Source organism: Hydrotalea lipotrueae, from assembly GCF_019249625.1.
Taxonomy (GTDB): domain Bacteria; phylum Bacteroidota; class Bacteroidia; order Chitinophagales; family Chitinophagaceae; genus Hydrotalea; species Hydrotalea flava.
Genome location: NZ_JAESDL010000007.1, coordinates 57,672 through 115,342 on the forward strand (window position 1 = coordinate 57,672; position 57,671 = coordinate 115,342).

General features: G+C 38.6%; 43 protein-coding genes and 1 tRNA gene (2 of these 44 cut by a window edge). 26 read left to right on the forward strand and 18 right to left on the reverse strand.

Annotation, left to right across the window (positions count from 1 at the left end):
• A protein-coding gene (locus JK139_RS06295; protein ID WP_218330833.1) for a COX15/CtaA family protein crosses the window boundary here: on the reverse strand, window positions 1-244 show its beginning. It extends 821 nt beyond the left edge of the window; only the first 244 of its 1,065 coding nucleotides appear in the window; it begins with the start codon at window positions 242-244; its stop codon lies off the left edge, out of view.
• 106 nt (window positions 245-350) lie between these two features.
• On the opposite strand from JK139_RS06295, the gene JK139_RS06300 reads away from it, so the two are divergent.
• Window positions 351-932, forward strand: a complete 582-nt coding sequence (locus JK139_RS06300; RefSeq protein WP_218330834.1) for a ribonuclease HII — start codon at window positions 351-353, stop codon at window positions 930-932.
• 2 nt (window positions 933-934) lie between these two features.
• Here the strand turns inward: JK139_RS06300 and JK139_RS06305 are convergent, their stop codons facing one another.
• Window positions 935-1,543 carry an L-threonylcarbamoyladenylate synthase gene (locus tag JK139_RS06305; protein ID WP_218330835.1) on the reverse strand — a complete coding sequence of 203 codons (609 nt, stop codon included), beginning with the start codon at window positions 1,541-1,543 and terminating at the stop codon, window positions 935-937.
• A gap of 193 nt (window positions 1,544-1,736) precedes the next feature.
• Here JK139_RS06305 and JK139_RS06310 point away from each other — a divergent pair, with 193 nt between their 5' ends.
• Together JK139_RS06310 and JK139_RS06315 are read left to right on the forward strand one after the other, a co-directional pair.
• Complete coding sequence (locus tag JK139_RS06310; protein WP_218330836.1) at window positions 1,737-2,636, forward strand: cupin-like domain-containing protein; 900 nt, start codon at window positions 1,737-1,739, stop codon at window positions 2,634-2,636.
• 103 nt (window positions 2,637-2,739) lie between these two features.
• On the forward strand, window positions 2,740-3,435 hold the full coding sequence (locus JK139_RS06315) for a hypothetical protein (protein ID WP_218330837.1): 696 nt from the start codon (window positions 2,740-2,742) through the stop codon (window positions 3,433-3,435).
• An 81-nt stretch (window positions 3,436-3,516) separates the two neighbouring features.
• Here JK139_RS06315 and JK139_RS06320 read toward each other — a convergent pair whose 3' ends face one another.
• Together JK139_RS06320 and JK139_RS06325 are read right to left on the reverse strand one after the other, a co-directional pair.
• Window positions 3,517-4,551 (reverse strand): 2-oxoacid:ferredoxin oxidoreductase subunit beta, encoded by a 1,035-nt coding sequence (locus JK139_RS06320; protein WP_218330838.1) that lies wholly within the window; start codon window positions 4,549-4,551, stop codon window positions 3,517-3,519.
• A gap of 61 nt (window positions 4,552-4,612) precedes the next feature.
• The gene (locus tag JK139_RS06325; RefSeq protein ID WP_068240689.1) at window positions 4,613-4,957 is read right to left on the reverse strand and encodes a carboxymuconolactone decarboxylase family protein; all 345 of its coding nucleotides are present in this window, start codon (window positions 4,955-4,957) and stop codon (window positions 4,613-4,615) included.
• 126 nt (window positions 4,958-5,083) lie between these two features.
• On the opposite strand from JK139_RS06325, the gene gndA reads away from it, so the two are divergent.
• The 3 genes from gndA to pgl all read left to right on the forward strand — a co-directional run bounded on the left by gndA (window position 5,084) and on the right by pgl (window position 8,917).
• Window positions 5,084-6,496: an NADP-dependent phosphogluconate dehydrogenase gene (gene gndA, locus JK139_RS06330; RefSeq protein ID WP_218330839.1), complete on the forward strand. Its 1,413-nt coding sequence runs from the start codon at window positions 5,084-5,086 to the stop codon at window positions 6,494-6,496.
• Between the two features lie 50 nt (window positions 6,497-6,546).
• A complete protein-coding gene (gene zwf / locus JK139_RS06335) occupies window positions 6,547-8,070 on the forward strand; it encodes a glucose-6-phosphate dehydrogenase (protein ID WP_218330840.1) in 1,524 nt (507 codons plus the stop codon).
• 115 nt (window positions 8,071-8,185) lie between these two features.
• Window positions 8,186-8,917, forward strand: a complete 732-nt coding sequence (gene pgl, locus JK139_RS06340; RefSeq protein WP_228733144.1) for a 6-phosphogluconolactonase — start codon at window positions 8,186-8,188, stop codon at window positions 8,915-8,917.
• Window positions 8,918-8,986: 69 nt separating this feature from the next.
• On the opposite strand, the gene JK139_RS06345 is transcribed toward pgl, so the two are convergent.
• The 5 genes from JK139_RS06345 to JK139_RS06365 all read right to left on the reverse strand — a co-directional run bounded on the left by JK139_RS06345 (window position 8,987) and on the right by JK139_RS06365 (window position 13,424).
• Window positions 8,987-9,199 carry a YgaP family membrane protein gene (locus JK139_RS06345; protein WP_074419681.1) on the reverse strand — a complete coding sequence of 71 codons (213 nt, stop codon included), beginning with the start codon at window positions 9,197-9,199 and terminating at the stop codon, window positions 8,987-8,989.
• A gap of 226 nt (window positions 9,200-9,425) precedes the next feature.
• Entirely contained in the window at window positions 9,426-11,600 is a 2,175-nt protein-coding gene (locus JK139_RS06350) for a TonB-dependent receptor (protein ID WP_218330841.1), read from the reverse strand.
• Between the two features lie 167 nt (window positions 11,601-11,767).
• Window positions 11,768-12,178 carry a hypothetical protein gene (locus JK139_RS06355; protein WP_218330842.1) on the reverse strand — a complete coding sequence of 137 codons (411 nt, stop codon included), beginning with the start codon at window positions 12,176-12,178 and terminating at the stop codon, window positions 11,768-11,770.
• Between the two features lie 50 nt (window positions 12,179-12,228).
• Window positions 12,229-12,879: a tetratricopeptide repeat protein gene (locus tag JK139_RS06360; RefSeq protein WP_218330843.1), complete on the reverse strand. Its 651-nt coding sequence runs from the start codon at window positions 12,877-12,879 to the stop codon at window positions 12,229-12,231.
• 77 nt (window positions 12,880-12,956) lie between these two features.
• Complete coding sequence (locus tag JK139_RS06365) at window positions 12,957-13,424, reverse strand: VOC family protein (RefSeq protein ID WP_228733145.1); 468 nt, start codon at window positions 13,422-13,424, stop codon at window positions 12,957-12,959.
• Window positions 13,425-13,717: 293 nt separating this feature from the next.
• Between JK139_RS06365 and JK139_RS06370 the strand changes: the two genes are divergently transcribed.
• Window positions 13,718-15,124, forward strand: coding sequence for a C45 family autoproteolytic acyltransferase/hydolase (locus JK139_RS06370; protein ID WP_218330844.1), 1,407 nt, complete (start codon window positions 13,718-13,720; stop codon window positions 15,122-15,124).
• A 112-nt stretch (window positions 15,125-15,236) separates the two neighbouring features.
• Window positions 15,237-15,311: transfer RNA gene (locus tag JK139_RS06375), tRNA-Arg, on the forward strand.
• 191 nt (window positions 15,312-15,502) lie between these two features.
• Here the strand turns inward: JK139_RS06375 and JK139_RS06380 are convergent.
• Window positions 15,503-15,739 (reverse strand): hypothetical protein, encoded by a 237-nt coding sequence (locus tag JK139_RS06380; protein ID WP_353849842.1) that lies wholly within the window; start codon window positions 15,737-15,739, stop codon window positions 15,503-15,505.
• A gap of 370 nt (window positions 15,740-16,109) precedes the next feature.
• Between JK139_RS06380 and JK139_RS06385 the strand changes: the two genes are divergently transcribed.
• Entirely contained in the window at window positions 16,110-16,358 is a 249-nt protein-coding gene (locus tag JK139_RS06385; protein ID WP_068240653.1) for a hypothetical protein, read from the forward strand.
• 57 nt (window positions 16,359-16,415) lie between these two features.
• Here the strand turns inward: JK139_RS06385 and JK139_RS06390 are convergent, their stop codons facing one another.
• Window positions 16,416-17,396 (reverse strand): aldo/keto reductase, encoded by a 981-nt coding sequence (locus tag JK139_RS06390; RefSeq protein WP_218330845.1) that lies wholly within the window; start codon window positions 17,394-17,396, stop codon window positions 16,416-16,418.
• 189 nt (window positions 17,397-17,585) lie between these two features.
• On the opposite strand from JK139_RS06390, the gene JK139_RS06395 reads away from it, so the two are divergent.
• Window positions 17,586-18,200, forward strand: a complete 615-nt coding sequence (locus tag JK139_RS06395) for a class I SAM-dependent methyltransferase (RefSeq protein ID WP_218330846.1) — start codon at window positions 17,586-17,588, stop codon at window positions 18,198-18,200.
• 44 nt (window positions 18,201-18,244) lie between these two features.
• Here JK139_RS06395 and JK139_RS15470 read toward each other — a convergent pair whose 3' ends face one another.
• The gene (locus JK139_RS15470) at window positions 18,245-18,361 is read right to left on the reverse strand and encodes a substrate-binding domain-containing protein (protein ID WP_228733146.1); all 117 of its coding nucleotides are present in this window, start codon (window positions 18,359-18,361) and stop codon (window positions 18,245-18,247) included.
• A 128-nt stretch (window positions 18,362-18,489) separates the two neighbouring features.
• Between JK139_RS15470 and JK139_RS06405 the strand changes: the two genes are divergently transcribed.
• On the forward strand, window positions 18,490-19,395 hold the full coding sequence (locus tag JK139_RS06405) for a beta-galactosidase small subunit (protein ID WP_218330847.1): 906 nt from the start codon (window positions 18,490-18,492) through the stop codon (window positions 19,393-19,395).
• Between the two features lie 14 nt (window positions 19,396-19,409).
• On the opposite strand, the gene JK139_RS06410 is transcribed toward JK139_RS06405, so the two are convergent.
• Complete coding sequence (locus tag JK139_RS06410) at window positions 19,410-20,393, reverse strand: LacI family DNA-binding transcriptional regulator (protein ID WP_218330848.1); 984 nt, start codon at window positions 20,391-20,393, stop codon at window positions 19,410-19,412.
• A gap of 255 nt (window positions 20,394-20,648) precedes the next feature.
• On the opposite strand from JK139_RS06410, the gene JK139_RS06415 reads away from it, so the two are divergent.
• The 4 genes from JK139_RS06415 to JK139_RS06430 all read left to right on the forward strand — a co-directional run bounded on the left by JK139_RS06415 (window position 20,649) and on the right by JK139_RS06430 (window position 32,281).
• Window positions 20,649-23,612, forward strand: a complete 2,964-nt coding sequence (locus JK139_RS06415; protein ID WP_218330849.1) for a SusC/RagA family TonB-linked outer membrane protein — start codon at window positions 20,649-20,651, stop codon at window positions 23,610-23,612.
• A gap of 23 nt (window positions 23,613-23,635) precedes the next feature.
• A complete protein-coding gene (locus JK139_RS06420; RefSeq protein ID WP_218330850.1) occupies window positions 23,636-25,291 on the forward strand; it encodes a RagB/SusD family nutrient uptake outer membrane protein in 1,656 nt (551 codons plus the stop codon).
• Window positions 25,292-25,560: 269 nt separating this feature from the next.
• A complete protein-coding gene (locus JK139_RS06425) occupies window positions 25,561-28,890 on the forward strand; it encodes an FG-GAP-like repeat-containing protein (RefSeq protein WP_228733147.1) in 3,330 nt (1,109 codons plus the stop codon).
• Between the two features lie 55 nt (window positions 28,891-28,945).
• Complete coding sequence (locus JK139_RS06430) at window positions 28,946-32,281, forward strand: VCBS repeat-containing protein (protein ID WP_218330851.1); 3,336 nt, start codon at window positions 28,946-28,948, stop codon at window positions 32,279-32,281.
• A gap of 117 nt (window positions 32,282-32,398) precedes the next feature.
• On the opposite strand, the gene JK139_RS06435 is transcribed toward JK139_RS06430, so the two are convergent.
• The gene (locus JK139_RS06435) at window positions 32,399-33,355 is read right to left on the reverse strand and encodes a GyrI-like domain-containing protein (protein ID WP_218330852.1); all 957 of its coding nucleotides are present in this window, start codon (window positions 33,353-33,355) and stop codon (window positions 32,399-32,401) included.
• 202 nt (window positions 33,356-33,557) lie between these two features.
• Here JK139_RS06435 and JK139_RS06440 point away from each other — a divergent pair, with 202 nt between their 5' ends.
• Complete coding sequence (locus JK139_RS06440; RefSeq protein ID WP_218330853.1) at window positions 33,558-36,875, forward strand: VCBS repeat-containing protein; 3,318 nt, start codon at window positions 33,558-33,560, stop codon at window positions 36,873-36,875.
• A gap of 136 nt (window positions 36,876-37,011) precedes the next feature.
• Complete coding sequence (locus JK139_RS06445; RefSeq protein WP_218330854.1) at window positions 37,012-39,060, forward strand: PAS domain S-box protein; 2,049 nt, start codon at window positions 37,012-37,014, stop codon at window positions 39,058-39,060.
• Between the two features lies 1 nt (window position 39,061).
• On the opposite strand, the gene JK139_RS06450 is transcribed toward JK139_RS06445, so the two are convergent.
• Window positions 39,062-39,481, reverse strand: coding sequence for a helix-turn-helix domain-containing protein (locus tag JK139_RS06450; RefSeq protein ID WP_074420127.1), 420 nt, complete (start codon window positions 39,479-39,481; stop codon window positions 39,062-39,064).
• A gap of 119 nt (window positions 39,482-39,600) precedes the next feature.
• On the opposite strand from JK139_RS06450, the gene JK139_RS06455 reads away from it, so the two are divergent.
• The 8 genes from JK139_RS06455 (at window position 39,601) to JK139_RS06490 (ending at window position 51,554) form a co-directional block, all read left to right on the forward strand.
• Window positions 39,601-41,658, forward strand: a complete 2,058-nt coding sequence (locus JK139_RS06455; protein WP_218330855.1) for a PAS domain-containing sensor histidine kinase — start codon at window positions 39,601-39,603, stop codon at window positions 41,656-41,658.
• A gap of 201 nt (window positions 41,659-41,859) precedes the next feature.
• Window positions 41,860-43,896 carry a glycoside hydrolase family 65 protein gene (locus tag JK139_RS06460; protein WP_228733148.1) on the forward strand — a complete coding sequence of 679 codons (2,037 nt, stop codon included), beginning with the start codon at window positions 41,860-41,862 and terminating at the stop codon, window positions 43,894-43,896.
• A gap of 31 nt (window positions 43,897-43,927) precedes the next feature.
• Window positions 43,928-44,503, forward strand: a complete 576-nt coding sequence (locus JK139_RS06465; RefSeq protein WP_218330856.1) for a hypothetical protein — start codon at window positions 43,928-43,930, stop codon at window positions 44,501-44,503.
• A 284-nt stretch (window positions 44,504-44,787) separates the two neighbouring features.
• On the forward strand, window positions 44,788-46,116 hold the full coding sequence (locus tag JK139_RS06470) for a vanadium-dependent haloperoxidase (protein ID WP_218330857.1): 1,329 nt from the start codon (window positions 44,788-44,790) through the stop codon (window positions 46,114-46,116).
• A 123-nt stretch (window positions 46,117-46,239) separates the two neighbouring features.
• Window positions 46,240-47,193 carry a hypothetical protein gene (locus JK139_RS06475; protein WP_218330858.1) on the forward strand — a complete coding sequence of 318 codons (954 nt, stop codon included), beginning with the start codon at window positions 46,240-46,242 and terminating at the stop codon, window positions 47,191-47,193.
• Between the two features lie 4 nt (window positions 47,194-47,197).
• Window positions 47,198-48,739, forward strand: coding sequence for a phosphatase PAP2 family protein (locus JK139_RS06480; RefSeq protein ID WP_218330859.1), 1,542 nt, complete (start codon window positions 47,198-47,200; stop codon window positions 48,737-48,739).
• Between the two features lie 217 nt (window positions 48,740-48,956).
• Window positions 48,957-51,086 carry a TonB-dependent receptor family protein gene (locus JK139_RS06485; RefSeq protein WP_218330860.1) on the forward strand — a complete coding sequence of 710 codons (2,130 nt, stop codon included), beginning with the start codon at window positions 48,957-48,959 and terminating at the stop codon, window positions 51,084-51,086.
• 9 nt (window positions 51,087-51,095) lie between these two features.
• Window positions 51,096-51,554: a hypothetical protein gene (locus JK139_RS06490; RefSeq protein WP_218330861.1), complete on the forward strand. Its 459-nt coding sequence runs from the start codon at window positions 51,096-51,098 to the stop codon at window positions 51,552-51,554.
• 37 nt (window positions 51,555-51,591) lie between these two features.
• Here JK139_RS06490 and JK139_RS06495 read toward each other — a convergent pair whose 3' ends face one another.
• The 3 genes from JK139_RS06495 to JK139_RS06505 all read right to left on the reverse strand — a co-directional run bounded on the left by JK139_RS06495 (window position 51,592) and on the right by JK139_RS06505 (window position 55,980).
• Window positions 51,592-53,547 carry an alpha-amylase family glycosyl hydrolase gene (locus JK139_RS06495; RefSeq protein ID WP_218330862.1) on the reverse strand — a complete coding sequence of 652 codons (1,956 nt, stop codon included), beginning with the start codon at window positions 53,545-53,547 and terminating at the stop codon, window positions 51,592-51,594.
• A gap of 29 nt (window positions 53,548-53,576) precedes the next feature.
• On the reverse strand, window positions 53,577-54,533 hold the full coding sequence (locus JK139_RS06500) for a carbohydrate kinase family protein (protein WP_218330863.1): 957 nt from the start codon (window positions 54,531-54,533) through the stop codon (window positions 53,577-53,579).
• 88 nt (window positions 54,534-54,621) lie between these two features.
• The gene (locus JK139_RS06505; protein ID WP_218330864.1) at window positions 54,622-55,980 is read right to left on the reverse strand and encodes an MFS transporter; all 1,359 of its coding nucleotides are present in this window, start codon (window positions 55,978-55,980) and stop codon (window positions 54,622-54,624) included.
• A 301-nt stretch (window positions 55,981-56,281) separates the two neighbouring features.
• Here JK139_RS06505 and JK139_RS06510 point away from each other — a divergent pair, with 301 nt between their 5' ends.
• Window positions 56,282-57,671, forward strand: the beginning of a protein-coding gene (locus tag JK139_RS06510; RefSeq protein WP_218330865.1) for an alpha-amylase family glycosyl hydrolase. 1,526 nt of this gene lie beyond the right edge of the window; only the first 1,390 of its 2,916 coding nucleotides appear in the window; the start codon lies at window positions 56,282-56,284; its stop codon lies off the right edge, out of view.

The following is a 57,671-nucleotide window of genomic DNA, read 5'->3' on the forward strand; positions in this document are numbered from 1 at the left end:
CGCTGAGTGTAAAATCGAAATTCATGTATTTGAACTGAGCAATTTGCTGGTACTGATGAAAAGCATGCTGCCACCCGCCTTCATTCAATGGGGGCAAGAAGCCCATGATGGGATCCCATTCTGTAATGGATAACCCGGAGCCCGTTAATCGGGTTACACCTCCTAAAATAACTTGAATAATTAACATTGCTACACCCAGAAATAACCAGTTTGATACCAGCATACGCGATTTTTCTTCCTGCATACACAGCTTTATTTATAATGGCGAATGCCGCAAAGGTATTACCCGGACAGAATTATTTATTTTTTGTGAAAAGATTCGCATTTTTGTTCAGGATCCATCGTACAATATGTTAATTAATGCATTTTATCCCAATGGTTTATACGAAGCCGGATGCGATGAAGCTGGCAGGGGTTGTTATGCAGGGCCGGTGTGTGCGGCTGCAGTGATTTTGCCCGCAAGCTTTTATCATCCGTTATTAAACGACAGTAAGCAGGTTACAGCCGCCAACAGAAATCAATTGCGCTGTATCATTGAACAACAAGCCATTGCCTGGGCTGTTGCCATGGTTAGCCATGAAGAAATTGACCGTATCAATATTTTGCAAGCTACCTATATGGCCATGCATAAGGCAATTGATGGGCTTGCAGTAAAACCTGATCTTTTATTAATAGATGGTAACCGCTTTAAACCCTATTTGGGCATTGCACATCATTGTATTATAAAAGGCGATGGTAAATATGCGGCCATTGCAGCAGCCAGTATTTTGGCAAAAACGCATCGCGATGCTTATATGCAACAGTTGCATCAGCAGTTTCCACATTATAACTGGCAAAAAAATAAAGGTTACGGAACGACCGAACACCGCATGGCTATTCAGCAATATGGCTTGTGCAGGTATCATCGGCAAAGTTTTGCCATAGCGCCATAAACTTAATCCATCCATTCACCGGCCCCCATTCTAATAATTTCATAAGTACTATGGGTGCAATCAATAACAGTTGAGGGTACCATTCCACCAATACCTCCATCCACCACAATATCTACTAATTTTTCAAAATTGGTGTGAATGAGTTCCGGGTCAGTGTATTCTTCTACCTGCTCGCCGGGTAAAGAGGCGCTGAGCAGCGGATGCGATAATTGATGTACTATTGATAATGCAATGTGGTGATTGGGTATTCTTAATCCGATGGTATTTTTTTTGCTTTGTAAAATTTTAGGTACTTGTTTACTGGCCGGTAAAATAAAAGTATAAGGCCCGGGTAAATATTTTTTTAAAATTCGGTATAAAGGCGTATCAATGCTCTTGGTGTATTTGCTTAAATCGCTTAAATCGTAACATACAAAGCTTAGTTGCGCCTTTTGCGGGTCAATATGCTTTATTCGTGCAATGCGTTCAATGGCCTTGTGCTGAAATATATCACAACCCAACCCATAAATCGTATCGGTAGGGTATACAATTACGCCGCCATCTAATAAACATTCTTTAATGATATTCAGATGCCGCGGATCAGGATTAACCGGGTGTACTTTTATTAGCATACTGAAAGGTACAAAAGCAATTATAAAGTGAAAGCAATGCTATGTAATATTTGCAAGCGTAGTATTGTGCTGCCTGCATTTTCATTCTTTTTAATGATGCTTTTTGATGTATGTATTTAACCATCTGTAACAAATACACTTGATATAGAATGAAATATGAATTTGCACTTATTTTTGCAGTTAAATTTTGTGTATGCAGTTACAAAAAGTAGATGTAGTAGCTGATATTTCAGGTAATGATTTTCAGCAACAGTATTTCCGGCCTTTGAAACCGTTGGTGATTAAAAACTTAAGCCGGCAATGGCCTGCTTTACAAAAATGGAACTGGGATTATTTTAATGAACTGATAGGGGGGCATAAAGTGGCTTTGTACAACAATGTAAAAAGCGATGCTTATACCCCTATTAATACAGCCGATGATTACAAAACTTTTGGTGAATACATTGAAATGATTCGCAAAGGCCCGGCAGGATGGCGTATTTTTTTATTCAATATTTTTGAACATGCACCCCAATTAATAAACGATTTTTCATGGCCTGATTATTTAATGAAGGGTTTTGTAAAAAAATATCCCATGTTGTTTACCGGAGGTGAAGGCTCTATTACACATATGCATTTTGACATTGACTTAAGCCATATTTTACACACCCAGTTTATGGGAAGAAAGCGGGTATTATTATTCCCATATGAAGAACAACACAAATTATACCGCAAACCTTTTGAAGTATTAAGTTTAGCCGATTTCAGCCACTATTATAAGGGTAACGGTCTACCTGATTATGCAGCCTTTCCTGCTTTAAAACAGGCAAAAGGGTATGAGGTAATTTTAGAACATGGCGATACCTTGTTTATGCCTGCAGGCTACTGGCACCACATGGAATATTTAGAAAGTGGTTTTGCCATGAGCTTACGTGCATTGCAACCTTCGTTAGTAGGTAAGGCCAAAGGTGTATGGAATTTATTTGGCATGCGCACCATTGATACGGTGATGAAAAAAACGGCTCCAAAAACCTGGTATAACTGGAAATTAGAACGTATTTACCAAAACGCTGCACCCTATATGCAGCAACGGCTCGAATTCAGCCAGTCATAGTGCAGCTAAGTATATTAAAAAAAGTTTAACCTTTTAGTTGTTCTTATTAATAATTGTTTGTATATTGATGCATTAATTTTAATGTTCATCAATATACTTTAATATGAAAAGAAAATTACTCCTGCTCATTTTTTTTGTTTTTGTGTATGTTGCCTGTTGGTCGCAATTATCGGCTGGTAATCAATTAATCGGGCCATCGCTCAACATTTCTTCATACAAAACTGTCAATGAAAATTCAACTGTTGTCACTAATTCTAGTAACACTCAGGGCTTTGGTTTGGGATTGAATTGGATAAAAATGAAAACAGCTACTGAAGGATTTGGCATAACGATAGGGTATAATTACAGTATTTATAAAAATTATGGCATAACGTCAAATGATTATGCTCGTCAAAAGAGTAATTCTGCCGAATTAGACTTGTTTAGAAGAAAATACATTCCCATTCATGCCAAGTGGAGTTTATTTTATGATGTGGGTTTATCCGGTGCCATCAATAAAACTAAAAATGTAGCCTCAGGTTCATTATCCGGCACTTATCCTTACTTTGAACTTAATGGCTATTCAGTTAAGGTATTTGGCTATCCCGGTATTGCTTATTTTATTAAAAGAAATTTTTTGGTGGACATATCGCTACCTAATTTCTTAGTAGCGAATTTTTGGCATCAGAAATATGTATATCCTCCGTTTAATGGAGTTAATCAATCCAGTCATTCTAATTCTTTTGATTTCAATAGTACCGTTACTTCGGGTAATTTTTTTAATAATATGGCTATTAATTTTCGGTGGATATTACGGTAACTTGTAGGGCAGTATCGCCAAATAAAAAAGCCATCATTACTAACTGTGATGGCTTTTTGTTGCATATGTATCATGCATGAATTAAGCAATTTCCCATACCTCACGTCCCCTTAGCAGTTTATCTAAATCGCCTTTGCCTTTTGAGGTCACTACTTCTTCAATTTGCATGGCCATTACTTCTTCATAACAAGGCCGGTTGGTTTCATAAAACACACCAAACGGACGGGGAAAATGATTACTGGTTTTATGTGGATCATCAAACATATGTACCAGTATTTGTGCTTTGTAAAAATCGTGTTCATCATGTATCCACAAATCATCGGCAGTATATTCAGCACTTAATTCAACTACCTCGGGCTGTAATCCGTTTAAGCGAATACCTTTGTTTTGTGCAGCACCAAAAATCAGTGGTTTGCCTTGTTCTAAGTATAAGCCTTCTTCTAATTTAGTAGCTTTTTCGGTAAAAAGTTCAAAAGCACCATCATTAAAGATATTACAGTTTTGATATATTTCAACAAACGAAGTGCCTTTGTGTGCCGCGGCTCTTACAAGCGTTTGCTGCAGGTGTTTGGGGTCTCGGTCCATACTGCGGGCAATAAAAGTACCATCCGCACCTAAGGCTAATGCCAGCGGGTTAAACGGGTGGTCAATACTGCCATAAGGGGTTGATTTGGTAATTTTATGCTCTTCTGATGTGGGCGAGTATTGCCCTTTGGTTAAACCATAAATCTGGTTATTGAATACCAGCATATTTACATCAAAATTGCGGCGCAATAAATGAATGGTATGGTTTCCGCCAATACTTAAGCTATCGCCATCACCGCTAATAATCCATACACTTAAATCAGGCCTTGCTGCTTTCAGGCCACTTGCAATGGCTGTTGCTCGTCCGTGAATGGAGTGCATACCAAACGTATTCATATAATAAGGAAAACGGCTGCTACATCCAATTCCCGAAATAATGGCAAAATTTTCTTTGGGAATGCCTAATGTGGGCATTACTTTTTGTACCTGTGCTAAAATAGAATAATCGCCGCAACCGGGGCACCAGCGTACTTCTTGGTCGGTGGCAAAATCTTTGGCTGTTAAGGTAGCTGTGGCTACAACTTCGCTCATGGCTTATAATTTATTTCAATAAATGGGTTAGCGAATTTACGTAATTCTTCCCGCTGCTGTTCTAAATTTTTTGTAACTCTTCCCAATATTCGGCCCCACGGCGGGTATGGGGTATTACAATCGTACCACCCACAATATTGGCAATGGCAAATACTTCATAAATGGCTTCGGTACCAATACCCAATTCTTTGCATTTGCCCAAATGGTATTTAATGCAATCATCGCAGCGTAAAACCATACTGGCTACCAAACCCAGCATTTCTTTGGTGGCGGCATCCAATACACCAGGTTCATAGGTATTGGTATCTAAATTCCATAATCTTTTTAAAACCAGGTTGTTTTTACTCAGAATGACTTCATTCATTTTTAAACGATAGTCATTAAATTCATTTACAAGTTGACTCATGGCAATATATTTTTTGTAAAAGTATTGTAAGCAATCGATTGCGATTGTCGAAATAAGTTAATTGTAACATGCCATTTCAGCTATTTAAAAGGTTATTGTATAATTTGCAGCTTCAATTGATATAATATGAGCAATAATTTATTTCATTTTGGCATGATAGGCTTAGGTACTATGGGCCGTAATTTGTTGTTGAACTTAGCCGATCATGGCTATTCTGTTATTGGTTTTGATAAAGATGAACAAAAAGGAGCCGCATTGCTCAATGAATCAACTCCACAACATAAAGTTAAGGCCGTTAGTAGTTTACACGAAATGGTGCAGCAGTTGGAGCAGCCTCGTAAAATAATGATGCTGGTACCTGCAGGCAAACCCGTAGATGATGTAATAGAAAGTTTATTGCCTTTATTACAACCCGGCGATATTGTAATTGATGGGGGTAATTCTTTTTTTGAAGATACTTTACGCAGAACAACTTATATGCAAAGCAAACAAATGCACTTTGTAGGGATGGGTGTTTCGGGTGGCGAAAAAGGTGCCCGTTTTGGTCCCAGCATTATGCCCGGTGGCGATGTGGCTGCCTGGAAAAACCTGCAACCTTTATTAGAAGCGGTGGCTGCTAAAGTAAATGGTGAACCTTGTGTAGCTTATATGGGTAAAGATGCCGCCGGCCACTATGTAAAAATGGTACATAACGGTATAGAATATGCCATTATGCAATTAATTAGTGAGGTGTATGATGTGCTAAGAACCGGATTGAGCTTATCCAATGCTGAAATGCATCAGGTATTTGCCAAATGGAATGAAGGGGAATTGAAAAGTTTTTTAATTGAAATTTCTGCACAAATTTTTTTACAAAAAGACCCGGAAACCGGGAAAGACCTGGTAGATGTTATTTTAGACAAAGCGGGTTCTAAAGGTACCGGAAAATGGACCAGTCAGGAAGCTATGAACCTGCCCATTAGTATTCCTACTATTGATATTGCGGTAGCATTCAGAGATATTTCAGTATATAAAGAGGAGCGTATTGCAGCAGAGGCATTGTACCAACCTGAGCGTAAAAAAATTACTGCAGACAAAGCCGCATTTATTGAGCAATTAGGTCATGCCTTACAGGCTGCTATAATGATTTGTTATGCACAGGGATTAGCCATGTTACACAAGGCCTCATCCGTTTATAATATGGATATTCCTTTAAAAGATGTAGTAAAAATTTGGCGTGGCGGCTGTATTATTCGCTCTTTATTGTTAGAAAACTTTTATACGGCCTATCAAAACAATGCTGATTTAGCCAACATTTTATTAGATCAGCAATTGGCGAAACTCTTGCAATTGAAAGAAACTGCTTTGCGCAATGTAATTGTACAGGCCGTACAAAGCAAAATTGCAGTAACCGGTTTAATGAGCGCATTGGGTTATTTGGATGCGTATACCGACGGAAACATGCCAGTAAACTTAATACAGGCACAACGTGATTTGTTTGGAGCCCATACTTATCAACGTATTGATAAACCCGGTACCTTTCATACACAGTGGGATTAATCCTTCTGCACTTATTTAAATATATTTAAATTATTTATAATATTATATTTATGTCAACAGAAAATCATCTTCCCCCGCCAACCGTTGTTTTTATTTTTGGTGGTAGCGGCGATTTAAATCAGCGTAAACTTTCTCCTGCATTATACAACCTTTTTTTAGATGGCTATATGCCTAATCAATTTGCCATTGTTGGGCTAGGTCGTACTGCTTATACCAACGAAAATTTTAGAGAAAGGTTATGGAAAGGTATTGATTTGTTTAGCCGAAGTAAAGATGACCCAAAATCCGAACAGCATTGGAATGAGTTTAGCCAGAACATTCATTATATTGCTATGGATGGGGAAGATGCATCATCCTATAATAAATTAAGTGATTTTGTGGGTGTTAAAAATAAAGAGTGGAATGTAAAACCACAGGTGGTTTTTTATCTGGCTGTGGCTCCGCAATTGGTACCCGATATTGCTACTAGTTTAGGAAAATTAGAGATGAGCAATATTGCCAATTGTGTGCGTATTGTAATTGAAAAACCTTTTGGCCACGATTTACAAAGTGCGCACGACTTGAATGCTTTATTGAAAAGCATGTTTAAAGAAGAACAGATTTATCGTATTGACCACTATCTCGGAAAAGAAACTGTACAAAACATTTTGGCTTTTCGGTTTGCCAATGCCTTGTTTGAACCTATTTGGAACCGCAATTATATTGACCATGTTCAAATTACCAATGCCGAGACCGTTGGTGTGGAAGAACGTGGCGGTTATTACGAAAAAAGCGGTGCCCTGCGTGATATGGTACAAAATCATATACTGCAATTAATTTGCATGATTGCAATGGAAGCTCCGGTTAGTTTTGATGCCAATGAAATAAGAAATAAGAAAGTAGATGTATTGAATGCCATTCGTAAAATTACCAAAGAGCAGGCGCATGAACATGCCGTTCGGGGCCAGTACAGTGCCGGTTGGATGAAGGGTAAAGAAGTAAAAGGATATAGAGAAGAACAAAATGTAAGTCCTAACTCAAACGTTGAAACTTTTGCTGCTGTTAAGTTTTTTATAGACAATTGGCGTTGGCAGGATGTTCCTTTTTATGTACGCACCGGTAAATACCTGCATGAAAAAACCACTATTATTACCATTCAGTTTAAACAGGCGCCCAAATTTGCTTTTCCGCCGGAAGCCGCAGAAACCTGGCGTCCCAACCGTTTAACCATCAGCATACAACCCAATATGGATATCCGGCTGCGTTTTCAGGCCAAAAAGCCTGGACAGGATATAACACTGAATCCGGTGGATATGATTTTCAGCTATGCAGATGCATACGATGGACACGAACCCGAAGCCTATGAAACCCTTTTGCTGGATGTAATGCAGGGTAACGCTACCCTGTTTATGCGCGATGATCAGGTAGAAGCTGCCTGGAAAATTATTATGCCTATTTTGGAAGCCTGGCAAATCAGGCCACCGGTTGATTTTCCGAACTATAGCCCCGATAGCTGGGGGCCTGAAGATGCCGAAGCCCTGATAGCAAGAGATGGCCATAACTGGATTACCTTGCCCTTGCCACACAAAGAATAATTTGTGGAAGCGGGATATTTTAAGCGATCATTACATTTGTTGCTAAGTTGAATGGGTAAAACCAACGTGGTACCCTTGTTGTAAATAAGAATTGTTGATATTTAAAATAGATGAAATGTCCTTACATATAGAACCCAATGCTGATGCATTGATGCATGCCGTTACCAATTGGATGGTTGATTTAATTGCCAATACTTTAAAACAACAAGATCGGTTTACCCTTGCATTATCGGGTGGCAATACCCCCAAAAGTTTGCATCTGTTGCTGGCTTCTGAAGCTTACCGGCATAAAATTGACTGGTCAAAACTGCATTTCTTTTTTGGTGATGAACGTTTTGTGCCTTTTAATGATGAGCGGAACAATGCAAAAATGGCTTTTGATACCTTGTTAAATCATGTGCCCGTTCAGCCGGAGCAGATTCATATCATGCAAACGGAACATATTACACCCGAAGCTTCTGCTGCAGCCTATGAAAAAATTTTACATCAATATTTTAACGAGCAGCCCTTTAGTTTTGATCTGGTTTTGTTGGGAATGGGAGATGACGGACACACCTTGTCGCTATTTCCCGGAACGGCGGTCATAGATGAAACAAAAAAATGGGCTACCCATTTATGGCTGGAGGCGCAGCAAATGTACCGTATTACATTAACAGCACCCATTGTCAATCAATCGGCGCAGGTGGCATTTATTACCACGGGTGCCAATAAAGCAACTGCTTTAAAAGCGGTGCTGGAAGGGCCTGTAAATGTGCATCAATACCCTTCACAAATTATTCGCCCCAAAGGCAGCCTGCACTGGTTTACTGACTCGGCAGCTGCGGCATTATTAACACATACAGCATAAATAAAACCCGGGTGGAAAACCATCCGGGTTATTCAGTAAACAAAGCACAATAAACAAATTTACTCGTAGCTATTTCTTTGGTTCTACCTTACAGGTTTTAATACCAAAAATGGTATATAAGGGGCAAAACGAAATAAATGAGGTAGCCAGAAAAACTGCACCCAAAACCAATAAAATAATTCCTAATGTGCCTGTTACGGTTTGCGTAAAATACAATATGGCAAATACAATGGCCAGTATTACGCGAATAATGCGGTCAGCACCGCCCATGTTTTTTTTCATATACTTGTATTTGTTGTTTAAATATTTGAACAATTTGATTGAAACATGATATAATTACCAGTTTAAGTATCCGGCAAAAGTGCCTGAATAATTCCCGCTACACCCCAAGCCAATAATGCACAAATTATACAAACCAATAAAAGCTTCAGCCAGGTACCTTTCATGCAGATATAAAATTATATTGTTTGTTTGGTTAGAAACATGACAAAAGTCACTTTCATCGTTTTTACCATTTTACTTGTAGCGACAAGTTGAATACCCTGCCTTCCAATGGTCCCCAGATATCACTAAACACCGGATTGGAATAAGGCGGATAAACCAACTGCCCGTAATTGCCCTCTTTAAAGTTAAACAGATTTTCACAATTCAGCACTACAGATATTTTTTTGTACCGGTAATTGAGCATGGCGGCCGAAAGAATATAATCTCTGGTGCTTGTGCCATCTTCTAAATATTGTTTTCCTGTATAAGACAGTTCTATCCCAATCCTAAAATGGTCTTCCACCTCAAAACTGGCCAGTCCGGCAATTTTGTGTTTGGCTATTAAGGGAAAGTTGGGTGCCTGCAAATCATATTTTCTTTGTGTATTGGTATATACATACCCTAAATACAATTCGGTTTCATCTTCTCTTGCCTGCAAATAGGTTTCAAAACCAGTTGTGGTAATATTTTGCGGTGCATTGTACCAGTGCATGTTCAATGGGTTGGTGAGCGAATCGAGCAATAAGGGATGCTGAATGGCCGTATAAAAAAAACTCTGATTCAGGGTAAACTGCCATTTTTCTCCCCGCCATTTGTAATTGATGTCGATGTTTGCGCCAGTGCTTTTCTCTGCAACAGTGCCGGGTTTATAGCCGGCTAAGTAACGGTAATCGCGTTCATCAACATCTCCTGAAAATAAAGAGGGGGTTTTATAACCCATGCCACCACCTAAACGCATGGTTAATTGAGAGCTCAAGCGATACATGAAAGAAATACGCGGCAATAAAAAATTGCCATAAACGCTATGATGGTCGGCTCGTAACCCGGCTTCTGCTGTTAACGCAGGTGTTATTTTCCAATCGTCTTGAACATATCCGCCAATGGTATATCCATTTTCATTGGTTAATAAAGTACTATCCGGTTGATGTTTCATAAATGCATCACCGTTAAAGTTGAGTCCGGCAATCCAGTTATGTTGTGCCGATTTTTTACTGTATGCCAACTCGCTATACCAAAGGTTTTGCTGTGCCTTCATGCCAAACAAATCGGTAATAGCCTGCCGGTTATAGAGGCTGGTGGTGGCTTTCAGGCTTAAACGGGCACCGTTATTTAAAGTGTTTTCCCAATCGGCATCAAGGGTATGCCGCATGCTTTTGTTTTGAATTAAGAATTGATGTGTTGCATTGGGCTTCCCTTCTAATACCTGCATGTCACCACCCTTCCTGTCTTCTGCATTCAAGGTATAGCCTAAAATAAGGGTACTGTTTGGGTTGTAGTATAGAAAAACACGGGGATGCACAAAGATACTTTTTACATCGGGTACGGTACTAAAGCCATTGTTGTACACATCTACCGCCTGTTGTAAGTTGCCTCCTGCAAACAGGGTATAACCAGTTGTATGGTTTCGAGCGGAAGAAAACACATTGAGATTGTTTTCTAATAATGATGTTCTGTTAATGATAAAACTATTTTCAGGTTGTTTGCGATTGGGGGTTTTTGATACTAAGTTCATCATTCCGGCAATGGCGCCGCCGCCATATAAAGTAGAAGAGGCACCTTTAATCAACTCTACTTGTTTAAGGTCCAAAGGCGGAATTTGCAACAGTCCAAAACTACCGGAATAACCCCCAAACAGCGGCATGCCATCTCTCAATATTTGTGTGTACCTGCCGGGTAAGCCCTGTATTCGCAAATCGGCATTGCCGGTGGCTGCATTGGTTTGTTGTACCTGAATGCCGGCCACATCGCCCAACAGGCCCAGTAGATTTCCGGGATTAATTTGTGTTTCTTCTCCAATTTCTTCAGCACCAATTACTTCTACCCTGGTGGGTAAATCTTCTATTCTTGAATTGGTTTTAGAAGCAGCTACTACCACATCGCCCAAATTATTGGTGTGGTTATTCAGTACAATGCTAATGGTAACAAGACCTTTAACCGGTAAATGAATTAACGAATCTTTGGTGGTAAAACCGGTATGGCTAAACCGTATCTTCTGCCTTAATGCTGAAGTATTGAGTTCAAAAATAAAATTGCCGCTACTATCGGTTATGGTGGTTTTTTTTATTTCGGGCAAACTAACTGAAACGCCGGTAAGTGGCAGTGCACCTGAACTATCTTTAACTGTACCCTTTATAGTTTGTTGTGCCTTAACTGACTGTAATAAAAACAGGGATAAACAAAATAAATATATACGAAGCATGATGATTCAGTTTAAATCAACAAAACAATACATTACAACAATGCAGCTCCGTTGTGAGTAAGGCATTATCCCGAATTACAAAGTTTTAGGCACTGAAAAAGGTATTTCTTAGCCACAATAGTATTTGTATTGCCGGAATGTATTTAAATAAAATGTAACTGCATTGTTTAGCAGGTAACGGGTAATGGAGGATGAAAGATGGCACCCGGAAAGCCAGATAACAACAGGTGCAATTTGTTTACAACGGTATAGGCTTGTTGTACTATACAAGGATGGATGGTAGCAGAAAATTGAATAGGATTATAAAATAAAATATTATAACCCATGGCAGAAGCAATGGGTACCGGCAGGAAGGGATGATTGTTGGCAGAACGTGTTTCCTGCTGCTCGGTGGGGTCAAACCCTGCCAGCAATAATTTCTCGCCAATAAATTCAAGCAGGTTCATATTGTCATCTTCCTGCAGGCAATAATTATATAAAGCAATGAAACTGCGTCCTGCATTAAAATGGTTGGGCATGGTAACCAGCGTGTATAAGCTAAAGCCTGCCAGTATAAACAATAGTAGCAACTTTTTCATGCAATGAGATATGAATTGCCGTACACGCATAACAACTTTATTCAGTTCCTTTATCCGGGAATACGGGAAATATATTTTTCAATTTCTTTAATCTGGTCAACCACCTGTTTGGTTTTAGGCTTACAGGCTTTGGCTTTTCTAAAATAATCTTTGGCAGCCCTGAATTCGCGCTTATTCATAAAAATCTGGCACATACCCAAAAAGGCCACTGCTTCACTTTCTTTATCGGGAATACCCAAACGAATGGCTGCACGCATATAAGTTTCGGCTTGTTTTAAATCGCCTTTTTGTATGGCCATCATACCCAATTGTAATTTATTGGCGCCTTCGGCTTCGGGCATGGGGGCACCCAAATCGTTGCTTTTTTTAAGGTGTTTTTCGGCCGTATCAAAATCCTGATTCATCATGGCTAAATTACCTTTTATGGTAAAATAGGTAGAGCGAACCGGTTTGTATAAAAGGTTAGGAAACCAGATTGATTTCAGTATTTTTTCTACTTCCTCTACATTGCCCTGTTCCATCGGTTCCTGAATTAAGCGCAAGGGTCCAATGAAGAAATGCGTAAAAATGGCAATCACTCCCAGGAAATACAATACAAATGCTGGCCAAAACCCACTGGTAATGGTTACTACAATGGCTAAAATAAATGCAACAATACCCAGCCAGAATCTATATTTAATAATCAGGTTATAAAATTTCATACGTGCTTTTTATGGGCTGCAAAGATAGGGTGCAAAAGCACAAAGCGTATACCTGATTTTATGAGATAGATGAGCGCCTAAAAACGGTCGTCATTCACTTCAATCCAATTGCCATCCGTATCCTGCAGATAAATTTGTTGTACACCATCCTGCCTTTTGGTAATGCCATGCTTCTGGCCGGTCCAGCTTTGGTAGGCTACCCCCAATTGGTTTAAGTGTTCCATAAATGCTTTTAGATTGGGAACGGTAAAGCATATATGGGAGTTAATATCGTGGTTTACAATAGATTTAGCTCCCTGAATTAAGTGTAGTTGACTATGGGGGCCAATGCGAAACCACACATGCCTGCCATCGTGAAACGGTTCGGGTATGGTATCTAAATACATCACATCGTGGTAAAAATCGGCTTGTTTTTGTAAATTATAAACATAAACAGCAATATGATTAAGGGTGGGGTGTATTTCTGAAGTATGGTCTTTTTGAGCTGAAAGAGTATTGCTCACACACAATAAAACCATCAGAAAGGGGAAGATAAGCTGTTTCATACATTTATATTTAAATGGAAGTTACATGTTTTAGGCGGCTAAGCGGGGTGTTGCCCCGCCAAAAGGATTATTTAATGCTTTTTTAATATAATTCAATGTTGGGCTGAGCCAGGGTTGAAAGAGGCAGGTAGAAGACTTTTTTTAATATAGTCAAGTCTCAGCAAAACCCTCATTGTACAGAGGCGGAATACAAATTTTTTCTTGTTTCTTTGGTATAAATTACTGATTTAAGCACATTTTCAGCCCTTTTATAATCATTTATTGCTAATTTTCATCTATCAAAATTAATGCACATGAAACCAGGAATACTATTGCTTTGTCTGGCTGCATTCACAGCCTGCCATTCGCCGTCTGCCGACAAACGTCTGGCAAAAGCTTCAAAAGAAAACAAAAACGGATGGGTATATGTGCATTTGGAAGGCTCGCCTGCTGTTATCGGTTATCAGCATGGTTATTTGTTGGCCCATGAAATAGATACCACCATGCAGTCGGTTGCTTATTATTTAGCCCATGAGACCAAAAAAGACTGGAACTTTTACCGAGCCTGTGCCCGTAATTTTTTATGGGATAAATTAGACAGGGAATACAAAGATGAAATCAATGGCATAGTGGCTGGCTTGCACGATAGAGGCTTACATTATGATAGTTTAGACCTTACCGCTTACAATGCTACGGAAGAACTTGCATTTTATTATGTGCCCCAATTAATGAACAAGGTAAATCCGGGTAGTGGCAATAACAAGGCCCCCGGCAATTGTAGCGCATTTATAGCAACCGGCAGCTATACCAAAGATGGTAAAATTGTAATGGGGCATAATAACTGGACAGAATATATCATTGGCCAGCACTGGAATATAATTGCTGATATAGTACCCGAAAAAGGTAATCATATTATGATGGATTGCATGCCCGGATTCATCCACAGTGGCGATGATTTTGTAATTACCGGTAATGGTATGTTGATTACCGAAACCACCATTACCCAATTTTTAGGGTTTGATACGACCGGCATTCCCGAATTTGAAAGAGCCAGGAAAGTAGCGCAATATGCCAACAGTATTGATGATGCCATTGCTATATTTACCAAAGGCAACAATGGCGGTTATGCCAATGACTGGTTATTGGGCGATACCAAAACCAATGAGGTGGCTAAATTAGAATTGGGTTTAAAAGATTACCGGGTATGGCGTAGTAAGGATACTGCTATGATTGGTTCTAATTTCCCCAGCGATCCAAAACTAATTAAAGAGGAAACCACTTTTAATGTAAACGATGCCACTACCAGCCCCAATGCCCGTAAGCGCAGAATGGAACAATTGGTATTGGTAGATATGAAGGGCAAATTAGATGCAGCTACCGGCCAACAAATTGAAGCCGACCATTATGATGCGTTGGATAATATGACTGCTAATAATCGTTGTGTAATTTGTGGACATATTGATGAAGATGCCAAAGGTTGTTCGGAATGGGATTTGGCACCTTATTACCCTATGGGGGCTGTGCAAGGCAAAGTAACCACTGCTGCATTGGCGGGTAAAATGCAATTTTGGGCACATATGGGCCATCCTTGCGGCGAAGATTTTATTGGTGAAAAGTTTTATAAAGCCCATCCTGAATATGCCTGGCAATCAAAATATTTAAAAGATATGAAAGCCTGGCCATGGACTTTATTTACGGCTACCAGCCTTGTGCAACCTTAAACGTGTTAATAAAATATAATTTATTGGTAAGTCATATTTTCTGTTCCTCAGCCATGCAATTTCAGTTGGAAACGCCTACATTTGTGGCCCTTTTTACCGGTAAAAGGGCAATGGTCTCATAGTTCAATGGATAGAATAGGAGTTTCCTAAACTCTAGATCCAAGTTCGATTCTTGGTGAGACCACCATATTGCATTCGTCGAAAAATTGCATTTAAATTGCTACTAACTCCGGAAACATTAGCATCCTCGCTTTACTTTTTCAGATAAAATTACAAAGTGTAAACAGTAATTGGATTATCAATCAATTGGTTGTATTTAAATTTTAATTTAATTTTGACTGAAATACGTTTTTTTCCTGTTTTCCTCACTGGGACACCCTAAAAGTTGAATATTTTAGCCAAGGTTCGATGTTCTTCTGTTAGTATTAGTTTTTTTCTGATGATTTGTTCAGATTCAGGTAACATAATTTCAATTTCAAAAAGATTAGCAGCCATTTCAATGATTTGAGTTGCAGATAAGCTTATCTTTTTTTCTGTTAGCCATCGCTCTAATTCCTTATACACTTTATAAGCAACAAAATTCAGGCAGATATGTGCCTCAATTCTTTTTTGCAATCGATGATAAATGGGGCGAACTTTTAAATCTGTTTTTGCAACCCTAAATGCCTTTTCTATTTGCCATAACTGATTGTAATTTTCGATTATTTTTTTAGTTGTTAATCTACTATTTGGTTAAGTAGCTTTTTAACCCATCCCATTTTGGATCTTCTTTATATCTTTATATTTTAGATAATCTATGCTATCGAAAAATAAACCTAATGTTACGGCGTAGTACTACCTTGAAATGCTTGTAGTAAAACCCATAGTATAGATTTTGTTGTAAGCCTAAGGTTAATTTTGCTGTTTGGGTAAAATAAAATTCCTTTTAGTTTACTTTTTAGAATCGGAATTCTGTATCCAAATTCTTTAAAGCAAATCCTATCTTATGACGACAATTACATTTCATTTCAACGGAAAAAGCAATACTGCAAAAGTTACCGAATTAATTTCTTATCCCAACACGGTGTACAAGGTAGAAGTGCATGAAGACGATATTGTAAAAGAGTTTGGCAGTACTTTTTATTTTCCTAAAACTACTTTGCAAAAAATTCAAATTCCGCCCTGTACTAAAAAAGAATTGGAACTGTATTTTTCTATGTTGCGGGAAATTTTTGATGAAGTACTGAAAAATTAATTGCATATAACAAAAATGCTCCAGCGGAGCAAAGTATCGGTAGCAGCATTATTCAATTTATTGATGGCCCAAAACAGGATGTGGTTCATACAGTGCCTCCAATCGGTTAATGTCTTCCTGCGATAATTGTACAGAAAGAGCAGCCACCGCATCTTCAAGATGCCCGGGTTTGCTGGCGCCAATAATGGGGGCCGTAATATCGGGGTTGCTCAATACCCATGCCAAAGCAATTTGTGCAGGAGGCAATCCTTTTGCTGTAGCTATCTCAGATACAAGATTTACAATATCAAAATCACTGTCTTTTTGATATAATTTTTTACCATATTCATCTGTTTGTGCCCGTAGGGTTTCCTTTCTTTCTTTGGTTCTTCTGCCGGTAAGTAATCCACGAGCCAGTGGCGACCAGGGGATCACCGCAATTTTTTGATCGCGGCATAAAGGCAACATTTCTCTTTCTTCTTCCCTATAAATTAAATTATAATGCGGCTGCATCGATACAAAACGGGTCCACCCATGCAGATCTGCCGTGTACAATGCTTTAGCAAATTGCCAGGTATACATAGAAGAGGCGCCAATATAACGTGCCTTTCCGGCTTTTACAACATCGTGCAGGGCTTCCATGGTTTCTTCAATGGGTGTATGGTAATCCCAACGGTGAATTTGATACAAATCCACATAATCAGTTTGTAATCTTTTCAGGCTGGCATCAATAGAATACATGATGTGTTTGCGGGAGAGGCCGCCATCATTGGGGTTGGCACTCATAGGGTTAAATACTTTTGTAGCAATTACCAATTGATGGCGCTGGCCATATTCTTTCAAAGCTTTGCCCAACACAGTTTCGCTGGCACCATAGGAATAAATATCAGCCGTATCAAAAAAGTTAATGCCTAAATCCAATGCTTTTTTTATAAAAGGCTTACTGTCGGCTTCATTTAAAGCCCAAGGCCAGCGTTCGTTTGGATGGCCATACGTCATGGTGCCTAAACAAAGTTTTGAAACCTTCATACCGGTGTTGCCAAATCGTACATATTCCATGTTATACAATTGTATGATGAAACTTTTTTTTGAAGTAGTATACAACTTTCACAAATTGTTGCTTTGTTATCGGGTAGCTTTGTAAAATTGTGATGATAAAATTAAGTAAGTTTTCGCAGGCTTAATGGTCAAAAAAATATTTTTCACATTTCATCTATAACATTTACAAGTAAAATAAACAGCAATAAAATGATTCCAACCAGCAATCAACATTTTGATGCCTGTGCCCGTGAATGGGACAAAGAAAAAATGCACATGGACCGCTCAATTGCCATTGCTGCGGCATTGCAAGAAATGATACCATTGCAGCCCGGCATGAAAGCTTTGGAATATGGCGCCGGTACGGGTATTTTAAGTTTTCTGTTAAAAGATGCTTTTGCACATACTGTGTTAATGGATAATTCGGCAGAAATGATTAAAGTGTGTGAAGAAAAAGTTGCTTTTTACAATACCACCCATATACAACCGGTAGCTTTTGATTTAGAAAATTCAAATTATCCGGAAACATTTGATATCATTTATACACAGATGGTATTGCACCACATCATGAATGTGGCGGCTATATTTAAAAAATTTGCCGCCATGCTGAACCCCGGTGGTTATTTGGCTATTGCCGATTTGTATACTGAAGATGGTAGCTTTCATGAACCCGGCATGCAGGTGCATAAAGGTTTTGAGCCTGCACATTTGCAACAACAGTTAACAGAACAGGGATTACATGCCATACAATACAAACCCTGTTTTGAAATAAAGCGCGATAATAGGCATGTGTATCCTGTTTTTTTATTAACTGCCCAAAAATAAATATAGCCTTACGGTAGGGCATTGTTGTACCTGCTTTCATAAAGCTAAGTTGTGGTAAAGCCATATTTCTGGTAGATGGCTTTAGCGGTAGCACTGTTTAAAAACAGCATAAAATCTTTTGCAGCCTGCGGGTGTGGCGCCTTTTTCAACAAGCCTGCCATCTACATGGCAGACTTGTTTTGATTATCGGGTAATGTAATCATATTTGTATGGGATGACCAATGCTTTGATGATATAGGGCTTCAGAGTACCAAACCGGACCGGCTCACTTTCCTGATACATCATACACATGGAGGGTTTGTCGGTGGTGGATTTGTGTAAGATAAGTGGTACTGTCTGTTTAATTAATATTCAAAATAGTCAGGTTCAATTTACTTTCAGTCGTTTAGATGGTTTGCTAACAAATTATAAAGTGCAGCATACTAATTTTATTCAAGATGGATTCAATTTAAAACCGAATTTCTGGCGTCCCCCAACAGACAATGATTTCGGTGCCGGTCTTCAGAAAAAGTTACAGAACTGGAAACGAGCCAGCCATAATTATGTAATGCTTGGATTTGAAATTGATTCAACAAATAATAAATTGATAAAATTAAGCGTACATTATGCGTTGCCTGATGTATTTGCATTTTTAGATCTACACTATGAAATAAACGGAGACGGAATGTTGAAAGTAACCGAAACCATGCATGTAGATCATGCAAAGCAGGAGCCCATTTTATTTAAATTCGGAATGCAGATGATGTTGCCAAAAAAATATAATCAAATGGAATGGTATGGACGTGGTCCTTCCGAAAATTATTGGGATAGAAAAGACGCTGCTTTTGTTGGTGTATACAATATAAATGTGCATGATCAGTTTCATCCATATTTACGTCCTCAGGAAACGGGTAATAAAACCGATATAAGATGGATGCAGTTAACCGATAAAAATGGATCCGGTTTATGGATTAGTGGTGATACTGTTTTGAATATTACAGCTCGGCATTTTCTGGATAAAGATTTAGATGATGGACTTGAAAAGCACAACAGCCATGCCGGTGAATTGAAAGAAAGAGATTTAACTGTATTGAGTATTGATCTTCAACAAACCGGCGTAGGCGGCATTAATTCATGGGGTACCTGGCCATTAGAAAAATATCAACTGAAATATAAAGACTATTCTTATACTTTTATAATAAAACCTATTCAATAGTAATAAAACTTTCATCACATCGATCCCCCCTGCACCAATGCACAGGGCAAACTCAATTCGGCGGTATTGGTATCGCCCGACAGGCAGGTCATCATTTTAGAAAAAGCCAGTTTCCCTAAGCGGTAACCGCTGGTTTCTACATAAGTAATGGTTGGATGATAGAGATAAGGGAAGAACCCATTGCTAATAGCAATCACTTTTATTTGTTGCGGAATTTTTAATGCGCTGTTTTGAATGGCTTTCATAGTGCCCGTTAAAATTTCATCGCTCATACAGAAAACCGCATCGGGTCGGTGCTGTTTAGTTAAATGTTGTGCAGTAAGTTTGGTGGCTTCGTTTCTGTCAAGGGCATGCACAACAGTTACGTCCGTTTGTGGTTGCAGTGCACCGTTAAAAGCATTCAGTCGTTTTTTGGTGATAGACATGGCCGGGTTGCCAAAAATAGCCAATACTTTTTTTGCGGCAGCATTGTTCAGTGCATTGGCTGCCAGTGCAGCAGCGGCAGTATCGGCTACACAAACCCTGTTACAGTTGGCATAATCGGGTACTTTGTCGAAAAAAACCACCGGAATACCCATATCGTACATTTTTTGAAAGGGTTGCATATCTTTTGTATAGGGGGTAATACAGGCAAACACACCGGAAACCCGGTTCTGACGGCAGATTTTAAGATTGGTGGCTTCAACGGAAGGGTCATCGCCCGATTGTAGAATAATGAGTGAATAGCCCTGCTGGCGGCTGTCTTCCTCAATGGCAGCAATAAAAGAATCGTAAAAATAATTAGAGATGGTAGGTACTAATAAGCCAAATAAGTTACTGTTATTGGTACGGAGGTGAATGGCATTGGCATTGGGTTCATAATCTAATGTTTGCGCCAGTTCAACCACTTTGGCTTTGGTTTTTTCAGAAATATCCGGATGATTTTTTAAGGCTCTGGAAACAGTAGAAATACTAACGCCCAATACTTCGGAAATTTTTTTCAGGGTGGTATTTGTCATTTTTTGCCGCTTATATACAGGTTAAAAAATCAGGAAGTTTTCCCCTGCAAACATTTTCGCAAACGTTTGCAAACGGTTTAAGTATAAATTTATTGTTAACGTATGCATCATTTCAGATAATTTAGATGTCACATTTACACATTGTTCTGCAAGGAAATTAACAAAAAGTTTTCTTAAAGACATAAAAGGTGTAAATTTAACACAATAATCTAACTAAACGCTTGCTTTATGAACTTAAAAACGCTTGCCAAAGGTATGTTATACCTATTCTTGGCTTTGTTCTCCACCGCAGCTTTTGCCCAAACCAAAGTAATTACCGGTAAGGTAACCGATTCGAAAGATGGTTCACCTGTTGCCGGTGCCACTGTTGTGGTAAAAGGCACCCAGTACGGAACCCAAACCGGACCGGATGGTACCTTTAAACTAAATGCCCCTGCCGATTCAAAAAAATTGGTGATTAGTTCACTCAACTTTAATACGCAGGAAATTGCCATTACCGGCGGAACCATTAATGTATCATTAGCACCATCGGCCGATCAGTTAGGCGATGTGGTGGTAATTGGTTATGGTACTGCCCGGAAAAATGATTTAACCGGTGCATTATCATCTGTTAAAGCAAAAGATTTTAACCAAGGGATTATTAGTTCACCCGACCAATTGTTGCAAAACAAAGTAGCCGGTTTACAAATTGTATCAAATGGTGGGCAGCCCGGTACTGCTACTACTGTTAAATTAAGAGGTAACAGTTCATTGATTGCCGGTCAACAACCTTTATATGTAATTGATGGAGTTCCATTAGATGGAAGAACAGCCAGGCCTTCTGTAACATTGGGTGCTGGTGGATTTGGTACCACGCCTGATGACAACCCATTGTTGTTTATCAATATGAATGACATTGCTCAGGTTGATGTTTTAAAAGATGCCTCTGCTACAGCCATTTATGGTTCACGTGGTGCAAATGGCGTAATTGTTATTACTACTAAAAAAGCCACTGCAGGTCCTTTAAAAGTTGATGCTGGCGTATCATATGGTGTGAATGCCGGTTATATGAAGAAATATGATGTGTTGAATGCAGCACAATTCAGACAAGCATTAACAAAATATAAGCAACCCAGTAGTTTAGATGGCGGCGCCACTGTAGATCCATTTAAAGCTATTGAGCAAAATACAATTGCTCAAAATTATAATGTGGCTTTTAGTGGAGGGAATGAAAATGGCCGGTTCAGGGCTTCTTTCCTAGCATCCAGTCAACCCGGTATTATTAAAAATACAGACCTTTCTAAGTATATCGCTTCTTTTGGAGGTGAATATAAAATGTTAGACAAAAGGTTAACAATCGGATTTAATATGATTGCGGGTCACGTTACTTATCAGTTGCCCAACGTATCTAATACTGCCGGCTCTCAGGGTAACTTAATCAGTTCTGCCTTAAGTTGGAATCCTACATTGCCCTTTAACAATAGTAATGGTACTTTTAATTACCCAACCAATGGTTCAGGTAACCCGATGTCTTTGCTGGCTGCTTATTCAGATGTTTCTAATCTGAATACATTTCTTGGTAATATTAGCGCCTCTTACAAACTGGTTAAAAATTTATCTTATAAATTTTTGTATGCAGTTAACCATGCTACCGGTAGTCGTTTAACCAATATTGATGGTTATGTTCAAGGTTATAGTGGTTTATCCGGTCTGGGATTTGGTGCTATTTCTGGCGCAGTATTAACATCTCAAACTTTTACACATACTTTAAATTACGATGCTAATATTACTAAGAAATTAAAAATAAACGCTGTTGGTGGTTATGAATACTGGACTTCTGATTACTCTAATCAAAGCTTTAGTGCTACAGGGTTTAACACCAATTTAGATCAAACCAAACTTGTCAACATACCATATACATCTATCCTTCAAAATGGAAATACACAAAATCCTCCGAGTATTTATGTAGATCCTACTACTTCATTGCAATCTTATTTTGCACGTGCCAGTTTGAACTATGATGAAAAATATTTCTTAACTGCTACTATGCGTGCTGATGGCTCTAATAAATTCGGGGCCAACAATAAATATGGTTACTTCCCATCAGTGGGTGCACGTTGGGTATTAAGCAATGAGAAATTTCTGCAAAACAGTAAGCTTTTTTCTAATTTAGCATTAAGAGCATCATGGGGTATTACAGGTAGTCAGGAATTCCCTGCTTCTGCCTCCCAGGAATCATTTGGGGTAAATTCTTACAATAATATTGGCCAGTCTAACGTATTTAATCCTAATTTAAAATGGCAGCAAACATCTCAAACTGACTTTGGATTAGATTTCGGTTTATTCAATGGCAGAATTTTCGGTTCATTTGATTATTACAATAAAAACACTACCAACATTCTGTTCCAAAGCAATGCTATTCAGCCTGCTCCTGCAGCTACCTACTGGATTAACTTGCCTGGACATATCATGAACAAAGGTTTTGAATTCTCTTTAGGTGCTGTGGTTGTGGATCATAAAGATTTTGGTTGGAATGTAAACTTTAATATGGCTTACAATAAAAATAAACTGACTGATTTCTTTGCTCCCGGAACAACTACACCGCTTCAAATTTTAACCGGACAAATTACCGGCCAGGGTGTATCTGGTACATTGGCACAGATTATGACAAACAATCAGCCCATTGATGCGTTTTATTTAAAACCTTTTGGTGGATTTGATGCCAATGGTAACCAAATTATCGGAGCTAATCCTGTTATTGCAGGTGATCCAAATCCAACAACAGTATATGGTGTTGGTACCGATATCAGATACAAGAAATTCACCTTAACAATTAATGGTGGCGGACAAGGCGGTTATTTAATTTATAGTAATACTGCTACCAATATTACTAATTTGGCTGGTATTGTTGCCGGAAGAAATATTGATAAAGCTGCATACAATTCTGCGGAAGGTGTAACATCAGCAGTTGGCGCTTCTACACGATTCCTGCAAAGTGGTAACTTTTTTAAATTGAGGAATGCTACAATAAACTATCAGGTAGGTAATGTAGGTAAATACATCAAAAATTTAAGTGCATTTGTAAGTGGCAACAACCTGTTTGTAATTACCAAGTTTACCGGATTTGATCCTGAAGTAAATACCGACCATAGTAATGCTGGTTATCCATCATTATCTATTGAATATCTGCCTTATCCTACACAGCGTACTGTATCATTTGGTGTAAATTTCTCTTTATAAGTTAATTATTAAAAATTATAACTATGCTACCTTATAAAAAAATATTCGCAGTTACAATTCCATTGTTAGGAATGATGGTGGGTTGTACTAAACTGGACCAGTCATTAAAGAGTTCGCTTACTGCATCGCAGGCAGCAAATGCACTGGGTGCTAACGGAACACAATTGTTGTTGAATGCAGCGTATGTTGATGTTCCAGGAGTTTTTAATTACCAGGATGGAGTCTTCTCGTTAGAAGAAAATTCTACAGATGAGTCTTTGGTTCCTACCCGTGGTGGTGACTGGGATGATAATGGTGTTTGGCGTGTTATTCACAACCATACCTGGAATGCAGACCACGCACAAGTATTAAATGTATTTAACGGGTTAAACAAAATAAATTTCGATGCAACCAATGTATTGTCATTTACGCCAACACCTGCACAAGCAGCACAAGCCAAGTTTTTAAGAGCTTATGCCTTGTATTATCTTTTAGATTTATATGGACAATACCCAATAAGAAATCCTGGGGATAATTTATTGAACGCACCTACCGTTTTAGCTGGTGCACCTGCAGTAAATTTCATAATCAGTGAATTAACCAGTGCATTGCCTAATTTACCTGCTTCTACAGGTGGAACAGGTTCAAAAGTAGCTACGCAAGATGCAGCTAAGGTTTTACTGATGCATCTGTATTTACAAAGAGGAGCTTTTTTAAACAGGGCTTCGCCAACATTTGCTTCCACTGATATGGATTCCGTGATTTATTACGGCAGCCAAATTATGAACAGTGGCACATATTCATACTCATCCAATTATTTCGATAATTTTAAAGCAAATAATGGTAATTCTCCTGAAATTATCTTTGCGTATCCTAATTCTTCCGGTAATGTGGTGAACAGTTCAGGTATTCAGGCACGTTGGATGATGACTTTGCACTATAATTCTTATTCTGCTCAGGCTCCCAATGCAGGTTGGAATGGATTTTCTACCATGAGTGATTTTTATAATACTTTTGGTGTGAATGCTTTGGGACCTGTTCCAACAACTTATTCTATGGCTGATTCTTCTTTGGATTCTCGTATTGGATTAAGATACAATTCTAATATTACACCTTATTCAGGAATCAGACCTGGTATGTTGGTAGGTCAGCAATATGATGCAGCAGGTAATCCTGAAAAAGACAGAAAGGGTAATCCGTTAGCATTTACGCCAACTATCGCATCGAACATGATTGAAACAGGAAGTAATCTGGAAGTAACCGGCATTCGTGTAATAAAATATGTGCCTGATTTTACAGATCCAGGCGGCAAATACTATTCTTCAAATTCAGGTAACTGGTTGGTATTAATGCGTTACCCCGATGTTGTGTTAATGGTGGCTGAAGCACAAATGCGTAAAGGCAATAATGCACAGGCATTATTGTTGGTAAATCAATTACGTGCTGCCAGAAACGCACCGGCTTTAACTTCAATGACTTTGGTAAATCCTGCAAATGTGGATGATCCTACTACTTTACTGGCTGAAAGAGGCCGTGAATTGTATTTTGAAAGTTACAGAAGAACCGATTTAATTCGGTTTGGTGTATTCCTGAAACCCTGGCAGTATAAACCCAATGATGATCCTAAAAACTTAGTATATCCTGTTCCTACACAAGCATTGGCAGCTAACCCTAACTTAAAACAAAACCCCGGTTATTAAACCAGCATTTTTATACAACAATCTAGCAAAAGACCGGTAAGACCGGTCTTTTGCTTTTTAATAAATTTATGATATAATAGATGCTTCCTTCAGTATTCCTTTAAAATTCTGTTATATATTGTAGTGTGGTAGATTATCCTTTCATACCCTTTACAGCATTCCATTTTAGTACTTACATTTACAGCAATTGTAAGCACGTTATTGCTTTATGCTTAGCCCTGTGCTTTCGCATCAACTCAATTGAATTATAAACGACAAGAAAACACTTTATGAAATATTTGCTGACATGTTTATCTGTGATTGTTTTAGCTTCCTGTCATCAAAAAAATACACCAACTCTTTTTACACTAATGCCCAATACCGGCATTCATTTTAGAAATGATGTAACCGATGGCCGTTTGGAAAATAGTTTTCTCTTTAGAAATTTTTATAACGGAGGTGGCGTTGCTATTGGTGATATTAATAATGATGGCTTACCCGATGTGTTCTTTACTTCTAATATGGGCGAGAATAAATTGTACCTAAATGAAGGTAATTTTAAATTCAAAGATATTACGGCTACTGCAGGTTTTCAGCAAGATAGTATGTGGAGTACCGGGGTTGTGTTTGTTGATATTAATAACGATGGATGGTTGGATATTTATGTTTGTAACTCCGGCCACATGTCGAATGGAAATCGCCGCAATAAATTGTACATCAATAACCATAACAATACATTTACGGAAGCTGCACACCAATATGGGTTAGACCATAAAGGCTATACTACCCAGGTTTCGTTTTTTGATTATGACATGGATGGCGATTTAGATTGTTTTATTATTGATAACAGCCCCATACCCGTTAACCAACTGGCTTTTAATAATAATCGCGATTTACCTGATAGCGCCTGGAAAGTAGCTGATTTTTTAAAGGGCGGCGGTAACCATTTATTGCGCAACGATAATGGCCATTTTGTAGATGTTACCCAACAGGCAGGTTTACATAGCAGCTTAATTAGTTTTGGATTGGGCATTTCGATAGGTGATGTAAATGGTGATGGCTATCCCGACATTTATGTATCTAACGATTCTTATGAGCGTGATTACCTCTACATCAATCAGTGCAATGGTACTTTTATTGATGAATTTGAAGACCGCATTCGGCATACCAGCTTTTCTTCCATGGGTAGCGATTTTGCAGATATTAACAACGATGGGTGTATTGATATTTTTAATACTGATATGCTGCCCGATGATGATTACCGGCTAAAAACAACCGGTGCCTTCGATAATATTGATTTGTTTAGAAGTAAACTGCGTGCCGGCTTTTATTACCAGTATGTAAAAAACTGTTTACAACTGAACGATAAAAATGGAAAATTTTCTGAAATAGCCAATTATGCAGGGGTTCCGGCCTCCGACTGGAGCTGGGGTGCCCTGATGTTTGATATGGACAATGATGGCTATAACGATATTTATGTATGCAACGGTGTAAACAGGGATGTTACCGATCTTGATTTTATTGACTTCTTTGCCAACGACGTGATTCAAAAAATGGTTTTAACCGGCAAAAAAGATAATGTGGATCAGGTGTTACTTAAAATACCACAAACCCCTTTGCCCAACAAAGCCTTTCAAAACCAGCACGATTTGCGATTTTTGGATAAAGCCAATCAATGGGGCTTAGTACAATCCTCTTTTTCTAACGGTGCCGCCTATGGCGATTTGGATAATGACGGCGATTTGGATTTGGTAGTCAACAATGAAAACATGGAGGCCTTTGTGTACAAAAACAATAGCCGCGAAATCAATAAAAACCATTATGTTGGATTTTTATTGAAAGGCACAGCTCAAAACACATTTGCCATTGGCAGTAAAATTGAAGTGTATGCCAACGGCCAAATTATGAGTCGCGATGTATTTCCCAGCCGCGGCTTTCAATCTTCCATGGATTATAAACAAATTATTGGGTTGGGGCAGTTAACGCATATTGATTCTATCCGCATCATCTGGCCAAACCTTGGCATTACTACCTATCCCCATCCTGCAATTGATACGGTTTACCACTATCAACAACCTTCCACCATTACTACTTTCTTCAAAAAAGAAAATATAGCGGTAACCCCTTTGCTCGATTCAGTAAAAAGTGTTTTTGAAAAGCATGTTGAAGATGATAATATTGATTTTAACTATGAAAGAAATATTCCTAAAATGCTTTCCCGTGAAGGGCCTAAAGCTGCAGTGGCCGATGTAGATGGGGATGGTTTGGCCGATGTGTACATAGGGGGTACCGTTGGTCATCCCGGTCAAATTTATTTACAACAACCCAATCGTAGTTTTGTACAAAAGCCTGAACCTGCATTTACACCGTTCAGCGATTTTGAAGACGGCGCCGTTGCGTTTTTAGATTACGACCATGATGGTGATATGGACCTGCTGGTTTGCCCTACCGGAAATACACATCCATCCAATACCCGCCAAATGCAGTTACGTTTGTTTACCAATGATGGAAAAGGAAACTTTACCATTAAAACAGATGCGTTTCCCAATACAGGCATGAACGTATCTGCAGTTGCTGTACATGATTTTAATGGCGATGGCTTTCCCGATATTTTTATTGGAGGAAGAAATGAGCCTCGTAATTACGGAGTTGACCCTCAAAGCTATTTGTTTGTAAATGATGGCAAAGGTCATTTTACAGATATTGCCGCCACAAAAAATTCAACCATTGCACATATTGGCATGATTACCGGCGCACAATGGGCCGATGTATTAGGAACGGGCAAGCAACAATTAATTATTGTAGGCGAGTGGATGACACCGCATATTTTTTCTGTGGAGGGTGATAAGTTTACAGAAGTAAAAACCAACTTGAATAATAAGTATGGTTGGTGGGAAAGCATGGCTGTGGCTGATATAAATGGCGATGGATTGAATGATTTAATTATTGGTAATATTGGCGAGAATTTTTATTTGCATCCCGACTCTACCCATCCTGTAAAATTATGGATCAATGATTTTAATCAGAATGGCGTGCAGGACAAAGTGCTAACCAGCACCATCAACGGTAAGGACTTGCCTGTGTTCTTAAAGCGTGATATGGAAGATGAAATTCCTTCATTAAAGAAAAACAATTTAAGGCACCATGAATATGCCTCAAAATCAGTGCAGGAATTGTTTCCGGCATCGGTCATTAATTCCTGTATTGTAAAGCAATTCAATTATACGCCATCTGTAATAGCCATCAATAAAGGCAATGGTATTTTTGAACTTCAAAAGCTACCACCGGTGGTGCAATTCTCTTCTGTAAATGCCATTCTTTGTACCGATTTAAATGGCGATGGTAAAACAGACCTTTTGCTGGGAGGGAATGAATTTGGTTTTTTACCTCAATTTGAACGATTAGATGCCAGTTATGGAACCGTGCTGATAAATAGAGGAAATGCCGTATTTAAAATATTGAGCACACAACAATCAGGTGTTGCACTGGAAGGCATGATACGTGATATTGTTGAAATTCCAACCAAAAACCAACCCTATTTTCTGTTTCTTCAAAATGATGCCTATCCGGTGCTGTTTCAATTAAACAATAATTTAAAAGCCGCAAAACCTAAGAAATAAGCAGTATGAAATTTTCATTTATCTACGGCTATTTCATAATTTTAAATTGTAATGCATGTTTAAAAATATTTCATTTCTTTTTTTTCTAGCGGTTATCATCAGTGCCTGTCATTTCAATGTAGAAAAGCAACCTTCTACACCACCCATATTTCGGGTATTAACCGATACACAAACCGGCTTGCATTTTCAGAACCATTTAAAGCCATCACCTAATTTCAATATGTTTAAGTACATGTATTTTTATAACGGTGCAGGCGTTGGTGCAGGCGATTTTAATAATGATGGAAAAATTGATTTGTTTTTTACTGCCAATCAGGGCGATAATAAATTGTATTTAAACAAAGGCGGATTAAAATTTGAAGATGTAACCCAACAAGCCGGTATACCGGAAGATGGAGAATGGTCAACCGGCGTATCGGTGGTTGATATTAACAATGATGGATTGCTGGATATTTATATTTGCCGTGTAGGCCATTATGAAGTGTTAAACGGGCACAATCAACTGCTCATTTGTACCGGCATTGATTCTGCCGGAATTCCACATTATAAAGATGAAGCCAAAGCTTATGGACTGGATTTTTCTGGTTTCAGTACCCAGGCCGTTTTTTTCGATTATGACATGGATGGCGATTTAGATATGTTTCTGCTCAACCACTCTGTGCATCAAAACGGATTATTTGCTCCCCGCAAAAATTTCTTAGGCACTTACGATTCACTTTCCGGTGATAGAATTTACCGCAACAATGGAAATCATACGTTTACTGATGTAACTCGCCAAACAGGTGTAAACAGTTCTGCAATTAGTTATGGATTAGGCGTTGTTGTAGCCGATATTAATTTAGATGGATATCCCGATTTGTATGTAGGTAATGATTTTCATGAGAACGATTATTTATACATCAATCAAAAAAATGGAACTTTTTCAGAAGAAAACAATCAACGCCTCATGCATACCAGCCAGTTTTCAATGGGTGTTGATGTGGCTGATGTAAACAATGATGGATATCCGGAAATCATTTCAATGGATATGTTACCTTTTGATCCCTACATCTTAAAACGTTCGTTGGGTGAAGATGAATATGATATTTTTTATCATAAAATAGAAGTTGGATACAATTACCAATACACCAGAAACAACCTGCAACTCAATCGGCGTAATGGAATGTTTAGTGAAATTGGTTTGTATTCGGGCGTATATGCTACCGACTGGAGCTGGGCTCCTTTGTGGATGGATTTTGATAATGACGGTAAAAAAGATTTATTTATATCTAATGGCATTCCCAAAAGAATGAATGATATGGATTATGTAAACTTTGTTTCGAACGAAGAAATACAAAAAAAGATTAACAGCAATACCATTGCCGATCAGGATATGGCTTTGGTAAATAAATTTCCCGAAATAAAAATTCCCAATAAATTTTATCGCAACAGCGGGCAAATGGTGTTTGTTGATGAACAAAATAACATTCAAAACAACCAGCCTACTTATTCCAACGGTGCTGTGTATGCCGATTTAGACAATGATGGCGATTTAGATGTGGTAGTAAACAATATTGATGAACCCGTGATGGTATATGAAAATACCACCAACAATGGCGCAATAAAAAAATCGTACCTGGAATTGAATTTAAAAGGTCCGGAAAAAAATATACATGCACTGGGTAGTAAAGTTATTGTTTATGCAAATGGCGGCATACGTACATATGAAAAATATCCTACCCGCGGCTTCCAGTCGAGCATGGAAATACCTTTACATATTGGATTAGACAGTACCAAAATAGATTCGGCTTTTTTGATATGGCCCGATAATACGTACCAACGGTTAGGCTTTGCTGAAAAAAATACAACCATTGCCCTGCAATATAAAAAAGGATTACCAAAGTTTAACTATGCAAACATTACTGCATTTCATCCAAACACTTCGCGTCCAATGGAAGATATTACCGCAAAAGTACATTTGAATTATCTGCACAAAGAAAATCATTTTGTTGAATTTGATCGGGAACCCTTAATTCCGCACATGGTATCAACAGAAGGCCCTGCATTAGCAGTAGCCGATATTAACCACGATGGGTTAGAGGATGTATTCATCGGTGCCTCTAAAACATTTAAATCGGCAGTATTCTTGCAAAAACCTAATGGCACTTTTCAACAACTCAATGAACCGATTTTGAATGCAGATAGTACCTATGAAGATGTAGATGCTACCTGGGTAGATGTGAATAATGACGGTAATGTTGATTTAGTGATTGCTTCCGGTGGCAATGAATATTACGGAATGGATGAAAGAATGCAACCAAGGGTTTATTTAAATGATGGCAAAGGTAATTTATCCAAGCTACCTGATGCTTTTAAAAATATTTATATGACGGCATCGTCGGTTTCACCTTTTGATTTTAACGGTGATGGCTTTGTGGATGTATTTATTGGTGGTAGGGCAGTGCCTTGGAATTATGGACAAACGCCAACTTCCTATTTATTATTGAATGATGGGAAAGGCCATTTTACTGATGTAACCGAAAAATATGCAAAAGGATTAAGCAATATTGGTTTGGTAACCCAAGGTATTTGGTTTGATTTGAATAAAGACGGAAAGAAAGATTTAATTGTAACAACCGAATGGAATGGTATTTATGCTTTTATGAACCAAAACGGGCAGTTTGTAAAAACTACGCTTACCAATAAAAAAGGTTGGTGGAATTTTGTTTTACCGGTTGATGTAAATAATGATGGGCAAATAGATTTAATTGCAGGAAACTTAGGCCTGAATAGCCGCTTAAAAGCCACTGAAAAAGAACCCGTTCGCTTGTATGTGAACGACTTTGATGATAATGGGCAGAAAGAACAGGTACTTACCTATTATTTAGAAGGGAAAGAAATTCCGTTTGCGAATAAAGATGAATTACAAAAACAAATACCCATTTTAAAGAAACGATTTTTATATGCAGAAAATTTTGCAAAAGCTACTTTGCCCGAATTATTCACACAAGAAAAATTGAGCAGCGCTACGGTGTTAGAAGCTAATTATTTTTCCAATGCGGTTTTACTTAACAATGGCAATATGCACTTTACGATACAGGCTTTACCCTGGCAGGCACAATTATCACCTTATAAAACCGGAGTTGTGTTAGATACCGGCACTAATGGGTTACCCAATATTTTTCTGGGTGGCAATTTTTATGATAATAATATTCAGATGGGCAGGTATGATGCCGATTTTGGAACTATTTTAACCAACAATGGACACCAACAATTTACTGCAAGCACTATGAATGGGCTCATCATTAAAGGCCAAATACGACATATATTACCCATTGCCATTGGTGGTAGAAATTGCTTTATTCTGGCACGCAATAATGATAGTACAATGGTGATTGGGTTTGAAAAATAGGTGGGTCACAAAGATTTAATGTTAGCCACGAATAACACTAATGTGCACGAATCAGGGGTAACAAAACATTCGTGCATTCGTGGCAACAAAATACTTCAGCTCATTTGTTGCTTTTATCTAAAATACCGGCTGATAAATTTGTGTAACCCATTGTAGGGTATCGGTCTTTGTAGGTGCCTCATTCATGAGTCGGAAAAAAGGAATAGCCATGGCCGTGCGATGATAATCTGTAAAATACTGCATTAATGTTTGATAGGTATGCTGAATATTCCAAGGCCCACCATTTACCTCCGTTACAATAAAGTTTCCTTTTACCATTTGTTTGTATTCAAACTTCCCTTCACTTTCAATGGGTTGGCTAATAGGAATGGCTACCATTAATTGTATACTGTCTTTATTCCAATGGGTAATATTGTAAATAGGGTGTCCGTTAGGTACTAATACCGATTTGCTCTTTGCAAAATCTGTTAACCGATTAATAATTCCATAAATGTCCTTGGGTGTAGGTTGTTTTTCTAAAATTATTTTTGTTGCAATTAGATAGGTATCATCGTAACCCTGTTGGTGTAATTGAATGCCATATACATTTTCCTTGTTTTCTGCAAAGGCAGTAAAGCGTGCCAGCATTTGTTGCATAGCGGGTTTTAATTGCAGTGCGGTGCGATAACGAATGATTTTTAAAAACGGATTATTGCCTGTGGGTATTTTTACCTGCCAAAGAATATAACTGGAATCTATACCGGAAGGGATAATACTAATTTGTGAATTGTACACCTTTTCGCCAGATGTTAATAAAAGTTTTAAACCTTTATATAATTTCTCGGTTACTGAAAGATGAATATTATCTATTACAAACCCATCTTCCCAATTAGTATCTGCATGGCCGTTATTAGTGTTGCCGTAGTTCCACCATTTTCGCCATTGGCTCGTATCTTGTAATAAACGGGTAACGCCATTTTCATTGGCGTTTATTTTTAAGGTAACACACATGGTGGCTTGCCGTGGAATCAAAATATATACCGTAACCGAAAAAATGATTAAAAGTGTAACAATAATCAGAATCCATTTTTTCATGCAACAACTTATTTAAACGGTTTAATTATAACGCTTGCAAAATAAGCCTAATCAATCATAAAAACCTATTGAATGTATTCAATAACCTTTAAAATAATCTTAACTTTTCTTTTCAGGGCAGTCAATAAAATACATTTCATTGTATTTGCACTGCTGCCTAAATTAGGTTAATTTTCACCCGTCGCTTTTTAAAACAGAAAATATGTTCATGAATTGTGCAGTTCAACGTATCGGCATACTGGCTGTCACCATTGTACTGGTTGCCGGCTGTCATCACACTACTACTGCATTGCAACAGCAACCGCTGTTTATGCAACTTTCACCCGATGAAACCGGTATTCGTTTCATCAATCAGGTAAAAGATACCCGTGAAATGAATATTTTCAACTACCATAATTTTTATAATGGTGGCGGTGTAGCAATTGGCGATATTAATAACGATGGAAAGCCCGATATTTTTTTTACCTCAAACCAGGGTGAAAATAAACTGTATTTGAATGAAGGTAATTTTCATTTTAAAGATATTACACAACAATCCGGCATTTCAAGTGTACACAAATGGCATACCGGTGTTACTATGGTAGATATTAATGGTGATGGCTGGTTAGATATTTATGTATGCAATGCCGGCATTATGCCGGGCGATGACAGGGCCAATGAATTATACATCAATCAAAAAGATGGCACATTTAAAGAAGAAGCAGCAAAGTATCATTTAAACGATACTGGTGCCTCTACACAGGCTATTTTTTTTGATTATGATCATGATGGCGATTTAGACTGTTTTGTACTCAACAATAATCCTAAATCAATTGAAAGCTTTGGGTATAAAAAAAATGTTCGAAATGTACGGGATACCACTGACGGCGACAGACTATACAGGAACGATAATGGCGCTTTTACCGATGTGAGTGCACAGGCAGGAATTTATGGCAGCGCCATTGGTTATGGTCTGGGCATTGCTGTAGGTGATGTAAATAATGATGGGTGGGAAGATATTTATGTATCTAACGATTTTTTTGAAAAAGATTATCTCTACATCAATCAAAAAAATGGAACTTTTAAAGAAGTGAGTAATGCAGCATTGGGCCACATGAGCAATGGCTCCATGGGTTCTGATATGGCCGATATCAATAATGACGGCTATCTCGATATTTTTACCGCCGAAATGTTGCCTGAATCTGATTATCGTTTAAAAACTACCGTTAAGTTTGATGATTACGATGTGCAGAATGCCAAGAATGTATTAGATTTTCATCACCAGTTTACCGGCAATTGTTTACAGCTCAATAATCAGGATGGTACTTTTAGCGAAATTGCACAACTATCAGGAGTTGATGCTACCGGTTGGAGCTGGGGCGCATTGTTATTTGATTTTAATAATGATGGGAAAAAAGATTTATTTGTATCTAACGGTTTGAAACGCGATTTAACCGATCAGGATTTTCTAGCCTATTTTAACAACAATGAAACCATGCGCAAAGTAGCGGAAGGTGCATTTGGTTTGCAGGATATTTTAAACAAAATGCCCTCAGTGCCTATTTCTAATTACGGATTTATGAATAAAGGCCAATTGATGTTCAATAACCAATCACAGGCCTTGGGTTTGGCAACACCTTCGTTTAGTAGTGGGGCTGCTTATGCCGATTTAGATGGGGATGGCGATTTAGATTTAGTAGTGAATAATTTAGATCAACCTGCTTTTATTTATCAAAATACAACTACAGAAAAAAAACATGCTAGGTTTTTAAAAATTCAATGCAAAGGAAATGCACCCAATACCTTTGGCATAGGTGCAAGGGTTACCGTATTTGCAGGGCATCATATACAAATGCAGGAACAAATGCCTACCCGTGGTTTTCAAAGTAGCGTAGAGCCAGTATTGTTATTTGGCTTAGATTCATTACAGCAAGCCGATAGCGTTATTATTGACTGGCCCAATGGTAAACAGGAAACACGTTATACAGTTGCCACTAATCAAACCCTTGTGGTGAAAGAAACGGATGCAATCATAAAAAGGCAATTCCCGCTTCCTGTAAAACCCTGGTACACCAATGTGGCAACAGCTCGTATTCAGGGCGCTATTACACACCGGGAAAATGAATTTGTTGATTTTGATGTGGAACGACTCATGCCCAAAATGCTTTCAACTGAGGGGGCTAAATTAGCTTTGGGTGATATTAATGGAGATGGCTTAACCGATTTTTATATGGGCAGCGCCAGCGGCGATACGGCTAAAATATTCCTGCAACTGCCCAACGGCCATTTTAAACAAATACCCCAACCTGCTTTTATTGCCGATAAATATTTTGAAAATATTGGCGCTGCATTTTTGGATGCAGATGGCGATGGCGATCTGGATTTAGTAGTAGCATCCGGCGGCAATATGGCGCCGGTTGGATCACCTTATCTGTCACCAAGGTTATACTTGAATGATGGCAAAGGTAATTTTACAAAAACTACGAACGGATGGCCATCCCTCTCACTCAATGCATCCTGTGTGGAGGTAAACGATTATAATGGCGATGGTAAACCCGATATTTTTATAGGTGGCAGAAATATTCCCGGAAATTATGGATCACCGGCTTCCAGTGTTTTATTATTGAATAAAGGGAATGGCATATTTGAAGATGTAACAGCTTCAGTTGCACCAGCATTTCGTCAATTGGGTATGGTTACTGATGCAAAATGGACAGATGTGGATGGCGATGGACAAAAAGAATTAATTGTGGTGGGCGATTGGATGCCGGTTACCATTTTTAAATGGAGTAATGGCAAACTGAGTAAATGGAAAGAATTACCCCATTCATCCGGCTGGTGGAATTGTATTACTGTAGTCGATATCAACCACGATGGGCATCCTGATTTTATAGCTGGCAATTTTGGCTTAAATTCAAATATCAAGGCCGATGAGCAACATCCTGCACAATTGTATGTGGCCGATTTTGATGGCAATGGGCAACAGGAATGTATGCCCGTTTTTTATAAAACCGACGGTAAGGCCTATCCGTATTATTTAAAAGGGGAGGTAGAATCGCAGATACCTTCCATCAAAAAAAACTTTTTAGCTTATAGTGCTTATGCCGGAAAAACCATGCAGGAATTATTCCCAGCCGAAATTTTACAAAAAGCATTGGTATTAAAAGTAGAGCAGGCACAAACCTGTATTTTTTTAAATGATGGCAACGGCAATTTTACCATGCAGCCATTGCCTGTTCGGGCACAATTTTCACCTACATTTGCCATTGTAGTCGATGATTTTAATAAAGATGGTATCACCGACCTATATATTGCCGGTAACTTCTTTGGCTTAAAGCCACAAACCGGCCGCCTCGATGCCAATGAAGGGACCTTGTTTTTAGGCCAACCCAATGGTAGTTTTCAATTTATACATCCGGCACAAACGGGCTTAATTTACCGCGGCGAAGCCAGAGATGCTGCAATACTTCCGCTTGGAAACCATAAAAAAGCCTTATTGGTAACCATTAATAATGCACCATTGTTGATGTTTGAACGTTAATTCAATTGTCTGTGTATTTTACCGAAAATCATTTTGTATTTTGTATTTTTTTATTTTCTTTACAATTGTTTGGTAATTTAATGAATATTTAATTTTTCATCAAAGATCATACCTACATCTTTTTATAAAACCTGCCATGAGAAGAATGCTGTTGAAACGTGTGCCGGTACGCTATGTATTAATTATTGCATATGGTATTTTATTACTGGGTTTAATGTATGTACAAATAGCCCAATACCGCCAATACCGGCGTTTATCTACTCAGTACAATCAAATTACGGGCAATAGTGTAGAAAAACTATCGCTGCTCATTAACCTGCGCCGGGGTAGTGATTATGTGCAAACCAATGTACTGCATTTGCTGTTAACCAAAGATGCTGAAGAGTTGGCAGCCACTCGAAAAATCATTCAGCAGGAGGTAGAACGCAACGATACCAAGATGCGTGAGTTTGAACAATTGGTTACAGCGCCAGAAGAAAAGCGATGGTTTGATAGTCTGTTGCAATACCGCCGTCAAAATAACGCAGTGCGTGTACGATTTATCAACAAAGTCATGGACGATAATTTTAATACTGCAAGGCAGTTTTATTTAGACAGCCTGCACCTTAGTTTCGAAAACATGCAAAGTACCAATTCTCAATTAGCTGCTTTTGTAAAAGATTCGGCCAATCACCAAAAACAAATGCTCAATAATACCATTGCTGCAGACAATACAACAATGCTGGAAGTAGGTGGATTGATTGTGCTGTTGTTGCTGGCTATGGGTATTGCCGTAATAAGAACCCTGCAAAAAATGAAAGAAAGCTATTTTCAATTGGCTGAAAGTGAGGCAAAATATCGCTTTTTGGCCCAGCATACCAATGAAATCATTAATTGTTGTGATGCCTCAGGTAAAATATTATTTGCTAATCAGGCATTTAAAGAAAAGCTGGGTTACGATGATGCTGACATTGCCCGTTTAACCATTCCTGAAATTTTAGATGAGAACAGTTTGCATACTTTTAATCCAGACCTGCGGCCTGAGGTAGATGGTACCATCATCAAAAACATACAGAAAACCTATAAAACCAAATCTGGCCAAAAATTGTATGTAGAAGGCAGTATCATTATTGATTATAAAAATCGTAAATGTGTAGTTGCTGAAGCTTTTTTTAATGATGTAACAGCCAAAAAATTATTGGAACAACAGCTCATTGCTTCAGAAGCCAAATACCGCAGCATTTTTGAATTAAGTCCGCTGCCTATGCTGGCTTATGATGCCAATTCCCATCAAATTTTACAAGTAAACCGGGCAGCCATATTGCATTACGGGTTTACTGAAACGGAATGGTGCGTAAAAAAAATTACAGACATTATTCAGGAAGAATATTTGCCGGATGCATTACAGATTTTAAAGCACATGCAACAATATGCAGCGCCTTATGGAGGATTCATGAAACACATAACCAAAAATGGGCAGGTAATTGAAGTAGAAATACGAGGTGTGCCTTTTGAGTATGAAGGAATACCGGCCAGGCTGGTTACCATGTTAGATGTTACCGAACGCAACCAAATGGAAAACCGTTTATCGAAAGCCATATTGGATACGCAGGAACAGGAACGTTTTCAGATTAGTGCGGAATTGCACGACAATGTAAACCAGATACTAACGGGGGCAGTATTTTCATTGGGGCTGTTGAATAAAACAGAGATGGATAGTAACCGGAAAGAAGCCGTTGAATCAGCACACAAATATATTAGCATGGCTATAGAAGCCATTCGTAAAATATCGCACCGGCTGGCACCACCTTCCTTTAATCTGGTTGATTTTAGTGACAGTATGCAAATGCTGTTGAACAGCATCAATATAGACCGGAAGTACCAGATAGAATTTGCGTACAATATTCCCCCGGAAACAAAAATGAAGGAAGATGTGATGTTAAACATTTACCGCATTTTGCAGGAGCAACTGAACAATATCCATAAATACGCAGCCGCCACCCGCATTGAAGTAAGCCTGAATATAGAAGCAGGCCGGGCAGAATTGTATATTGCTGATAATGGACAGGGTTTTGATATGCATGCCCCCCGCACCGGCATTGGACTGCGGAATATAGAACGTCGTGCCGCCTTATTTTCCGGCTATTGCCACATACAATCATCGCCCGGAAACGGTTGCAGTGTAAAAGTTTTACTGCCGGTTTAAATTATTTAGAAGATTGGTTGTTAGCATAAATCCTTTCTTCCATTTGCCGGTTGGCTAACTTTAATGCATCTATCTGCCCTTTCAGTGCTTCTATTACATGGTCTTTTGTTAATATGATTTCGTCTTTTAAAATGCAGAAGGGGCATTGGTGCAAATGGGTTAAAGATGGGATATTGTTGTGTTGGTGAAATGATTGAATGGGGGTGTTGGTTGGTTTTGATAAATCAGTATTCAATAAATCATATTCAGTAACGCCAAAATAATTGGCAATTTTGTGAAATAATTTTAAATTTGGAAAAGATTTTCCTCTCTCATAGTTGCTCCATGTTGTACGCTCTATGCTCAATTTTTCCTGTATTCCTTCTTGTTTTAGTCCACTTGCCTTTCTAAGATATTCCAGATTAGAGGAAAAATATTTCATTTTTTTTGTGATTTAATTTGGATTTTTAAATACATTTGACTTATATTTGTTTTACATTGTTTTTTTTTAAAATTCATGGCAATTTTAAAAGGATAATCTATTTCCCTTAAAAAACCATCATGCAAAATGCTAAAAAAGCCCCCTCTTTTTTATGGCTTTTAATTGCTGCATACGCAATAGTGTTAGGTGCGCTAATTTTGGTTCAATTGAACCAATATAAGCAAATTGCGAACCTGACAAAGCAATTTAATATAACAGCAGAAAATTCCATAGGTAAGTTATTACTTCTAGTTGATTTACGCAAAGAGACTGACTCCCTACAGGCAAACATGGTGCATTTATTGTTATTAAAAAATGAAATCAATCATAATAGTTTACAACCATTTAAACAAAAGGTTGAAGAATCGTCTCTAATATATCATCTTTTTTTAAAACAATTTAATGGTTCTGGTACAAAGAAAGAACATTACCAATGGTTGGATAGCCTGCAATATGCCTGGGAACAAAATTTTTCATTAATAGAAAAAATAATGCATCGGTTCCAGTATGCGAACCTGTCAGCCGCTATTTCATTGTATACCCAAAAGCAGCATTTTGCTTATGAAAAAATGCAGGATATTATTGCCCGGTTATCTGATGAAGTAAAAACAAAAACAACAGTTCAAAAAGCCGCACTTTCAAATTTGGTGGAAAGAAGAGAGCAAGCGTTTGAATGGGATGGTTTAAAAATTTTGATTTTATTGGCAGTATTAGGATGTATGGTATGGGTTTCTTTTATAAAGAGTAAAAAAATCTATTTTTTATTGGCAGAAAGCCGAAAAAAGTATAAGAAACTGTTGGAGTTTTCGAATGAAATAATCTATAAAATAGATGAAAAGGGCAATATTACTTATGCAAATAAATGCTTTTTGCAGACACTGGGCTATATGAAAGAAGAAATAAATGAACTGCCCTTCAAATCAATTTCCTCAGAAGGATATGCTATTATAGAAGCGCAAAAAAATAATTCAGGTAATGTATCACAAATCATTCTGCCTTTTAACAATGTAAAATTAAAAACCAAAGATGGCCATCCGGTATTTGTAGAAGGAAATATTACTTTATTTTATCAATCGAAACGGCTAATGGGTGGCGAAGCATACTTAAACAATGTAACTGAAAAAGTATTACTAACTGAAAGATTAAAGGTTTCGGAGGAAAAATACCGTAATGTTTTCGAATTAAGCCCACTACCCATGTGGATTTATGATGCAGCAACCCTTTTCTTTATACAGGTAAATGAAGCTGCTGTTCAACATTATGGTTATGCAAAAACAGAATGGCTGCAAATGAAAATATCCGATATTATTTATGCAAGTGATTTACCCGGCATTCAAAAAGTTTTACAAATTATTGAAAAAAAAAATGACGCACTCAACTACACATTGCAAAACCTAAAAAAAAATGGTACTATTATAGATGTTGAGTTAAGGGGCATTGAATTTAATTACGAAGGTAAACCCGCCCGTTTAGTAACGGTATTAGATGTTACGGAACGCAACCAAATGGGAAACCGTTTATCGAAAGCCGTATTAGATACCCAGGAACAAGAACGTTTTCAAATTAGTGCTGAATTGCACGACAATGTAAACCAGATACTAACGGGGGCGGTATTTACATTGGGATTGTTGAACAAATCGGAATTAGATAGCGGGCAGAAAAAGGCTGTAGAAACAGCGCACAAATATATTAGTATGGCCAATGAAGCCATCCGTAAAATATCGCATCGGCTGGCGCCACCCTCTTTTAATCTGGTTGATTTTAGTGATAGCATACAAATGTTACTGAATAGCATGAATATTGACCGCAAATACCGGATAGAATTTGCTTATAACATAGAGCCAGGTATTAAGATGAAGGAAGATGCCATACTGAACATATATCGCATATTGCAGGAACAACTGAATAATATTCACAAATATGCTGAGGCTACACTAATAGAGGTTAGTTTAAATGTAGCAAATGGTCGTGCAGCATTATATATAGCCGATAATGGTAAAGGGTTTGATATAAAAGCCCCCCGTACCGGCATTGGCCTGCGCAATATAGAACGCCGGGCTGCCTTATTTTCCGGCTATTGCCGCATACAATCATCGCCCGGAAACGGTTGCAGTGTAAAAGTTTTATTGCCGGTTTAGCATCCTCTGGTGTTTGCATTTCAATTAATTGATAACTTGCAGTCTGATGATGTTGTACAGCATAAAATATTGGTATGCTGTATCCTCATCCACTATTTTGTTTGCAATTGTCATTGTATGAAATGATTCTTTACAAAATTAAATGCTAAACGTAATAATGAAGGATGCATTTCATGTGCTAAAATCAATAAATGTAAACGCATGAAAAAAATAATTGTATTGCTGCCGGTATATCTATTGTGTGTAACAATCTTTGCACAAACCAATGTTGATTCCTGGAAAATTACAGCCGACTCTATTAACCCTTCTAATTATTACGGCGTTACGGTAGCCAATGGAATGATCGGCATTGTATCTGCAGCCGAACCGTTTAAAGTGAAAGATGTGGTACTGGCCGGTGCTTATGATACTTATGGCCGTGGCATGGTGAGTAATTTTTTACGCAGCTTTAATTTGCTGAATATGCAAATGAGTATTGACGGGCAACAGGTTGATAAAAATAATATCAGCAATATGCACCAGGTATTGGATATGCAGCATGCTAATTTTACCACCAACTTTCAATACGGGGCAAAAGCAGATGTTAGTTATACTTATTATTCTTTAAGGCAGTTGCCTTTTACGGTTTTAATGACAGTAACCATTACTGCCAAAGAACCTATTACCATTGGTGCAGCCAGTGTAATGGAGGCGCCGGATGCTTTGAGAGATGTGGAAAATTATTACAATCAAATCGATCGGCCGCATGTGCTCATCAGTTTATTGACTTCTTCTGCCAAAAGTCCTACCGGTAAATTATTGTTGTGTGCATCCAATAGTTTTATGTTCGATGAGCCGCATGGGAAGGAACCATCAATCATTCATGAAATGTGGGATAATAATATGCACCTAATGAAGTTTTCCAAAACATTAAAAACAGGTGAAATTTATACCTTTAGTATTGTAGGTTCTTCTATTACATCCGCTCATGATGCCGACCCATTGAATGAAGCCCAACGATTAACCATTTTCGCTAAGCTGCAGGGTCGTAAAAGATTAATTGCTTTTCATGATAAAGCCTGGGATGATTTATGGAAAAGCGATATTACCATTACCGGCAATCCGCAGGATCAGCAGGATGTACACAGTATGTTGTATCATCTCTATTCTTTTGTTCGTGAAGGCACCGATTTAAGTCCTTCGCCTATGGGTTTATCCGGTTTAGGTTACAATGGCCATGTGTTTTGGGATGCCGATTTATGGATGTTCCCAGCTATTTTGGTATTACACCCTGAAATGGCTAAAAGCATGATTGAATACCGGTTTCAACGTTTGGCTGCTGCCAAACAAAATGCATTTGAGCATGGTTACAAAGGCGCCATGTTCCCTTGGGAAAGCGCAGCTACCGGTGTAGAAGAAACACCGGTATGGGCTTTGAGTGGTCCTTTTGAACACCATATTACCGCTTGTGTTGGGATTGCCGCCTGGCAATATTATGAAGTAACACAGGATAAGGTTTGGCTGAAAGAAAGGGGGTGGCCGTTATTGAAGGCGGTGGCTGAATTTTGGAGTAGCAGGGTAGAGCGCAATGGACCCGGCCATTTTGATATTAAAGATGTAGTAGCAGCAGATGAATGGGCCGAGAATGTAGACAATGATGCTTTTACCAATGCTGCCGCCAAAGCGGTATTACAATATGCTACCACAGCAGCAGGTATTGTGGGTGAAAAGGCAGATGATGACTGGGCTTTTGTAGCAAAAAATATTCCAATACTGCATTTTGAAGATGGGGTAACCAAAGAACATGCTACCTATAACGGAGAAGGCATTAAACAGGCTGATGTAAACTTATTGGCCTATCCCTTAAAAGAAATTACAGAACCTGCACAAATCAAAAAAGATTTGGAATATTATTCGGCACGTGTACCCGACGCCGGAACACCAGCCATGACGCAGGGTATATTTGCCTTGCTGTATGCCCGTTTGGGCGATGGTGCAAAAGCCTATCACTGGTTTAAAGATGCGTATATTCCCAATTTAAATCCACCATTTCGGGTAATTGCAGAAACCAAGGGCGGCACCAATCCTTATTTTGCAACCGGTGCCGGTGGCATTATACAAAGTGTGCTCATGGGTTTTGGCGGATTGAATATAACAGAAAAAGGTATCACACAAATTCCTTCCGTATTGCCCAAGCAATGGAAGAAGCTAACTATTACGGGTGTAGGGCCGGGGAAAAAAACTTTTACGGTTCAATAAAAATATCCTATCTTCATCCCTCATTTTTGAATTGAAAAAGATTGCTTCCATAGTATTATTGGGCATGTTGCTGTTTAACTGGGTGGGTTACCGCTTTATGATGGACTATTTGGAAAACCGCGCCGATATTGCTTTTCAATCACAATTAGACGATAATCAATACAACGAAAAAGACCTAATCAGCATCAAGGTACCGGCCGCTTTGCCTTATGGTGCCAGTTCCCAAAAATTTGATCGGGTAAATGGAGAAATTACGGTAAATGGCATTACTTATGCTTACGTAAAACGCCGTTTTTATCAGGATAGTTTAGAGGTATTGTGTATTCCTAATTTTGCTAAAACCGGCATTAAAAATGCCAGAGATGCTTTTGCAAAGTTGGCAAATGATTTTGTGAACAGCAGTTCTTCTAAAAAAGATGCCGGACACCAAGCCCATACAGTTAAACCTGTAGTACAGGATTATACCCGTCCTTCCTGTTACACCTGTCAACATCCTACTTCTTACACGCTATCTGTTTTTTCTGCCTATCGGCATCAACTCTATCAGTTTATATTGATTAAACAATTAGACAAACCTCCGGAATTATCTGCTGCTACACTTGCATAGTGTGTGCTATTTCTTCTCTTTCATTTTTTTAAAAAGGTGTTTACAAGTTTATTGCATTCAATTGCAACAAATACGCATTGATTGGGATTCAAATTCCCTTTACTGCTGCATTATTTGCAATGGAAAACATATCGTACTGTAAACATGAATAACAACCACACCATTGGTAATAGAAATAACCGGGTGTGTGTAAATATAACTGTCAATAAATTATTGAATGAAAATTGTTGGGTTGTCTGGCACTCAATGCCAAGCAGTCTGCAATACTGTAAAATATGGAATGCATGTCTGTAAGATTATTTGCTTTGGGTTTTTCATTTCTATTGTTAGTGGCTTGTTCTAATAACAATGCGTATAAAAAAATCGTACAAAATCCGGAATTGTTTACCCATACTGTTCATGAATTAAATACGGTGGTAATGGGTAATAATTTTGGCCCTGTGGTAGCTTCCAGAAATTATGCCTATGCAGCTATTGCCGCATATGAAGTAATTGCTGCCGGTTATCCCAATCAGTATCAGTCGCTTAAAGGGCAGTTGAATGGATTGAATGCGATAGCACAGCCCGATACTACACAGCCTATTGATTATGATTTTGCAGCAGTATTGGCTTATTGCAAAGTGGGTGAAGCGGTTACATTTCCGGAAGGTAGTTTGAAAAGCTATGTGGATAGTTTGGTGCAGTTGGTAAAAAAGAATGGTATGAGTAATGCCGTATATACCGCTACAAAAAATTATGCAGATGCAGTAGCACAATCTATTATAGCATGGAGCAAAAAAGATAATTATGCTGAAACCCGCAGCATGCCTAAGTTTTCGGTGATTGACAGCCCCGGCAGATGGGTACCCACTCCACCCGCTTATGCCCAGGCCATGGAGCCACACTGGAATTTAATAAGACCCATGGTAATGGACAGTGCCGGACAGTTCAGAGCAGAAAAACCTTTGCCCTTTAATGTTACAGACAAAAAAAGCCCCTATTACTTACAGGTAAAAATGATGTTGGACACTTGTACTACACTTACGCCTGAACAAAAACATATTGCTAATTTTTGGGATGATAATCCGGGCAAGCTGAATGTAAACGGACATGCCATGTTTGTATTTAAAAAGTTTTCGCCTCCGGGCCATTGGATGAGTATTACCGGCATTGCTGCAAAAAAAGCAGGAGCAAATTTTCCTGAAACAGTATATGCTACTGCCAAAACTGCCATCGCTTTGTTTGATGCATTTATACAATGCTGGAATGAAAAATACACTTACAATACCATACGTCCGGAAACAGTCATCAATAAATATTTCGATCCTAACTGGCGCCCCGAATTACAAACGCCGCCGTTCCCGGAATATACCTGTGGGCATTGCACCATTTCTGCATCAGCTGCTGAAGCTTTAACCAGTGTATTTGGCGATAATTTTCCTTATACTGATTCTACTGAATTAGAATTTGGTATTCCCAGCAGAAGTTTTACTTCGTTTCGGCAGGCAGCACAGGAAAATGAAAAAGCCCGTTTTTATGGTGGCTTACATTACTGGTATTCCTGTGGACAGGGGCATAACAGCGGTATTAAAGTTGGCAATCTGGTTGTGGAAAAATTGAAGATGAAAAAATAGCGACGCATCTTTTGTGAAGGTCATCTATTTATGCAAATGGATAACACAAAAAGCCTGATTTGATAGTTGCAACAGGTTGCAAACATCAAATCAATTTAGCAACCACAAACTAACTGAACAAATATGAAAATAACATATAAAAAATTATTTTTTTTCTCGATACTCATGCTATTATTACAAAACATACAGGCACAAACAGAACAAGATGGCATTATGATGGCCAAACAAAACTGGTGTACCGGTTTTGTGTACAATTACAATAGCTGGAACCATTACTGGGAAGGTAGTTTCAAAAGAGACAATGCCAATTTAGGTACTGTTTCTACCCAATCGGTAGCTTTTATGGGCGCTTATGGAATTACTGGTAAGTTAAATGTATTATACAGCTTGCCTTATGTGCGTACACATGCCTCTGCAGGCACTTTGCATGATATGGAAGGATTGCAGGATGCCGGTATCTGGATAAAATGGCAGGCCTGGCAAAAGAAAGTACAACAACAAAAATATACTGTGTTTTTAACCGGCGGCTATTCATTTCCTACCACCAATTATCAGGCAGATTTTTTGCCACTTGCTATTGGTGTAAGAAGTAAAACTGCTTCTCTGCGTTTAATCCTCGATTATCAGAAAAAGAATTTTTTTGTAACCAGTACAGCAGCCTATGCTTACAGAGATAATATATACATCGACAGGACAGCTTATTACACCACTGAAATGCATTATACCAATGAAGTGGCTATGCCTAATATAATGTATGCAGGCATTCGCTTTGGTTATAGAAAAAAAGAAGATTATGTCGAATTTATGTTAGTCAATACCACTACGTTAGGTGGTTTTGATATTAGGAAAAACGATATGCCTTTCCCTAGTAATAAAATGAATACTACCATAGTCGGTATCAATGGAAAATATGCCTTTCCACATTTCCATCGTATTGCACTTACCAGCAGTGTGAGTTACACAGTTACCGGAAGAAATGTAGGACAGGCAACCAATATGGCAGTTGGTATTTTTAAAGTATTTGATTTTGCTTCTGCCAAACAAAAACAAATTAATCACAACCAATCAACCAACTAATTGTATGAAAAAAATTATATTTATATCAATCGTTGCAGTTACAGCCATTGTATTTGCTTGCAACAAAAATGCGCCGGATATTACGGCCAACCTTTCACCCCTACAGCCACAAAATGTAGACCTCAATGCAGGGAGTTGGAAAACTATTTTATTGCCACGCCCCGATACTTTTGCTGTTGCGGCTCCTAATCCGGTAAGTTCAGCCGATTATAAAGCAGAGTTGAATGAAATTAAGGGATATCAAAAAAATCTCACCTCATCGCAAATGGCCACCATTCAATATTGGGCCGCCGGCGGTGTATTAAGGTGGAATGAATTAATGCGGGGCCTGGTAACCAAATACAATTTGCCCGCCTATCAAAACCCCGATAACAGCTATCCTATTCCCAATGCCAATAACCCATTTGCCTATCCGCTGTTTCCGTTTGCCAATCCGCCTTATGCAGCACGTGCTTATGCTTATATCAGCGCAGCACAATACGATGCGTTGGTAGCATGCTGGTATTATAAAAAATTATACAATCGTGCAGCACCTTATACCAATGATAGTACTATACAGGCAAAAGTAACTACTTCAACCTTGCCATCCTATCCATCTGAAGCTGCAGTAATGGCCGGGGTAACGGCTGAAATGATGAAGTTGTTATTCCCTACAGAGATTGCCAATATTGAACAAAAAGCAAAGGAACAGGAATTGTCCATGATGATGGCCGGTGCTGCAACACGCAGTGATATTGCTGCCGGTGAAGCATTGGGAAGACAGGTAGCAGAAGTTTTTATTGCACGGGCTAAAGCCGATAATGCCGGCAAAGCCGTAGGCACCTCCACCGACTGGAAAAATTTTGAAACGGTTGCAATGGTTAAAGGTGAGATACCCTGGTATAGCTTAGAATCTCCCAAACGACCACCCATGTTGCCATTGTTTGGAAATGTAATACCATTTTTATTTCCTGCTGCAACAGTACCCTCTTTTCGTCCGGCTCCTCCACCCGCTACACATGGTCAGGCTGTACAACAGGCTGCTGCAGAAGTGTATGAAAAAATAAAATCACCCACACGTGAAAATATACAGCATGTTCAATTTTGGGCTGACGGGGTTGGTACATTTACACCTCCAGGCCACTGGGATGCCATTGCTGCGCAAGATTTTATTACAAAAAACTTCAGTGAAGTACGTTGGGCTAGAAATTATGCTTTATTAAATATGGCATTAATGGATGCTGCCATTGTATGTTGGGATGTAAAATATTATTATTTTAATCCAAGGCCCACACAAATGAATCCTGCCATTAAAACATTAACAGGCATACCTAATTTTCCATCTTATATCTCCGGCCATTCTACATTTAGCGGTGCTGCTGCCACTATTTTGGCACATATTGTACCTGAACAGGCCAGCAAATATTGGGCAATGGCCAACCAGGCTTCCATGTCAAGATTAGAAGGAGGTATTCATTATAAAGTGGATTGTGATACCGGATTAGTAGTGGGTAGTAAAGTAGGCAATTATGCTGTTTTGCGTGCAAAACAGGATGGCGCCGAATAAAAATATGTAATGTTTTCGATTAAGTTCATCTAGCGTACCCCTTTGTTTCTACAAGGGGGGATTTTTTAAAAATCAAATTCAATATAAAGCATTTTTTTGAATGTAACACTATTTTTTAAATTTTTAAATGTATTCTGATATGAAATTATTACGCGTTGCATTTTTTTGTACACTGTTTTTTCTTTTCAATAATCAACTCTTTGCTCAAGAAAATTTAATGAACAATGATACAATACCCGTAAATGATTTGGAGGAAGTGATTGTAAGCTCAACCCTTCGCGATTCGGTACAATTTCTGCCCGATCTAAAAGGTGTTGCAGTATTTGCAGGTAAAAAAACCAATCTCATCAGGCCTAATACAACACAAGCCAATCTGGCTCAAAATATGGTAAGGCAGGTTTTTGCAAAAGTACCCGGATTAACCAGTTGGGATATGGATGGCGCCGGTACACAATTAAACATTGGTGCAAGGGGAACCGATTCGCACCGAAGTATTGAAATGAATATGCGTCAAAATGGGTACGTTACCAATAGCGATATTTTTGGTTATCCTGAAAATCATTATACACTACCCTTAGAAGCCGTGCAGGAAATTCAGTTTGTTCGCGGTTCTGCAGCCTTACAGTATGGCAGTCAGTATGGCGGCATGATGAATTTTATTATCAGGCAAGGCGATAGTACCAAACCCATATCGGTTGAGAGTAATCAAACCGCCGGCAGTAACGGATTTTACAATTCATACAATGCAGTGGGTGGCACAACCGGTAAAATAAATTATTATGCTTATTATGATAACCGGCATGGCAATGGCTGGCGCCCTTCGCAGGCATTTGATTATCATGCCTACTATGCCAATTTGGAATATCGTTTTAACGATAAAGGCAGTATTGCTTTTCAGTTTTCGCGAATGCGCTATGTACAACAAATTGCAGGCGGTTTAACCGATGCACAGTTTGCACAAAATCCCAGACAATCCTTGCGCAATCGTAATTTTTTTAATCCGGAAATTAATATTCCTGCCATTATTTTTAAATACCGCTTTTCACCCAATACCAAATTGCAGGTTACAGCTAATGTCTTGTTCGGCCAACGCAATAGTGTTCAGTTCATCAACACACCTAATATTGCCGATACCGTGAATAAACAATTGGGTTCATATAATCCCAGACAGGTAGATCGGGATTATTACAGCAGTTTCTCAACAGAAGCCAGATTGTTGCATTCATATAAAATTGGGAACGTAACAAGTACGCTGGCAACCGGTTTCCGTTTGTCTTCAGAAGTTACCAGACGAGATCAGTTAGGTGTGGGCACTACCGGCAGTAATTTTGATTTGTCGTTAATAGCACCTTATGGTAACATGTTGCGGTTTCATACCAATAATGCGGCAGCATTTGCAGAAAATATTTTTCAAATTACACCGCGGTTTTCTGTTACACCCGGTTTTCGGTATGAACTGATTCAATCTGATTATACAGGTGTTACCAATCATGCCACAACAGCTGTGTCATACAATGGCAATCGTTCTTTTCCGTTGTTTGGAACCGGTCTGCAATTTCAAAGTACAAAAACCACGCAGTTCTACGCCAATATATCGCAGGAATACCGGCCATACCTCTATTCGCAAATAACACCGGCCGACAGGGTAGATGTGATTGATCCTAATTTAAAAGATAGTAAAGGCTATGATATCAGTATAGGCTACAGAGGAACAATTAAAAATATATTGCATTTTGATGTGGATGTATTTCGGGTATATTATGGCAACAGAGTGGGACTAATTACAAAAAATGATGCGAACCGTAATCCCTTTTTGTATACTACCAATATTGGTAATGCGGTTGCTAAAGGCATAGAAGCCTATGGTGAAATATCCTTAGCCGCTTTGTGGAAGAGAAATAATAAACAAAAAGATATTCGTTTATTTAATTCATTAGCCTATACCCATGCCCGTTATATCAGTGGTGAATCAAATGCCAACGGCAATAATGTGAATTTAACAGGCAATACGGTAGAGCATGTGCCACAATGGGTAAATAAAACCGGCCTGTCGTTATTGTTACATCAGTTCACTACTACAATGCAATATAGTTATACAGATAAATCGTACAACGATGCTTTAAATACGGTTAACAGTGCCAATGGTGTTACAGGTGTAATTCCTTCCTTCGGTTTGTGGGATTGGACAATAGGGTATGCATTTTTGAAACATTACCAGATAACCGGTGGAATTAATAATCTGTTGAATTTAAATTATTTCAGTCAGCGTATCACTTTTTATCCGGGCCCCGGCATATTACCGGCTGATGGAAGAACTTTTTTTATTTCTTTTTCTGTTAAAATGTAAAATTTTTTTGTGCAACAACAAACTGTATCTTCTGCTACTTATTCTAATGTAAAAATTCCGGCTGTTAAGATTTTTAATACAATTATCTGGTTTAACCGACTGGCTTTATCCATTGTATTTATTTGGTTTGGTTATTTAAAAATTATACAGGTATCGCCGGCGGAAGCGTTGGTGCAACATTTACACAGCATTACAGTAGTAAGGTTTATTCCTATTAATATTTTTTTAATACTATTGGGTAGTGTGGAAGTGGCAGTATGTATTTTATGGTTGTTTCCTAAATTAACCAAACTGGCATTTGTATGTTTTGGTTTACACATGTTTACTACTTTTCTGCCATTGATTTATTTGCCTGCGGATACCTGGCAACATGCCTTTGTGTTAACACTTACCGGGCAATACATTGTTAAAAATATTGTATTGATAGCCAGTGCCATTACCATTTGGTATGCAAGAATCAGCCGCTAAAACCTTTTGCGGCTGAGACTATAATTGAAAGCAACTATTATTTTTCTTCATAAGGTTCTAATAAAAACATACCATATGGGGGTAGTATTAAATATTCATAATCTGCACCAACGGTGTACACTTGCTGATTGAGATGATTGAATAATTGTTTTGGAATATGGCCATGTTCTTTAAATGTATACCAAGTTAAGTAGGACGCTTTGTTACTGTAATTAAACAATGCGTAAACACGTTGATTACCATAAGCCCGCATAAAACCGGCAACATGAATATTGTGTGGGGTTAACCAGATGATGTTACTATAATCACTTAAAATGGGCAACTGTTTTCGTAACTGCAGCAACTGTTGTGTTTGTGTAAAGATGCTGTTTTCAATGGTGCCGGTTGTATTTCTTTTTTTGTTTTTATCCCAATCAATCAATGGCCGGTGCATCCATCTGTTGTCATAACTTTTGCCCGGATCATGCAGATAGCTGTAATCATTGGTATAGCCCACTTCATCTCCATAAAACAACATGGGCAATCCACCCAGAAAAAAAGTTTGTGCCTGCATCATCAAAATTTTGGCAATTGATTCTTCAATAGCTGCTGCATTCTGATTGGCCAGTGCAGCTTCTAAACCGCACAACGATGCCAATGAACCGCTGATTCGTGCATCCTGTGTTTTAGGATTCACTGAAAACAAAGCACCACGTGCCGGTGATCCTTCTATATTGCCTGAATAATAATTTTTTAAATATCGGCGGTGTTCGTATGGATTAAAACCTACTTTACGAATACTGTTGTCTTCATACCCCAGTCCAATATCATCGTGGCAACGGGTATACGTTATCCACGATGTTCCAAATGGTTTTTTTACCAAATCTTCCTGTGCTGCCAGCATTACCCGAACATCCTGTGTGGCCAATGCATCCCATTGCAAAGCCATTTGCGTGGCATTGTAGGCAAAATCACATTCATGTGCAATGAATAATCCTGTTCCAAAATATTGCATAATTTTTTTAGGTGCAACAATGGCTTCTCCCAGTAATGCCATGCCAGGGGTGGCTACTTCCACACAACATTTTATCAGTTGCAGCAAGGCATGTGCCTGTGGTAAATTTTGACAGGTAGTGCCAATTTCTTTCCAGATGAATGCAGGCGCATCAATGCGTAAAATATCTACACCCAAATTGGCATAAAAAAATATATTGTCTAACATCACCATAAACACTTCGGGGTTTCTATAATTCAAATCCCATTGGTATTGATGGAAAACAGTCATTACCCATTTGTTGCATTCAGGCACATAAGTAAAATTTCCGGGTGCTGATTCGGGAAAAATTTCCGGCATAGATGCATCATACTGATCGGGTATATGCCGATCGTTGAACATGTAATAAAAATGCTGATATTTTTCATCTCCTTGTTTTGCCTTTTCTGCCCATTCGTGTTTGTGAGAAGTATGATTCAAAACAATATCGAGCATTACATACATTTCCTGTTTCTGCATTTTTTGCTGTAACTGTTGCAAATCTTTCAAAGTACCAAAACGTTCATCTACCTTTCTGAAATTAGATACGGCATATCCGCCATCACTTTCATGCAGCGGACTTTCGAACAATGGCATCAGGTGCAGCACATTCACGCCTAATTCAGTAAAATAATCTAATTTGTTTTGCAAGTTTTGCAAGTTGCCGCAAAATCGGTCCACATATAAACTCATTCCTGCCAATTGATTACTTAAAAACCAATGCTCCTGTTGTAATTTTTCGGTATCTCTTTCCAGAAAGGGTTGGGGGCGTTGTTGATAAGCGGTGATGATTAACTGCATCAACTGCTGCCAAATGATATCGCATTGTGGATGTTGCGCATATAACTGCAGATACAATGATTCTATAGCCTTTGCATTGGCAATAAAACGTGCAAAAAATGCACTGTCTTTTTTTGAAATATCTAATGATTGTTGCTGCAGTAGTTCAACAATCTTATTGTGTAAATTTTTCTGATACACTGCCGGTTTAATTTATAGGATGTAAAAATTTAAGCTTTAAAAATATCACTATTCAAATGTTTAAATGCCTCCATCGCGCCCATGTAGGCACAGGTTCTGGCACCGGCCTTATTGGCGTTGATAACAATTTCCTGCCAGTTGTTGATGTTTAGTTGCATTATGTTGTTTTTTTCTACACAACTTAACTGGTATAATACAGCGCCAACAAATGCATCGCCTGCACCGGTGGTATCCACCACTTCAACGGGTATGCTGGGTATGGTAATTTGTTTTTTTTGATAGCACAATAATGTACCCTCTTTGCCTAAAGTAATACAGAATACTGCATTTGAAAAATTAGCCAGCCAATTTGCCGCATCGGCAACAGAACTGCAGCCCGATAATAACATTGCTTCTTCATCGCTCACCTTAAAAAAATCGCTTCCTTGTAAAAAGTACAACGATTGATGAATAAAATTTTGTTGTTGGTGCGCAAAAAGCAAATGCCGGTAATTGGGGTCAAAACTTACAAAACAATTTTTTGCTTTGGCTTCTTTTAAAAGGGTGCGGTAAGTTTCTTGTAAGGGGCCCGGTAAAAATGCAGTGGCAGACCCAAAGTGAACAATGCCGGTATCGTTAGTAAGCATTCCATGGGTTTCCTGTTGCATCAAATAGCCATCCGCACCGCGGTTAAAAACAAAGTCACGCTCACCATCTTCTTTTAATGAAACAAATGCAAAAGTGGTAAAATGCTCGTTGCTGGTATGCATCCATTGGGTATCTACACCAAAATCCTGCATCGTATGTATCAATTGATGCCCAAAGGGATCATTACCTACTTTGGCCGCTAATTGTATCCTGCCGCCAAGCGCTGCAATAGCTGCTGCCACATTGGTAGGTGCGCCGCCTGTTTTTTTCAGAAAATGTTCACTGGTTTCCAATGATTTTCCTTTATCGGTACAAATCATGTCTATCAACGCTTCGCCTATACAAATAATGGTATGCATAATTTTATTTTTATGTGTTCAGCTTTTGTTTTTCATGGCATTGCCTCTTGTGTCACTCACTGCATCGGTCAGAACAATGATGCGCTGTTTAATGTCCTCCACCCGATGCAGCGGGTATCAGTTTGTCGTCATCCATCTTTTCTCTTTTTATCAATGTAGTGGCTACAGCAGCCAGCAATAATAATATTCCCGCAAAGGCTATAGCGTTAGTGGGTTTATCAGACAGTAACCAGTGGTACACAAATCCAAATGTGGTAGTTTGTAAAATCATGGGTATTACAATCATCATATTAATAATGCCCATGTACACCCCATAACGTTCTTTCGGTATACTGCCCACTACCATAATGTAAGGTACCCCCATCATACTGGCCCAGGCAATACCAAAGCCAATCATGGGTACAAACAATAATTCTTTTTGTACAATATGTGGAAATATAAGCAGGCCAATTCCTGCCATGAGTAAGCAAAGAATATGCACATACTTAGCACTTATTTTTTTGGCAAGCCACACCAGGCCAAATGCAGAAACAAAAGTAACAATATTGTAAAAGCCGTTTGCTTTTCCGGCCCAAACAACGGCTTGTTCATATAATTCGGCATTACCATCGGGCGTAGTGTGAAAAACCGATTGGGCAATGCTTAACGATACAAATTGCCAATAGCAAAACATGGCATACCATTGAAATAAATAGACTAATGCCAGTAACCACATAATGCGGGGCATATCACCAATAGCCAAAAATATTTCTTTCATGGAAGCAAAAAATCCTGATTTTTTTGCCCGCAGTTCAGCCAATTCTTCTGCTGTGGGCGGAATTTCAGGGGTGGTACTGACCGACCATACCACGCTTACAATTGAGCAAATAGCACCCACAAAAAAAGAGCCAAATACCCAGTAAGGAATACCTGAACGTCCATCGCTGGTGGTGCTTTCACCGGTAATGATGTTTTTAAAAAATCCAAGGGAGAGATTGGCTAAAGTAATACCCAGACCTGTAAAGAAACTTTGGGTTAAAAATCCCATAGCTCTTTGTTTTTCGGTTAGTTTGTCGGCTATAAAAGCACGGTAAGGCTCCATAGCCGTATTATTCGCAGCATCTAAAATCCACAATAAACCGGCGGCCATCCACAAACTGCGGCTAAAGGGAAAAGCAAACAGGGTTAAACTGCAAAAAATAGCACCAATTAAAAAAAATGGTTTGCGCCTTCCCCAGCGCGGATGCCAGGTTCTGTCGCTAATTGCACCAATTAATGGTTGAATCAGTAATCCGGTCATGGGACCGGCTAAATTTAATAGCGGTAATTCTTCAGGCCGGGCATGTAAAAACGTGTACAACGGATTTATGGCAGTCTGCTGTAAGCCAAAGCTGTACTGGATTCCAAAGAATCCTACATTCATATTAATGATTTGCCAGAAACTGAGTTTTGGTTTCGTAAAGGCCATGTATTTGGTTTAATCGTTAGCAGTTGTTACCTGTAATACTTTTTACCAAAAGCTTACAAAAAACAAATGGTATTAAAGATAAGAAACACCAAGTTCCAAGTATGATTTATGTAAAGGCGCAATCGTTTGCTGTTTACATTTTGTAAAAGGCCAATTTTTACTGCTTATCCTCAATTATTTCAACTTTATCGGAAAAAATAGTTAAAAAAATTTTTCTATTGTGTAAAAAGTACACAAATTTGTATGGCATTGTGTATAAATAACACATTGCTGCAAACGTTTGCAGTACAACTTGAACCATATGAAACGATTTCTACTTGCTATTTTGTTGATTTTAACAGGTATAACAGTCGATGCGCAATTATTAAGATGGTCGCCTGCTTTTATTCAGGATACCAGTGCTTCTATTACCATTACCTGCGATGCAACCAAAGGAAACAAGGGATTGTTGAATTACACACCTGCTACAGATGTATATGTACATATTGGTGTAATTACTTCTGCAAGCACATCATCATCAGACTGGAAATATGTACCCTTTACCTGGGGCACCACCAACCCTGCTGCCAATGCGCCAGCTGCCGGTACCAATTTGTGGCGGTATACCATTACCGGTGGTTTACGATCATTTTTTAATATCACCAATCCTTCTGAAAAGATTCTAAAAATTGCCATTCTTTTTCGAAATGGCAATGGCAGTATTAAACAAACCAATGCCGATGGTTCGGATATGTATATCCCGGTGTATGATAATGGATTGTATGCAAGAATTGATACACCCTTAAAACAACCTACTTATATACCCATCATTGAGCCGGTTACAAAAAATGTGGGTGATGTGTTGAATATCAATGCAAAAGCCAGCCAGCCCTCACGCCTTACCATTTATTATAACGGTACTGCCATTGCGTACGATAGTGCCGTTACACAACTATCTGCAGCACCCACTATTGCAGCAGCAGGCACACAAACCATGATTGCAGAAGCATATAGCGGAAGTGCATTTTCGAGAGATACAGTAAGTTTTTTAGTTTCCGGCGAAACCAATTTTGCTCCATTGCCGGCCGGTGTTACCGATGGTATTAACTATGAACCCGGCGATACTTCTGCTACTTTGGTGTTATATGCGCCTAAGAAAACTAAAATTATTGTACTGGGTGATTTTAATAACTGGACTCCCTCTTTAAATTACCAGATGAATGAAACCCCCGACAGCCTGCGCTTTTGGATTCGGTTAACCGGTTTAACGCCCGGTGTAGAATATGCTTATCAGTATCAGATAGATGGTAGCTTAACTGTGGCCGATTACAATGCAGAAAAAATATTGGATAAAAATGTAGATCCACAAATACCCTCAACTACTTACCCTAATTTAAAATCATTCCCTGCCAATGCAGTGGGTTCAATTGTAAGTGTATTGCAAACAGCAAAGCCTGCCTACAACTGGCAAGTTACCAATTTCTTCCGCCCTGATAAGCGCAACTTGCTGATATATGAATTGCTGATTCGCGATTTTACTGCTACGCAAAACTGGAAAGGATTACAGGATACTTTGAGTTATTTAAAACGCCTCGGTGTGAATGCCATTGAAGTAATGCCCTTCAATAACTTTGAAGGATACAGCAGTTGGGGCTACAACCCTAATTTTTACTTTGCGCCCGATAAAGTGTATGGCACTGAAACAGCAGTGA

What these genes read in the sequence shown, in the direction of transcription:
- JK139_RS06460 (WP_228733148.1), top strand. Translation starts at nt 41,860, where the DNA reads ATGAAAAAAATAATTGTATTGCTGCCGGTATATCTATTGTGTGTAACA.
- JK139_RS06480 (WP_218330859.1), top strand. Translation starts at nt 47,198, where the DNA reads ATGAAAAAAATTATATTTATATCAATCGTTGCAGTTACAGCCATTGTA.
- JK139_RS06445 (WP_218330854.1), top strand. Translation starts at nt 37,012, where the DNA reads ATGAGAAGAATGCTGTTGAAACGTGTGCCGGTACGCTATGTATTAATT.
- JK139_RS06365 (WP_228733145.1), bottom strand. Translation starts at nt 13,424, where the DNA reads ATGAAACAGCTTATCTTCCCCTTTCTGATGGTTTTATTGTGTGTGAGC.
- pgl (WP_228733144.1), top strand. Translation starts at nt 8,186, where the DNA reads ATGTCCTTACATATAGAACCCAATGCTGATGCATTGATGCATGCCGTT.
- JK139_RS06440 (WP_218330853.1), top strand. Translation starts at nt 33,558, where the DNA reads ATGTTCATGAATTGTGCAGTTCAACGTATCGGCATACTGGCTGTCACC.
- JK139_RS06435 (WP_218330852.1), bottom strand. Translation starts at nt 33,355, where the DNA reads ATGAAAAAATGGATTCTGATTATTGTTACACTTTTAATCATTTTTTCG.
- JK139_RS06360 (WP_218330843.1), bottom strand. Translation starts at nt 12,879, where the DNA reads ATGAAATTTTATAACCTGATTATTAAATATAGATTCTGGCTGGGTATT.
- JK139_RS06405 (WP_218330847.1), top strand. Translation starts at nt 18,490, where the DNA reads ATGGAGGGTTTGTCGGTGGTGGATTTGTGTAAGATAAGTGGTACTGTC.
- JK139_RS06350 (WP_218330841.1), bottom strand. Translation starts at nt 11,600, where the DNA reads ATGCTTCGTATATATTTATTTTGTTTATCCCTGTTTTTATTACAGTCA.
- gndA (WP_218330839.1), top strand. Translation starts at nt 5,084, where the DNA reads ATGAGCAATAATTTATTTCATTTTGGCATGATAGGCTTAGGTACTATG.
- JK139_RS06300 (WP_218330834.1), top strand. Translation starts at nt 351, where the DNA reads ATGTTAATTAATGCATTTTATCCCAATGGTTTATACGAAGCCGGATGC.
- JK139_RS06430 (WP_218330851.1), top strand. Translation starts at nt 28,946, where the DNA reads ATGTTTAAAAATATTTCATTTCTTTTTTTTCTAGCGGTTATCATCAGT.
- JK139_RS06325 (WP_068240689.1), bottom strand. Translation starts at nt 4,957, where the DNA reads ATGAGTCAACTTGTAAATGAATTTAATGACTATCGTTTAAAAATGAAT.
- JK139_RS06485 (WP_218330860.1), top strand. Translation starts at nt 48,957, where the DNA reads ATGAACAATGATACAATACCCGTAAATGATTTGGAGGAAGTGATTGTA.
- JK139_RS06310 (WP_218330836.1), top strand. Translation starts at nt 1,737, where the DNA reads ATGCAGTTACAAAAAGTAGATGTAGTAGCTGATATTTCAGGTAATGAT.
- JK139_RS06315 (WP_218330837.1), top strand. Translation starts at nt 2,740, where the DNA reads ATGAAAAGAAAATTACTCCTGCTCATTTTTTTTGTTTTTGTGTATGTT.
- JK139_RS06425 (WP_228733147.1), top strand. Translation starts at nt 25,561, where the DNA reads ATGAAATATTTGCTGACATGTTTATCTGTGATTGTTTTAGCTTCCTGT.
- JK139_RS06345 (WP_074419681.1), bottom strand. Translation starts at nt 9,199, where the DNA reads ATGAAAAAAAACATGGGCGGTGCTGACCGCATTATTCGCGTAATACTG.
- JK139_RS06475 (WP_218330858.1), top strand. Translation starts at nt 46,240, where the DNA reads ATGAAAATAACATATAAAAAATTATTTTTTTTCTCGATACTCATGCTA.
- JK139_RS06415 (WP_218330849.1), top strand. Translation starts at nt 20,649, where the DNA reads ATGTTATACCTATTCTTGGCTTTGTTCTCCACCGCAGCTTTTGCCCAA.
- JK139_RS06450 (WP_074420127.1), bottom strand. Translation starts at nt 39,481, where the DNA reads ATGAAATATTTTTCCTCTAATCTGGAATATCTTAGAAAGGCAAGTGGA.
- JK139_RS06470 (WP_218330857.1), top strand. Translation starts at nt 44,788, where the DNA reads ATGTCTGTAAGATTATTTGCTTTGGGTTTTTCATTTCTATTGTTAGTG.
- JK139_RS06355 (WP_218330842.1), bottom strand. Translation starts at nt 12,178, where the DNA reads ATGAAAAAGTTGCTACTATTGTTTATACTGGCAGGCTTTAGCTTATAC.
- JK139_RS06500 (WP_218330863.1), bottom strand. Translation starts at nt 54,533, where the DNA reads ATGCATACCATTATTTGTATAGGCGAAGCGTTGATAGACATGATTTGT.
- JK139_RS06305 (WP_218330835.1), bottom strand. Translation starts at nt 1,543, where the DNA reads ATGCTAATAAAAGTACACCCGGTTAATCCTGATCCGCGGCATCTGAAT.
- JK139_RS06390 (WP_218330845.1), bottom strand. Translation starts at nt 17,396, where the DNA reads ATGGAATATGTACGATTTGGCAACACCGGTATGAAGGTTTCAAAACTT.
- JK139_RS06410 (WP_218330848.1), bottom strand. Translation starts at nt 20,393, where the DNA reads ATGACAAATACCACCCTGAAAAAAATTTCCGAAGTATTGGGCGTTAGT.
- JK139_RS06420 (WP_218330850.1), top strand. Translation starts at nt 23,636, where the DNA reads ATGCTACCTTATAAAAAAATATTCGCAGTTACAATTCCATTGTTAGGA.
- JK139_RS15470 (WP_228733146.1), bottom strand. Translation starts at nt 18,361, where the DNA reads ATGGCAGGCTTGTTGAAAAAGGCGCCACACCCGCAGGCTGCAAAAGAT.
- JK139_RS06455 (WP_218330855.1), top strand. Translation starts at nt 39,601, where the DNA reads ATGCAAAATGCTAAAAAAGCCCCCTCTTTTTTATGGCTTTTAATTGCT.
- JK139_RS06320 (WP_218330838.1), bottom strand. Translation starts at nt 4,551, where the DNA reads ATGAGCGAAGTTGTAGCCACAGCTACCTTAACAGCCAAAGATTTTGCC.
- JK139_RS06505 (WP_218330864.1), bottom strand. Translation starts at nt 55,980, where the DNA reads ATGGCCTTTACGAAACCAAAACTCAGTTTCTGGCAAATCATTAATATG.
- JK139_RS06385 (WP_068240653.1), top strand. Translation starts at nt 16,110, where the DNA reads ATGACGACAATTACATTTCATTTCAACGGAAAAAGCAATACTGCAAAA.
- JK139_RS06395 (WP_218330846.1), top strand. Translation starts at nt 17,586, where the DNA reads ATGATTCCAACCAGCAATCAACATTTTGATGCCTGTGCCCGTGAATGG.
- zwf (WP_218330840.1), top strand. Translation starts at nt 6,547, where the DNA reads ATGTCAACAGAAAATCATCTTCCCCCGCCAACCGTTGTTTTTATTTTT.
- JK139_RS06370 (WP_218330844.1), top strand. Translation starts at nt 13,718, where the DNA reads ATGAAACCAGGAATACTATTGCTTTGTCTGGCTGCATTCACAGCCTGC.